48 protein-coding genes, 1 tRNA gene and 1 pseudogene (1 of these 50 only partly in view) are annotated in these 56,361 nt (G+C 69.5%); 24 read left to right on the forward strand and 26 right to left on the reverse strand.

From position 1 onward, the window contains the following. Positions 1 to 55: 55 nt before the first annotated feature. From P2PM1_RS18175 to P2PM1_RS18190, 4 genes are all read left to right on the forward strand, one after another. On the forward strand, positions 56 to 1,471 hold the full coding sequence (locus P2PM1_RS18175; RefSeq protein WP_186400005.1) for an RsmB/NOP family class I SAM-dependent RNA methyltransferase: 1,416 nt from the start codon (positions 56 to 58) through the stop codon (positions 1,469 to 1,471). Between the two features lie 174 nt (positions 1,472 to 1,645). Continuing rightward, the gene (locus P2PM1_RS18180; protein WP_208985324.1) at positions 1,646 to 3,385 is read left to right on the forward strand and encodes a heparinase II/III family protein; all 1,740 of its coding nucleotides are present in this window, start codon (positions 1,646 to 1,648) and stop codon (positions 3,383 to 3,385) included. Between the two features lie 293 nt (positions 3,386 to 3,678). After that, complete coding sequence (gene purH, locus P2PM1_RS18185; RefSeq protein ID WP_186400007.1) at positions 3,679 to 5,295, forward strand: bifunctional phosphoribosylaminoimidazolecarboxamide formyltransferase/IMP cyclohydrolase; 1,617 nt, start codon at positions 3,679 to 3,681, stop codon at positions 5,293 to 5,295. Positions 5,296 to 5,447: 152 nt separating this feature from the next. Next, the gene (locus tag P2PM1_RS18190) at positions 5,448 to 5,864 is read left to right on the forward strand and encodes a YkvA family protein (protein ID WP_186400008.1); all 417 of its coding nucleotides are present in this window, start codon (positions 5,448 to 5,450) and stop codon (positions 5,862 to 5,864) included. On the opposite strand, the gene P2PM1_RS18195 is transcribed toward P2PM1_RS18190, so the two are convergent. From P2PM1_RS18195 to P2PM1_RS18205, 3 genes are all read right to left on the reverse strand, one after another. Continuing rightward, positions 5,865 to 6,527 (reverse strand): DNA-3-methyladenine glycosylase, encoded by a 663-nt coding sequence (locus P2PM1_RS18195; protein WP_186400009.1) that lies wholly within the window; start codon positions 6,525 to 6,527, stop codon positions 5,865 to 5,867. A gap of 28 nt (positions 6,528 to 6,555) precedes the next feature. Next, positions 6,556 to 7,386 (reverse strand): MipA/OmpV family protein, encoded by an 831-nt coding sequence (locus tag P2PM1_RS18200; RefSeq protein WP_186397628.1) that lies wholly within the window; start codon positions 7,384 to 7,386, stop codon positions 6,556 to 6,558. A 146-nt stretch (positions 7,387 to 7,532) separates the two neighbouring features. Continuing rightward, complete coding sequence (locus tag P2PM1_RS18205) at positions 7,533 to 8,771, reverse strand: urate hydroxylase PuuD (RefSeq protein ID WP_186400080.1); 1,239 nt, start codon at positions 8,769 to 8,771, stop codon at positions 7,533 to 7,535. Between the two features lie 205 nt (positions 8,772 to 8,976). Between P2PM1_RS18205 and P2PM1_RS18210 the strand changes: the two genes are divergently transcribed. The 3 genes and pseudogenes from P2PM1_RS18210 (at position 8,977) to alc (ending at position 11,963) form a co-directional block, all read left to right on the forward strand. Beyond that, the gene (locus P2PM1_RS18210) at positions 8,977 to 9,897 is read left to right on the forward strand and encodes a LysR family transcriptional regulator (protein WP_186400010.1); all 921 of its coding nucleotides are present in this window, start codon (positions 8,977 to 8,979) and stop codon (positions 9,895 to 9,897) included. 413 nt (positions 9,898 to 10,310) lie between these two features. Beyond that, positions 10,311 to 10,853: pseudogene (gene uraD, locus P2PM1_RS18215) on the forward strand (2-oxo-4-hydroxy-4-carboxy-5-ureidoimidazoline decarboxylase); the annotation flags it as partial. Between the two features lie 96 nt (positions 10,854 to 10,949). After that, the gene (alc, locus tag P2PM1_RS18220) at positions 10,950 to 11,963 is read left to right on the forward strand and encodes an allantoicase (RefSeq protein WP_186400012.1); all 1,014 of its coding nucleotides are present in this window, start codon (positions 10,950 to 10,952) and stop codon (positions 11,961 to 11,963) included. A gap of 713 nt (positions 11,964 to 12,676) precedes the next feature. Here the strand turns inward: alc and asnB are convergent. The 3 genes from asnB to P2PM1_RS18235 form a co-directional block, all read right to left on the reverse strand. Then, the gene (gene asnB / locus P2PM1_RS18225) at positions 12,677 to 14,632 is read right to left on the reverse strand and encodes an asparagine synthase (glutamine-hydrolyzing) (RefSeq protein ID WP_186400013.1); all 1,956 of its coding nucleotides are present in this window, start codon (positions 14,630 to 14,632) and stop codon (positions 12,677 to 12,679) included. Positions 14,633 to 14,720: 88 nt separating this feature from the next. Beyond that, positions 14,721 to 15,491, reverse strand: coding sequence for a glutamine amidotransferase (locus P2PM1_RS18230; protein WP_186400014.1), 771 nt, complete (start codon positions 15,489 to 15,491; stop codon positions 14,721 to 14,723). Positions 15,492 to 15,539: 48 nt separating this feature from the next. Next, complete coding sequence (locus tag P2PM1_RS18235) at positions 15,540 to 16,028, reverse strand: TerB family tellurite resistance protein (RefSeq protein ID WP_186400015.1); 489 nt, start codon at positions 16,026 to 16,028, stop codon at positions 15,540 to 15,542. 180 nt (positions 16,029 to 16,208) lie between these two features. Here P2PM1_RS18235 and P2PM1_RS18240 point away from each other — a divergent pair, with 180 nt between their 5' ends. Further along, entirely contained in the window at positions 16,209 to 19,214 is a 3,006-nt protein-coding gene (locus tag P2PM1_RS18240) for an AsmA family protein (RefSeq protein ID WP_186400016.1), read from the forward strand. Between the two features lie 39 nt (positions 19,215 to 19,253). Here the strand turns inward: P2PM1_RS18240 and P2PM1_RS18245 are convergent, their stop codons facing one another. After that, positions 19,254 to 20,939: a CYTH and CHAD domain-containing protein gene (locus P2PM1_RS18245; RefSeq protein ID WP_186400017.1), complete on the reverse strand. Its 1,686-nt coding sequence runs from the start codon at positions 20,937 to 20,939 to the stop codon at positions 19,254 to 19,256. A 196-nt stretch (positions 20,940 to 21,135) separates the two neighbouring features. Between P2PM1_RS18245 and P2PM1_RS18250 the strand changes: the two genes are divergently transcribed. Next, a complete protein-coding gene (locus P2PM1_RS18250) occupies positions 21,136 to 21,732 on the forward strand; it encodes a hypothetical protein (RefSeq protein ID WP_186400018.1) in 597 nt (198 codons plus the stop codon). Positions 21,733 to 21,823: 91 nt separating this feature from the next. After that, positions 21,824 to 22,879, forward strand: a complete 1,056-nt coding sequence (locus tag P2PM1_RS18255) for a cytochrome-c peroxidase (protein ID WP_186397306.1) — start codon at positions 21,824 to 21,826, stop codon at positions 22,877 to 22,879. Positions 22,880 to 22,979: 100 nt separating this feature from the next. Here P2PM1_RS18255 and P2PM1_RS18260 read toward each other — a convergent pair whose 3' ends face one another. Next, on the reverse strand, positions 22,980 to 23,711 hold the full coding sequence (locus tag P2PM1_RS18260; protein ID WP_186400019.1) for a class II aldolase/adducin family protein: 732 nt from the start codon (positions 23,709 to 23,711) through the stop codon (positions 22,980 to 22,982). A 110-nt stretch (positions 23,712 to 23,821) separates the two neighbouring features. Next, positions 23,822 to 23,908 (reverse strand) — tRNA-Leu (locus P2PM1_RS18265). 137 nt (positions 23,909 to 24,045) lie between these two features. On the opposite strand from P2PM1_RS18265, the gene P2PM1_RS18270 reads away from it, so the two are divergent. Genes P2PM1_RS18270 through P2PM1_RS18285 form a run of 4 tightly spaced genes read left to right on the forward strand, consistent with a single transcriptional unit; the run spans position 24,046 to position 25,912 of the window. Then, positions 24,046 to 24,624: a YqaA family protein gene (locus P2PM1_RS18270; RefSeq protein WP_186385938.1), complete on the forward strand. Its 579-nt coding sequence runs from the start codon at positions 24,046 to 24,048 to the stop codon at positions 24,622 to 24,624. A 16-nt stretch (positions 24,625 to 24,640) separates the two neighbouring features. Then, the gene (locus tag P2PM1_RS18275) at positions 24,641 to 25,168 is read left to right on the forward strand and encodes a disulfide bond formation protein B (RefSeq protein WP_186400020.1); all 528 of its coding nucleotides are present in this window, start codon (positions 24,641 to 24,643) and stop codon (positions 25,166 to 25,168) included. Further along, positions 25,165 to 25,425, forward strand: coding sequence for a hypothetical protein (locus P2PM1_RS18280; RefSeq protein ID WP_186385936.1), 261 nt, complete (start codon positions 25,165 to 25,167; stop codon positions 25,423 to 25,425). Before P2PM1_RS18275 ends, P2PM1_RS18280 begins: the two co-directional genes overlap by 4 nt. 46 nt (positions 25,426 to 25,471) lie before the next feature. Beyond that, complete coding sequence (locus P2PM1_RS18285) at positions 25,472 to 25,912, forward strand: metallopeptidase family protein (RefSeq protein ID WP_186397301.1); 441 nt, start codon at positions 25,472 to 25,474, stop codon at positions 25,910 to 25,912. 37 nt (positions 25,913 to 25,949) lie between these two features. Here P2PM1_RS18285 and P2PM1_RS18290 read toward each other — a convergent pair whose 3' ends face one another. Both P2PM1_RS18290 and P2PM1_RS18295 read right to left on the reverse strand, forming a co-directional pair. Then, positions 25,950 to 27,134, reverse strand: coding sequence for an NAD(P)/FAD-dependent oxidoreductase (locus P2PM1_RS18290; protein WP_186400021.1), 1,185 nt, complete (start codon positions 27,132 to 27,134; stop codon positions 25,950 to 25,952). A gap of 251 nt (positions 27,135 to 27,385) precedes the next feature. Further along, a complete protein-coding gene (locus P2PM1_RS18295) occupies positions 27,386 to 29,374 on the reverse strand; it encodes a methyl-accepting chemotaxis protein (RefSeq protein WP_186400022.1) in 1,989 nt (662 codons plus the stop codon). A 195-nt stretch (positions 29,375 to 29,569) separates the two neighbouring features. Between P2PM1_RS18295 and P2PM1_RS18300 the strand changes: the two genes are divergently transcribed. After that, positions 29,570 to 30,463 (forward strand): DMT family transporter, encoded by an 894-nt coding sequence (locus P2PM1_RS18300; protein ID WP_208985325.1) that lies wholly within the window; start codon positions 29,570 to 29,572, stop codon positions 30,461 to 30,463. A 15-nt stretch (positions 30,464 to 30,478) separates the two neighbouring features. Here P2PM1_RS18300 and P2PM1_RS18305 read toward each other — a convergent pair whose 3' ends face one another. Next, positions 30,479 to 31,336 (reverse strand): YihY/virulence factor BrkB family protein, encoded by an 858-nt coding sequence (locus tag P2PM1_RS18305; protein WP_186397298.1) that lies wholly within the window; start codon positions 31,334 to 31,336, stop codon positions 30,479 to 30,481. Positions 31,337 to 31,549: 213 nt separating this feature from the next. On the opposite strand from P2PM1_RS18305, the gene P2PM1_RS18310 reads away from it, so the two are divergent. Beyond that, positions 31,550 to 33,238 carry an acyl-CoA dehydrogenase family protein gene (locus P2PM1_RS18310; protein WP_186400023.1) on the forward strand — a complete coding sequence of 563 codons (1,689 nt, stop codon included), beginning with the start codon at positions 31,550 to 31,552 and terminating at the stop codon, positions 33,236 to 33,238. Between the two features lie 6 nt (positions 33,239 to 33,244). Here the strand turns inward: P2PM1_RS18310 and P2PM1_RS18315 are convergent, their stop codons facing one another. From P2PM1_RS18315 to P2PM1_RS18340, 6 genes are all read right to left on the reverse strand, one after another. Next, positions 33,245 to 33,676 carry a type II toxin-antitoxin system MqsA family antitoxin gene (locus P2PM1_RS18315; RefSeq protein ID WP_186400024.1) on the reverse strand — a complete coding sequence of 144 codons (432 nt, stop codon included), beginning with the start codon at positions 33,674 to 33,676 and terminating at the stop codon, positions 33,245 to 33,247. 1 nt (position 33,677) lies between these two features. After that, on the reverse strand, positions 33,678 to 33,998 hold the full coding sequence (locus tag P2PM1_RS18320; RefSeq protein ID WP_244301553.1) for a type II toxin-antitoxin system MqsR family toxin: 321 nt from the start codon (positions 33,996 to 33,998) through the stop codon (positions 33,678 to 33,680). Positions 33,999 to 34,139: 141 nt separating this feature from the next. Then, complete coding sequence (locus P2PM1_RS18325; protein WP_186400025.1) at positions 34,140 to 35,459, reverse strand: TRAP transporter large permease; 1,320 nt, start codon at positions 35,457 to 35,459, stop codon at positions 34,140 to 34,142. Then, the gene (locus P2PM1_RS18330; protein WP_186400026.1) at positions 35,456 to 35,974 is read right to left on the reverse strand and encodes a TRAP transporter small permease; all 519 of its coding nucleotides are present in this window, start codon (positions 35,972 to 35,974) and stop codon (positions 35,456 to 35,458) included. Before P2PM1_RS18330 ends, P2PM1_RS18325 begins: the two co-directional genes overlap by 4 nt. A gap of 20 nt (positions 35,975 to 35,994) precedes the next feature. Further along, complete coding sequence (locus P2PM1_RS18335; protein ID WP_186397293.1) at positions 35,995 to 37,029, reverse strand: TRAP transporter substrate-binding protein; 1,035 nt, start codon at positions 37,027 to 37,029, stop codon at positions 35,995 to 35,997. A gap of 118 nt (positions 37,030 to 37,147) precedes the next feature. Continuing rightward, positions 37,148 to 37,768: a TetR/AcrR family transcriptional regulator gene (locus P2PM1_RS18340; protein ID WP_186400027.1), complete on the reverse strand. Its 621-nt coding sequence runs from the start codon at positions 37,766 to 37,768 to the stop codon at positions 37,148 to 37,150. A gap of 156 nt (positions 37,769 to 37,924) precedes the next feature. Between P2PM1_RS18340 and P2PM1_RS18345 the strand changes: the two genes are divergently transcribed. After that, positions 37,925 to 38,503, forward strand: coding sequence for an NAD(P)H-dependent oxidoreductase (locus tag P2PM1_RS18345; RefSeq protein ID WP_186400028.1), 579 nt, complete (start codon positions 37,925 to 37,927; stop codon positions 38,501 to 38,503). Positions 38,504 to 38,542: 39 nt separating this feature from the next. Here the strand turns inward: P2PM1_RS18345 and P2PM1_RS18350 are convergent, their stop codons facing one another. Further along, positions 38,543 to 39,064 (reverse strand): GNAT family N-acetyltransferase, encoded by a 522-nt coding sequence (locus P2PM1_RS18350; protein ID WP_186400029.1) that lies wholly within the window; start codon positions 39,062 to 39,064, stop codon positions 38,543 to 38,545. A 511-nt stretch (positions 39,065 to 39,575) separates the two neighbouring features. Between P2PM1_RS18350 and P2PM1_RS18355 the strand changes: the two genes are divergently transcribed. Then, a complete protein-coding gene (locus P2PM1_RS18355) occupies positions 39,576 to 39,968 on the forward strand; it encodes a DUF2794 domain-containing protein (RefSeq protein WP_186385925.1) in 393 nt (130 codons plus the stop codon). Between the two features lie 197 nt (positions 39,969 to 40,165). Here P2PM1_RS18355 and P2PM1_RS18360 read toward each other — a convergent pair whose 3' ends face one another. The 4 genes from P2PM1_RS18360 to P2PM1_RS18375 form a co-directional block, all read right to left on the reverse strand. Then, complete coding sequence (locus P2PM1_RS18360; protein WP_186400030.1) at positions 40,166 to 42,229, reverse strand: S8 family serine peptidase; 2,064 nt, start codon at positions 42,227 to 42,229, stop codon at positions 40,166 to 40,168. A gap of 328 nt (positions 42,230 to 42,557) precedes the next feature. After that, positions 42,558 to 43,319: a Bax inhibitor-1/YccA family protein gene (locus P2PM1_RS18365; RefSeq protein WP_186385923.1), complete on the reverse strand. Its 762-nt coding sequence runs from the start codon at positions 43,317 to 43,319 to the stop codon at positions 42,558 to 42,560. A 255-nt stretch (positions 43,320 to 43,574) separates the two neighbouring features. Further along, positions 43,575 to 46,157: an ABC transporter permease gene (locus tag P2PM1_RS18370; protein ID WP_186400031.1), complete on the reverse strand. Its 2,583-nt coding sequence runs from the start codon at positions 46,155 to 46,157 to the stop codon at positions 43,575 to 43,577. Positions 46,158 to 46,159: 2 nt separating this feature from the next. Beyond that, positions 46,160 to 46,876, reverse strand: a complete 717-nt coding sequence (locus tag P2PM1_RS18375; RefSeq protein ID WP_186385921.1) for an ABC transporter ATP-binding protein — start codon at positions 46,874 to 46,876, stop codon at positions 46,160 to 46,162. 115 nt (positions 46,877 to 46,991) lie between these two features. Between P2PM1_RS18375 and P2PM1_RS18380 the strand changes: the two genes are divergently transcribed. The 4 genes from P2PM1_RS18380 (at position 46,992) to ppa (ending at position 50,282) form a co-directional block, all read left to right on the forward strand. After that, complete coding sequence (locus tag P2PM1_RS18380; RefSeq protein WP_186400032.1) at positions 46,992 to 47,627, forward strand: arylesterase; 636 nt, start codon at positions 46,992 to 46,994, stop codon at positions 47,625 to 47,627. Between the two features lie 131 nt (positions 47,628 to 47,758). Further along, positions 47,759 to 48,811: an aldo/keto reductase gene (locus tag P2PM1_RS18385; protein ID WP_186400033.1), complete on the forward strand. Its 1,053-nt coding sequence runs from the start codon at positions 47,759 to 47,761 to the stop codon at positions 48,809 to 48,811. 189 nt (positions 48,812 to 49,000) lie between these two features. After that, a complete protein-coding gene (gene thpR, locus P2PM1_RS18390; protein ID WP_186400034.1) occupies positions 49,001 to 49,594 on the forward strand; it encodes an RNA 2',3'-cyclic phosphodiesterase in 594 nt (197 codons plus the stop codon). A gap of 151 nt (positions 49,595 to 49,745) precedes the next feature. Then, a complete protein-coding gene (gene ppa / locus P2PM1_RS18395; protein ID WP_186385917.1) occupies positions 49,746 to 50,282 on the forward strand; it encodes an inorganic diphosphatase in 537 nt (178 codons plus the stop codon). A gap of 100 nt (positions 50,283 to 50,382) precedes the next feature. Here ppa and P2PM1_RS18400 read toward each other — a convergent pair whose 3' ends face one another. Beyond that, positions 50,383 to 51,165: an alpha/beta fold hydrolase gene (locus tag P2PM1_RS18400; RefSeq protein ID WP_186400035.1), complete on the reverse strand. Its 783-nt coding sequence runs from the start codon at positions 51,163 to 51,165 to the stop codon at positions 50,383 to 50,385. Between the two features lie 226 nt (positions 51,166 to 51,391). Here P2PM1_RS18400 and P2PM1_RS18405 point away from each other — a divergent pair, with 226 nt between their 5' ends. After that, positions 51,392 to 52,321: a sugar kinase gene (locus tag P2PM1_RS18405; protein WP_186400036.1), complete on the forward strand. Its 930-nt coding sequence runs from the start codon at positions 51,392 to 51,394 to the stop codon at positions 52,319 to 52,321. A 76-nt stretch (positions 52,322 to 52,397) separates the two neighbouring features. Further along, positions 52,398 to 53,027 carry a L,D-transpeptidase gene (locus P2PM1_RS18410; protein WP_186400037.1) on the forward strand — a complete coding sequence of 210 codons (630 nt, stop codon included), beginning with the start codon at positions 52,398 to 52,400 and terminating at the stop codon, positions 53,025 to 53,027. 83 nt (positions 53,028 to 53,110) lie between these two features. Here the strand turns inward: P2PM1_RS18410 and P2PM1_RS18415 are convergent, their stop codons facing one another. After that, on the reverse strand, positions 53,111 to 54,295 hold the full coding sequence (locus P2PM1_RS18415; protein ID WP_208985326.1) for an adenylate/guanylate cyclase domain-containing protein: 1,185 nt from the start codon (positions 54,293 to 54,295) through the stop codon (positions 53,111 to 53,113). Between the two features lie 96 nt (positions 54,296 to 54,391). After that, positions 54,392 to 56,361 carry the 3' portion of a preprotein translocase subunit SecA gene (gene secA, locus P2PM1_RS18420; protein WP_186400038.1) on the reverse strand. The gene runs 808 nt beyond the window's last position, so the window shows 1,970 of its 2,778 coding nt (coding positions 809-2,778); its start codon lies beyond the right edge, outside the window — the gene reads right to left on this strand; its stop codon occupies positions 54,392 to 54,394.

Raw genomic sequence — 56,361 nt, forward strand, 5'->3', positions numbered from 1 at the left:
TGCGGCGGGTCCCTGCGCGCCAAGCGCAAGCCGCCCCTTGAGACGATCCGATCCCGTGAGCGACGACAGCAACGACCGCCCCGCCCGCGCCCGCTCCGCCCGTGCCCGTAAGGGGCCTGGGGGAAAGGGCGCGCGCCCGCGCCGGGAGCCCGACCCGTCGACGGTGGGGCTGGCGGCGCGCCGGGCCGCGGTGGAGATCCTCGGCCGGGTCGTGACCGGACGCCGGCCGCTCGACGACGAGTTGCGGGAGACCGGCGGCCATTCCGGCTTCGCCGCGCTGGCCGCCCGCGACCGGGCCCTGGTGCGGGCGATGCTCGGCACGGCGCTGCGCCGGCGCGGCCAGATCGCCGCGATCCTCGGCCGGCTGCTGGAGCGGCCGGTGCCGGAAAAGACCGGTATCGTTCTGGACATCCTGCATGTCGCGGCCGCGCAAGTGCTGTTCATGGAGGTGCCGGACCGGGCGGCGGTCGCCATCGCCGTGGCGCTGGCCGATGCGGACGACCGGGCGCGCCGCTACAAGGGTCTGGTCAACGCCGTGCTGCGGCGGCTGGTGGCCGAGCGCGACGACCTGCTCGCCGCGACCGCCCAGCCCTGGCGCAACGCGCCGGTCTGGCTGTTCGCCGGCTGGCAGAAGGCCTATGGCGAGGAAGCGGCGCTGGCCATCGCCGAAATGCATCTGCTGGAGCCCAATCTCGACCTGACCGTCAAGGCCGACCCGCAGGGGTGGGCGGAGCGGCTCGGCGGCACGGCGATCGGCGGCAACACGGTGCGGCTTGCCCGGCCCGGCGGGCGAATCGAAGCGCTGGAGGGCTATGACGCCGGGGCCTGGTGGGTGCAGGACGCGGCCGCGGCGATCCCGGCGCGGCTGCTCGGCGATGTCGCGGGCTTGCGCGTTGCCGACCTGTGCGCGGCGCCCGGCGGCAAGACCGCGCAACTGGCGGCGGCCGGCGGCCGCGTCACCGCCATCGACATTTCCGCCCGCCGCCTGGAGCGGCTGTCGCAGAACCTTTCCCGGCTCGGCCTGAGCGCCGAGGTGGTCGCGGCCGACCTTGCCGACTACGAACCGGCCGCCCCGTTCGACGCCATCCTGCTGGACGCGCCCTGTTCGGCGACCGGCACGATCCGCCGTCATCCGGAAGTCGCCTGGAACCGACGGGCGGAGGATGTGGCGAGCCTTGCCGCTGCCCAGGCGCTGCTGCTGGAGCGGGCAGGCGGCTGGCTGAAGCCGGGCGGGCGCCTCGTCTATTGCACCTGCTCGCTGGAGCCGGCGGAAGGAGAACTCGTCGTCGCCCGCTTTCTCGCCGCCAATCCGAATTTCGCGCGCCTGCCGGTCGAAGAGGCGGAGACCGGTTTCTCGGGTCTGGTTACGGCGGAGGGCGACCTGCGGACCCTGCCGGTGTCGCTGCCGCGCGAGCCGCGCCAGGACGGCGGGCTCGACGGGTTCTTCGCCGCGCGCCTCGTGCGTCGCTGATCCCGGCCGGACGCCTGTTGCATGCGCCGCGAATCCCTCGAATCGTGCTGAAATGGGTAACGGATCGCTAACCCTGTTGCCGGAAACTGCAATTTGCAGGCGAAGTGGATTCGCGAAAGGGATCGGCACGACGACGACGGCGGCGCTGGAGGGAGTGTGGCACAGGTGACGCTAATGTCGGTGACCGAACGGGCACGGGTGTGGCGTCTCCTCGCGCAGGCCGCCTGGCAGTCCCTGCTCAGATGGGTGCATGGCGGACCGATGTTCCGCTGGCGGCTGTTTTCCGCCACGCCCGCCCGGCTGATCATCGCCCCGCAGGATCTGCGCACTGCCGACGGCACCAACGCCGCCGACATCTATGCCGGGCGCTTCCTGTTCGCCGGTCAACTGGTCGAGACCTCCGGCCAGTCCCCTTTCGAGGTCGAGCCGCCCTCCGCCGACTGGGCCCGCGCCCTGCACGGGTTCGGCTGGCTGCGTCATCTCAAGGCGGCGGAGACCGTGGTCGCGCGGCAGAACGCGCGGGCGCTGGTCGACGACTGGATAAGAAGCTGCGGCTACTGGCAGCACACGGCCTGGGAGCAGCAGGTGGTGGCGCGCCGGGTGCTGGCCTGGCTGTCGCAGTCGCCGCTGATCCTGGAGGGTTGCGACCGCGAATTCTACCGCCGCTTCCTGCGCTCGCTCGCCCGCCAGGTCCGCTACCTGCGCCGCACCATGAACGAGACGCCGGACGGGGTGCCGCGGCTGCAGGCGGCGATCGCCGTTGCCGCGGCCACCGTCTCGATGTCGGGGCAGGGGCGGTTCGTGCGCCAGAGCCTGCGCCGGCTCGACCAGGAGCTCGCCCGCCAGATCCTCGCCGACGGTGGTCACGTCTCGCGCAATCCGGCGGCGCTGCTGGATATTCTCGTCGACCTGCTGCCGGTGCGCCAGGCGTTGATGGTGCAGGGCATGCCGGCCTCGGCGACGGTGATGCAGGCGATCGACCGGATGATGCCGATGATCCGCTTCTTCCGCCATGGCGACGGCACCTTCGCGCATTTCAACGGCATGGGCGCGACGCCGGCGGACCTCGTCGCGACGATCCTGGCCTATGACGACGCGCGCGGCGGCCCGCCGGGCAACGCACCGCATTCGGGCTACCAGCGCGTTGCCTGCGGTGACACCCTACTGCTGATGGACACCGGCGTGCCGCCGGAGCCGGCGCTGAGCCTGACCGCCCATGCCGGGTGCCTGTCCTTCGAGATGTCGTCGCGGCGCACCCGCATCATCGTCAATTGCGGCGTGTCGAACAGCGAGCGCGGCGCCTGGCGCGCGGTTTCGCGGGCAACGGCCGCCCATTCCACCGCCACCCTCGACGACACCTCCTCGGCCCGCTTCCTGCCGGAGAGCCGCTTCGGCGGCTGGCTCGGCGCGCCGATCCTCACCGGGCCGACCAGCGTGCCGGTGGAGCGCGAGGAGGGGCCGGCCGGCGTGCGCATCGTCGCCAGCCACAACGGCTACCAGGACAGCATGCGCATCGTCCACGAGCGCGACATCACCCTGTCGCAGGACGGCAGCGTGCTGGACGGCATCGACCGCTTCCTGCCCACCGGGCGGATCGGCCGCGACCACGAGTTCGCCATCCGTTTCCACCTGCACCCCTCGATCAAGGCCAGCTCGATCCGCTCGGGTACCGGCATCCTGCTGGTGGCGCCGGATGGCGAGGCGTGGGAGTTCGCCGCGCCGGGCTGTGAGATGGCCATCGAGGAATCCATCTATCTCTCCGACAGTTCCGGCCATCGGCGCTGCGAGCAGATCGTGCTCTACGGCCGGCTTGCCCATCGCCGGGAGGCGGCCTGGCAGTTCTGCCGCACCGCGTCCGGGCGGGCGATGCGGCGGCGGGTCAGCGACACGGCCAGCGGCGAGTTGGACCTGTAGCCAGAGCGGCCTTCTGCCGCGCCTTGCGCATTTTTTACCCAATCCCCCTTCGTCGGCTTCCGGTTTTCCGCGCTTCGTGCTAGTCACCCGAATCTGAAGTTCGTCGCATTTGGCGGCATGCTCTCAACGAACTTCAGATTCAAAAGGGTGACTAGCAAGCTTATGTTTTTAGTGTGGTTTTCGAATTTGAAATACGCTCTGACGGGCGCTGCAAAAGCGACGCGTATTTCAAATTCACCACACTAGGCGCACGCAGATCACTGTCCCGCCGAAAACCCGAAGGACCCTCCGCAATGGCCGTGGTGTCGAAACGCATCCCCGTTCCCGATCTCGTTCGCGTCAGGCGCGCGCTGCTCTCCGTCTCGGACAAGACGGGCCTTGTCGAGTTCGCGACCGCCCTGGCCGGCCTCGGCGTCGAACTGGTCTCCACCGGCGGCACGCGCAAGACGCTGTCCGATGCCGGACTGACGGTGCTCGACATTTCGGAAGTCACCGGCTTTCCCGAGATCATGGACGGGCGCGTCAAGACGCTGCATCCGGCGGTGCATGGCGGGCTGCTCGCCATTCGCGACGATGCCGAGCATGCCGCGGCGATGAAAGAGCATGGGATCACCGGCATCGATCTCGTCTGCGTCAATCTCTATCCCTTCGAGGAGACGGTCGCCTCCGGCGCCGATTTCGCGCTCGCCATCGAGAACATCGACATCGGCGGTCCGGCGATGACCCGCGCCGCGGCCAAGAACCACGCCTATGTGACGATGGTCAGCGATCCGGCCGACTATGCCGAGGTGATCGAGGCGCTCGGCGAGAACGAGGGCAAGGTGCCGCTGGCGCTGCGCAAGCGGCTGGCGCAGAAGGCCTTCGCCCGCACGGCGGCCTATGACGCGGCGGTTTCCAACTGGTTCGCCGCCGCCATCGGCGAGGACGCGCCGGCCCATGTCGCCTTTGGCGGACGTCTCGCTTCCGTCATGCGCTATGGCGAGAACCCGCATCAGAAGGCGGCGTTCTACCTGACGCCGGAGCGGCGCTTCGGCGTCGCCACCGCCCGCCAGGTGCAGGGCAAGGAACTGTCCTACAACAACATCAACGACACGGATGCCGCCTTCGAACTGGTCAGCGAGTTCGATCCGGGCGTGTCGCCGGCGGTCGCCATCATCAAGCACGCCAACCCCTGCGGCGTCGCGATGGGCGCGAGCCTGAAGGAGGCCTATCTGAAGGCGCTGGCCTGCGATCCGGTCTCCGCCTTCGGCGGCATCGTCGCGCTCAACAGCAAGCTGGACGCGGCCGCGGCCGAGGAGATCGTCAAGATCTTCACCGAGGTGATCATCGCGCCGGAGGCCAGCGACGAGGCGCTCGCCATCGTCGCCACCAAGAAGAACCTGCGCCTTTTGATCACCGGCGGCCTCGCCGACCCGCGCGCCGGCGCCCGCATCGTCAAGTCGGTGGCCGGCGGTCTCCTGGTGCAGGATCGCGACACCGGTACGGTGGAGGATCTCGACCTCAAGGTGGTGACCAAGCGCGCGCCCAGCGAACAGGAGATGGCCGATCTCAAGTTCGCCTTCCGCGTCGCCAAGCACGTCAAGTCGAACGCCATCGTCTATGTGCGCGAGGGCGCGACCGCCGGCATCGGCGCCGGCCAGATGAGCCGCATCGACAGCGCCCGCATCGCCGCGCGCAAGGCCGAGGACGCCGCGGAGGCGGCCGGTGCCGACCGGCCGAACACGATCGGCTCGGTGGTGGCCTCCGATGCCTTCTTCCCCTTCGCCGATGGTCTGCTGGCAGCGGCAGCCGCCGGGGCGACAGCGGTGATCCAGCCGGGCGGTTCGATGCGCGATGCGGACGTGATCGCGGCGGCCGACGAGGCCGGGCTTGCCATGGTCTTCACCGGCATGCGCCACTTCCGCCACTGACGGCTCTCGTGGCGGCCGGCTCAGGCCTTTCTCGCCCGGATCTTTGAAAATGCACCGCGCCCGCCCCACATAAGGGGCGGGCGCGGGCCGTTACGGCTCGTGATGGGGCTGTCCGCAGGACCTTGATGAGGTCCGGCAAGGAGACGGCAGGCATGGCGGCACGCTACGACGATCTCGGCATCAATCCCGAATTCCTCGGCCCCGAAGAGGGCCGCGAGGAGCGGGTCGGCGCACGCCTGTTCAAGGTGGCGCGCAAGGCGGCGCGGCAGATCCCGTTCATGGAGGATGTCATTGCCGCCTATTACTGCGCCATCGACCCGGCGACGCCGGTGCGCGTGCGCGGCACGATCTTCGCCGGCCTTGCCTATTTCGTCATGCCCTTCGACCTGATCCCCGATGCGATCCTCGGCATCGGCTTCACCGATGATGCCAGCGTGCTGCTCGGCGTGCTGGCGCTGATCGGCAGCCATATGCGGGAGGAGCACCGGGAGGCGGCGCGTGTCGCGCTCGGCAAGGACGAGAACAAGAACAACAGCAACAGCAACAGCAACAAAAACGGTCGGACCTGATCACACCGGCAGGCCGGTGCCGCGGCCGGTGAGGCGGCGGTAATGCGCCCAAAGCAGCCGCGCGGCGACGCCGCGCCAGGGCGACCAGCGCCGGGCGAGCCGCTCCGCCTCGCGCGCTCCCGGCCGGGCCTCCAATGCCAGCGCGTCGCGCAGCGCTTCCTGCAGGGCGACGTCGCCGGCGGGAAAGACATCCGGGTGCCCGGCGCAGAACAGCAGGAAGACATCCGCCGTCCACGGCCCGATGCCGCGCAAGGAGACGAGGCGTCCGCGGGCCTCCTCCGCCGGCAGGTTGACGAGACCGGCGAGGTCGAGGCCGCCGGCGACGGCCTCGGCAATGGTGCGAAAGCTGGCGATCTTGGCCCGCGACAGGCCGGCCTGACCGAGGTCGTCGTCACCAAGGCGCAAGACGGTTTCGGCTTCGAACGGGACGATCAGGGTTTCCAGCCGGCCGTAGATGGCGGCGGCGCTGGCCAGCGAGACCTGCTGCGCGGTGACGATGCGGGCAAGCTCGGCGAAGGTCGGCGGGTGGCGGCGCAGCGGCAGCGGGTCGCCGGCGGCGGCGAGGCGGCCGAGATCCGGCGCGAGGACAAGCAGCGCGGCAAGACCGGCGGCGAGGTCCTGCTCGTCGTCGATGCGCGGAGGAAGGCGGCCGTGATCCGGCATCGGAATGCCGCCGGTCCCGGTCGTTTCGTCAGTCGAACAGGTCGAAGGCGAAGCGATAGGTGACGCCGACGCCGACGGAGAACTGGTTCTCGTGGCCGCGGCGGACGATCGGGCTCTTGCGGGCATCGCCGATATAGCGGTCCCAGCCGGCCTGCAGATGCAGCGCGGTGGTGTCGGTGACCGCATAGCTGGCGCGGCCGGACAGGCCGACGGACTTGAAGCCGCCGCCGATCGTGTAGGGCGTCAGGTTGCCGAGCGAGGCGGCCGCCTCGGCGGCGGTGACACCGAGATAGGTGCTCATGTATTTGCCGCTGGCGAAGTCGGCGCGCGGGCCGAAGGCAAGTTCCAGCCGCTCCATCGGATTGAGGATGATGTCCGCGCCGACCTGACCGACCTGGCCGGTATGGCCGTTCATGCCCTGGCGAAGCTCGACGAAGGCGCTGAACCAGTCGTAGCGGAAGCCGGCGCCAAGGCCCAGTTCCAGCGCCCAGTCGATCTTCTTGGTGCCGGTCAGCTTGACGCTGTCGGAGGCCTTGCGCTCGCCCAGGAAGTTGATCGAGGGGAAGACGAAGAAGCCGCGGGTGGTCTTCTCGCCGTCCGAGACCTGGCCGAGGCCCGGCAGATAGAAGCGGCCGAAGGAGATGATCGGCAGCGGCGAGACCATCATCTTGTCCGCGCCTTCGTATTTCGGCGAGACTAGGGCGCCGACGCCGACGTCGATCACATATTGCTTCGACGGCAGCGGCATGTCCTGCGGCGCCGCCATGCCGTCCTGGGCAAGGGCGGAGGGAGCGGCAAGGCTCGCACCGGCCAGGAAAGCGGCGGCGGTGAGGGCGGAAACGAGGGAGGTCTTGCGCATGGCGGTCGGGCCTGCTCCGGCTGTCGGCGTCTGAGAAGACTTGTTTAATCCGGTTTAGCTGACCGAACCCTTACCAAGAAGCGATTTCGCGGCATTGTGACCGGCTTGCGTCGCCCTGTTGCAGGCTTGCATCGCCTCACACGATGTCAGCGGGACGTGGCGCTGCGATACCAGGCCGCGAGGATGGCGCGCTCGTCCGGCTCGATCGAGGTGATGTTGGCCGGCGGCATCGCATGGGTGATGCCGGCCTGCAGGTAGATCTCGCGGGCATGGGCGGCGATTTCCTCGTCGCTTTCCAGCCGCACGCCCTTGGGCGCTGCCGCCATTTCCTCCCACAAGGGCTCGGCCGCATGGCACATGGAGCAGCGCGTCAGCACCGTGTCGCGGGCCGCCTCGAAATGCCCGTCATCGACGAAGCGGGCGATCTGCGGCGGCAGCCGGCGATAGGTCTGTGCCGTGTCGCCCGCCTCTTCGTCCGGGCGCAGGGTCGACAGCCAGACGACGGCGAGGAAGAGCGCGGCGGTGACGAACCAGGTCCACCACGGTGCTTCCTTGCGGGCGTGGGTGGTGTTGAAGAAGTGCCGTATCGTGACGCCCATCAGAAAAACCAGCGAGGCGATCGCCCAATTGTACTGCGTCGCGAAGGCCAGGGGATAATGATTGGACAGCATCAAAAAGACGACGGGGAGAGTGAGGTAATTGTTGTGCAGCGAGCGCTGCTTGGCCTGGGCGCCAAGCGAAGGGTCCGGCGTCTTGCCGGCCAGCAGCGCGGCGACCACCTTCTTCTGGTTGGGGATGATCAGCAGGAAGACGTTGGCCGACATGATGGTGGCGGTGAAGGCGCCGAGATGCAGGAAGGCGGCGCGCCCCGTGAAGACCTGGGTGTAGCCCCAGGCCATGGCGACCAGCACGACGTAGAGCAGCAGCATCAACCCGGTGGTGCTGCGCCCGAGCGGCGAGCGGCAGAGCAGGTCGTAGGCGATCCAGCCGAAGGCGATCGAGGCGATGGAGAGCGCGATGGCGCCCGGCCGCGACAGCTCCATCACGGAGGGGTCGATCATGTAGAGATCGGCGCCGGCATAGTAGACGACGCACATCAGCGCGAAGCCCGAAAGCCAGGTGGCGTAGCTCTCCCACTTGAACCAGGTCAGGTGCTCGGGAAGGGTGGCGGGCGCCACCAGATACTTGCGGATGTGGTAGAAGCCGCCGCCATGCACCTGCCATTCCTCGCCATGGGCGCCAGGGGGAAGGTCGGGCGCCTTGCGCAAGCCGAGATCGAGGGCGATGAAATAGAAGGACGAGCCGATCCAGGCGATCGCCGTCACCACATGCAGCCAGCGCAAGGCGAAGGACAGCCAGTCCCAGGCAATCGCCACTTCCATGATTCTCTCCCTCCCTGGGGCGCCCGAGCCGCACCGCGCGCCGGCTGCGCGTCAATTCCAATCACGAAACGTGCCAGCCGTCCGCCCGTCGTCCTCAGGCCGCACGCTGCCGGATGTCGCGCGAGAGTGGCAGATCCGCGATTTGCAAAAAAGTCGCGATATGCTTCGATCACTATCAAGAATTTCTTGAAAGCGATACGAGCCGCCCATGTCCTATGTGAACACTCTCCGGGTTTTCGTGCGGGCTGTCGATCTCGGCTCGATGTCGGCGGCGGCGCGCGACCAGCGGGTCTCGCCGGCGGTGGTGTCGAGCCGCATCGGCGAGCTGGAAAAGCATCTCGGCGTGCGCCTGTTCAACCGCACCACGCGCAAGCTGACGCCGACCGAGCACGGGGCGATCTTCTACAAGGGCGCGGTGAAGATCCTCGACGCCATCGAGGAGGCGGAGGCGGCGGTGGCCGATGTCGCCCGCCATCCGCGCGGCTCGATCTTCGTCGCCGCCCCGCTCGGTCTCGGTCGGCGGCTGGTGGCGCCGTTGATCCCGGCCTTCAAGGCGGAATATCCGGATATCGACGTGCGGCTGCGGCTCTCCGACCGCAAGGTCGATGTGCTGGGCGAGGGGCTGGATATCGCCTTCGTGCTGGGCCAGCCGGCCGATTCGGCCCTGAAGATGCGCCCCGTCGTCGACTGCGCGCGGGTGCTGTGCGCCGCGCCCGACTATCTGGCCGCCCATGGCACGCCGGAGAGCGGCGCGGAACTGGTGCGCGGCCGCCATTCCTGCCTGCTGCTGCGCTTTCCCGGCACCAGCGAATTCAACTGGACGCTCCAGGGTCCGGACGGGCCGGAGCGCCATGAAGTGTCGGGGCCGTTCGAATCCGACGACGGCGACGTGCTCACCGATTGGGCACTTGCCGGCTGCGGCATCGTCAACAAGCCGCTGTTCGAGGTGGCGCATCACCTGCGCGCCGGGCGGCTGGTCGAGGTCTGCCGCACGACGCCGCCGCTGCCGGTGCAACTCGCCTGCCTCTATCCGCACAAGCGCTACCAGGACCCGAAGATCCGCCTGTTCATCGACTTCGTGACGGCGGGCTGCAAGGCGGCGGTCGATGCCGCCCTTGCCGGAGACTGAGGAGGGGACTGAGCGGGGATCGGCTGCATGCCGGACCCGGGGGGGCGTGGGCACAAATCGGCGCCACGGGGCGTTTTCCTGCCGGTGAGGGGGCAAAAGCGGGCCGAATCTATCCCCGTCTGCCCCGAAAAGAACCGGAATCCGGTTGAAAGTCGTGCAGAGATCGGCGGAATTTGCGCGAATTTGACGCGGATTTTGCGAGATTTCGAGAAAGCTGCGCAAAATCCGTCGCAAACTCGCATCACTCTCGCGCAAACGGGGACAAGTGCGGGTCGCTCTTGGGGGCATTCCGCGCAGCTCCGCAAGCCGCGGCGCGGCGGACATGTCTTTCAAGAAAATTTTGAAAGAGAAGGTCATTGTTTTGCATTACCAATAGACCAACCCATCCGGAGAACCCATCCGTGACCGTCAGCGAGCATCCCGATCCGTCTTCCGCGACGCGTCCCTCAAGCTTGGACCGCGCCGCCTTTCTCGCCCGGTTCGGCGGGGTCTTCGAGCACTCGCCGTGGATCGCCGAGCGGGCCCTGGCGAAGGGGCTGGCCAAGGGGGCGGAACCGGACGCCGACACGGCGGAGGGTCTGCATGCCCGGCTGGTCGCGGAGTTCCGCGCGGCGAGCGAGGACGAGCGGCTCGGTGTGCTGCGGGCGCATCCCGATCTTGCCGGCAAGCTGGCGGCGGCCAAGCGCCTGACGGCGGAGTCCGCCGGCGAGCAGGCCTCCGCCGGGCTCGACGCGCTGACCGATGCGGAGCGCGCCCGCTTCACCGCCCTCAACGAGGCTTACACCTCCCGCTTCGGCTTTCCCTTCATCCTGGCGGTGAAGGGCCGCAGCAAGGCGGAGATCCTGGAAAATTTCGAGGCGCGCGTCGGCAACGACCGGGCTGCCGAGTTTGCGACCGCCTGTGCCCAGGTGGAGCGGATCGCGCTGCTGCGGCTCAAGGATCTCGTTCCCGGCTGAGCCGGGTTTTCGGTTCGCCCTTTCGGCGCGCGGCCCGCGCGCCCGTGTCTGCGTTTCAGCGCGCCGCCCGCGCGCCTTAACCTGAAGGACCCTGTCATGACGTCTCCTCAGCCGGACAGCCGTCCGGACTTCGCCCGCAAGGACATCAACCTCGCCTCCGCCGGCCTTGGGGCCGCGGCGGTGTCGGTCACCGACGACTTCTTCGCCGAGGTCTCGCGGATGCTCGCGGACGATGCGGCGGTGTTCTATCCGGATCGCTACGACGACAACGGCAAGTGGATGGACGGCTGGGAATCGCGCCGCCGCCGGGGGGCGGGCCACGATATCGCGGTGGTGCGCCTCGCCGTGCGCGGCCGGATCACCGGCTTCGATGTCGACACTTCGCATTTCACCGGCAACTACCCGCCGGCCTGCCGCATCGAGGCAGCCGCTTGCGCCGGCGAGCCGGACGCAGGGACCCGGTGGACCGAACTGCTGCCGATGTCGCCGCTCGGACCGAGCGCCCATCACTATTTCACTTGTCTCGACGCCGGCGTGTGGACCCATGTGCGGCTGCACATCCATCCCGATGGCGGCGTCGCGCGGCTGCGCGTCTATGGCCGGCCGGAGCTCGACCGGCAGGCGGCGGGCGCCGCGGAACTGGACCTTGCCTCGGCGCTGAACGGGGCGCGGATCGTCGCGTTTTCCGATGCGCATTACGGCGCCTATCACCGCATGCTGGCGCCGGGGCGCGGGCTCAACATGGGCGACGGCTGGGAGACCCGCCGGCGCCGCGAGCCGGGGCACGACTGGATCATCGTCGAGCTCGGCGCGCGCGGCATCATCGGGCGGGCCAGCGTCGACACGGCCTTCTACAAGGGCAATTTCCCGGAAAGCTGCTCGATGCAGGCGGCCGATCTTGCCGGCATGACCGGCGATCTCGACCGGGCCATCGTCACGTCGTCGATGTTCTGGGAGGAACTGGTCGGGCGCACGAAACTCTCCGCCGACGCAATCCACGAGATCGGCGCGGAGGCGGTGCGACCGCTCGGCCCGGTCACCCATGTGCGCCTCAACATCCATCCCGACGGCGGCATCAGCCGGCTGCGGCTGTTCGGCCGCCTCGCCTGAGGGGGTTTTTCCGCTGAGGCTTGTACGCGAATGCCTCTCCTCGCGTCTTCCCGGACGAGGCCGAAGGCCGAAGATCCGGGACCGGGGAGGCACGGCGGTCGGGGTGCGCTCCGTCGCAGGTGCTGCTCACCCCCCTCTGTCGGCTGCGCCGACATCTCCCCCTCAAGGGGGGAGAAGGGCGCGCGTGACCGTTGCTGCAGTCTCCGTCATTCCGGACGGGCCTGCGGCGCAGCCGCATGGCCGGATCCGGAATCCAGCGGATCAGTCGCGCCGCAGGCGCGTATCCCTATATCCTTCGACGCAGTGGAGACGCGGGCTGGCGCCCGCGACTGACATCTGGATGCCGGATCACGCGATGGCGCTGTCGCGCCCTGCGGTCCGGCATGACGGGAGCGGGTGTCTGTCGCTCCACCCTCTCCTCGCGTCTTCCCGGACGAGGCCGAAGGCCGAAGATCCGGGACCGGGGAGGCACGGCGGTCGTGGTGCCTTTCGGGAGTGCCTTCGTCAGGCCCCCGGCTCGCCGGTCCCGGGTCGCGCTTCGCTTGCCCGGGATGACGAACCGCGAGGGCGGTGCGAGGGCGGGCGAGGGCACTCGCGGCAGCGCCTCGGCTTGAACCGAACCGTTCGGGGTTACTGGTTCCCGGTCTCCGGCTGCGCCGGAACCGGGACGACAGCGGAGTGTGGGGTTTCCTGGCGGCGTGTTTTCGCGCCCTTTAGCGCGTGTGGCGCGAGAGGGTGAGCTGCACCACGAACATCGCCCAGACCATGTTGGCGCGGCGGCGGTCGCCGGCGAGGAAATCCTCCCAGAACAGGCGCACCAGCTCCTCGTCCAGCAGGCCGAGGCGGGCGATCTGCGCGGATGAGAACATGTCCTCGGCGAGCGGGCGCAGCGGGCCCTTGAGCCAGTCGGCGCTCGGGATGCCGAAGCCGCGCTTCGGCCGGTCCCACAGGGCGGCGGGAACATAGCGGCCGAGCACCTGCCTGACCACGCCCTTGCGCTGGCCGCCCATCAGCCGCACCCGGTCGGGCAGCGACAGGGCGAAGCGCACGACGGCCGGATCGAGGAAGGGGACGCGGGTTTCCAGCGCATGGGCCATCGCCGCGCGGTCGACCTTCACCAGGATGTCGTCGGGCAGGTAGTGGACGAGGTCGAGCAGGCTTGCCTGTTCCAGCACGCTCCAGCCGGTTTCCTGCGCCACCGTGTCGGCGAGCGGATGGGTCTCGCGCGCGCTGCCCGGCACCAGTCGGTGGGCGGTGTCCATCAGCGTGAACTTGCGCTCATAGGCGGCGACCGCCGAGCGGGCGGTGAGGCCGGCGAGCTTTTCCTCCAGCCGCAGGCGCAGGCCGGCCGGGCTCTTGCGCCCGATCCGCGACAGGCCGAGCCGCTCGGCCGGGGCGACGATGCCGGCAAGCTGGGCCGAGACATAGGCGCGGCGGGCGGCGCGGCCGATGCGGGCCGAAAGCGTGCCCTGCCACTGCCGGTCGATGGAATGGTAACGTCCATAGCCGGCAAATAACTCGTCGGCAGCATCGCCCGACAGGCTGACGGTGACCCGGGTGCGGGCGAAGCGGGCGACCATGTAGGTCGGCAGTTGCGACTGGTCGGTGAAGGGCTCGTCATAGACGTCCGGCATCTCGTCGACGAGGTCGCGCGCCTCCTCGCCGGTGAGATAGATCTCGTTGTGGCGGGTGCCGAGGTGGTTTGCCACGGCGCGGGCGAACTCCGCCTCGTTGGTGGCCTTGTCGTGGAAGCCGAGGGAGAAGGTCTCGACCGGCACGGCGCTCAGCGACTGCATCATCGCCGCGATGGTGGAGGAATCGATGCCGCCCGACAGGAAGGCGCCGAGCGGCACGTCGGAAATCATCTGCCGGGCGACGGAGGCGCGCAGCAGTTCGTCGAGCTGGTCGACGGCTTCCTGGTCGCTCCCCGAAAAGCGGTTGCGGCGGGCGATGCGCGCCTCTTCCAGCGTGTCCCACCAGGGGGTGACGCGCCAGCGCTCGGGGGCGAGCGCGCCGGCGTCGATCTCGACGATGGTACCGGGCGCGATCTTCACCGCCTGGGTGAAGGCGGTGCGCGGGGCGGGAATGTAGCCGTGGCGCAGGCACAGGGCGATGGCCTGGCGGTCGATCTCGCCGGTCCAGGCGGGATGGGTGCGCAGCGCCTTGATCTCCGAGGCGAAGGCGATCTCGCCGCCGAACAGGCCGACATGCAGCGGCTTCTCGCCGAAGCGGTCGCGGGAAAGCGACAGCACCCGGCGCTCGCGGTCCCACAGGGCGATGGCGAACATGCCGGCGGTGCGCTTCAGGGTCTCGGCAAGGCCCCATGCGCGGATGCCGGCGAGCAGCACCTCGGTGTCGGAATGGCCGCGCCAGTCGGGCGCAAGGCCGGCCTCCTCCAATTCGCGGCGCAGATCGAGGTAATTGTAGATCTCGCCATTGTAGGAGATGACGTAGCGGCCGCAGGGCGAATGCATCGGCTGGGCGCCGGCCGGGCTGAGGTCGAGGATCGACAGGCGGCGATGGACGAGGCCGATGCCGGCCTCCATGTCGCGCCAGATGTCGCCGGCGTCTGGGCCGCGATGGCGGATCGCCTCGCCCATGGCGGCAAGCGCGGCGGGCTCGAGGGCGGGCGAGCCGAGAGGGGCATAGATGCCGGCAATTCCGCACATCGAAAGGCGCTCCAGCGAGACAGCGATAAAGGCGAGACAGTGACGAGACGGGGCGAAGACAGCAACGAGCGAGCGGCGGCCGGCCGCCCTACTCGGCCGCCTGGGTCATCTGGGGGGCACTCTGGGCGGACGTGCAGGTGTCGGCGCGGCCGATCCAGCGGTCGAGGAAGGCGTCGAGCCAGGCCTTCACCGCCGGATCGAAGGCGAAGCGGCCGGCGAAATGGTCGCGCCGGTTGCGGGCGCCGGGCAGGGCCATGCGCGGGGCGCCGCGCGTCGTCCAGCGCACCATCATCTGATAGGTCAGCTCGGGATGGAACTGGATGCCATAGGCGCAGGGGCCGACGCGGATCGCCTGGTTGGGATAGGTGTCGCCGGTGGCGAGCAGTTCGGCGCCGGCGGGCAGGTCGAAGCCCTCGCGGTGCCACTGATAGACCTTGCCCGGCCATTTCGGCAGCAACTGCCTGCCGGCCTCGGTCGCTTCCAGGTCGTAATAGCCGATCTCGACGAGCCCGTCGTCATGGCCGTAGACGCGGGCGCCGAGATTGCGCGCCAGCATCTGGGCGCCGAGGCAGATGCCGAGGAACGGCTTTTCCTCGCGCAGCGGCACGTCGAGCCAGTCGGTCTCGCGGGCGATGAAGGCGTCGGTGTCGTTGGCGCTCATCGGCCCGCCGAAGACGACGACGCCGGCATGGCCGGCGAGGGTCTCCGGCAGGAGGTCGCCGAAGCGCGGCCGGCGGATGTCGAGGGCAAAGCCCCGGCGCAGCAACTCCTGCCCGACACGGCCGGGCGTCGACGTCTCCTGATGCAGGACGACGAGCACCTTCGGTCGTTCGGCCGGCTCTTTGGGATCGGGGATCATGTCGCCAGTTTATATCGCAATGCGGCAGGGCGTCGAGAGGGCAGCCGGTCAGGCATCGTCGGCCCCCTCGACGGAGCCGGTGGGGGCATCGCCGGCGACCTTGCGGCGCAGGGCCAGCCGGTCGCGCGAGGAAATGCCGAGCAGTTCGGCGACGCGCCAGATCGTGTTGTCCTCGAATTCGTGGACGACGCCGTCGGCATAGACCAGCTCCCACATCATCTCGATGATCTTCAGCCGCCCCTCCAGGTCGAGGCTGCGCTTGAGCACCGAGGTGAAGCCGTAGAGGTCGACCGCCTCGTTGTCGCGCCGGGTCGCGGCCTTGATCAGGTCGCCGGTCATCTCGGGGGTCAACTGGTAATTGGCGCGCAGCACCTCGGTCAGCGCCGTCCGCTCCGCGTCGTCGACGACGCCGTCGACGGAAATCACATGCACGAGCAAGGCCGCCGCCGCAAGGCGATGGTCGTCCTCGGCGAAGACGAGCTCGCCGCTTTCGCCCGTCACCGCGCCGCGCAGAAACCGCTTCAAAGCCGAAAACATATCCCCTCCGGTGCCGTCCGCAACCGGGCCAGCATCGGCAATCCGGCGGAAAATGTCCATGCCGCACTGGTCCCGACCCGCAGCCGCCGCGGCGAACCCTTTGCCGCGCGGGCGATCGCGCCATTCTGTCGACACGCTTTGGCGTAGACTGGCGCTGATTCGTCCATCGGGAGACCTGGTTTGAAACGCGCGCTCGCGGGCCTTGGCAGCCTGCTCTTCCTCCTGCTGGCCACCGCCTTCGTGGTGCCGCTGCTCCTGCCCAAGGATGCGATCCGCGACGAACTGGTGAGCCAGATCGAGGAGCGGACCGGCTGGCGGCTGCGCCTCGACGGGCCGGTCGGCCTGTCCTTGCTGCCCGGCTTCCGGATGAGCGCGGAGAATGTCGGCATCGCCGCCGGCGGGGCGGGGGAGATCCTGCGCGCCGGCACGGTGGATTTCGGCCTCGCCTGGCAGGGCCTGTTCGGCGGCGACATCCGCCTGACCCATGTGCGGCTCGACGCGCCGGTGGTCAGCATCGAGATCGACGAGGCGGGGCGGCCGAACTGGGCTGCCGAGATGCCGGCACGGGCGGCGGCGGTGGCAACGAACGATACCGGCGCCAGCACGTCGGGCAGCCGTTCGGGCGGCAATTCGGGCGGCTTCCCGGCCGACCGCTGGAGCGCGGCGACGCAGGCGATCGCCGACAGCAATGGCGAGACGGCGCCGCAGACGCGGGCGGCAACGGTGGCGGCGGCGGGCAGCGAAGCGCGGGTGCCGGCGGAGGGCGCGGCGCCGGCCATCGGCGACATCGCCCGCGACGGCATGGCGCTGGCGCGCATCGGCGTCGACCGGCTGGAAATCGCCGGCGGCCGGCTGATCTATTCCGACCGCCGCGACGGCACCCGCCACGAGGCGGACAATCTCAACCTGGTGCTGAGCCTGCCCTCGCTCTCCGACGCGCTGACGCTGGAGGGCGGGCTCGGGTTTCGCGGCGTGGCGATGCAGCTTGCCGGAACGGTGGCGGCGCCGATGCGGCTCGCCAATGGCGGCGCCTCGGCGGTCGACCTGACGCTGAGTGCGGCGGGCGCGCAGACCCGTGTCGTCGGCGAGGTGGCGCCGCAGGACCGCAGCCGCCTGCGGATCACCGCCGAGGGCAAGGAACTGGGCGCGACGCTGGCCGCCTTCGGCACCAGCCTGCCGCGCGAGCCGGGCGCCTATCGGCTGAGCGCGGACGTCGCGGCAAGCCCGGAGACCATCGAGATCAGCGCGCTGGAGGCGCAACTGGCCGGCGCGAGCCTGCGCTCGACGGCGACCGTCGCGCTGGCCGGCGAGCCGGAGGTGAGCGGCCGGCTGGAGATCGCCGAGGCGCGGCTGGAGACGCTGCTGGCGCTGGCCGGACGCGGCGAGGAGGCGCGCGGCACGCTGGGCGGATCGCTGCGCTTTGCCGCGCGCGGCGCGGACACCGCGGCGCTGCTCGGATCGCTCGACGCCTCGGGCCGGCTGTCGCTGGCCGGCGGCGGCATTTCCGGCCTGTCGCTGCCCTCGCCGATCGGCGACGATGCGGCGGCGCGGCGGATCGAGGACCTGGCGGTCGCCATCGACTTCGCCGGCCTCGACGCGCCGGTGTCGGTGAGCGGCGGGCTGACCTGGCGGGGCGATGCCTTCCGCATCGAGGGATCGGCGACGCCGGCGCTGGCGATGGCCGGCATGCCGACGCCGCTGACGCTGCGGCTCGCCGGATCGCAGGTGGCGATCGGCTATGAGGGCAGCGTCGCGCCGTCCGGCTCGGTCGACGGCAATGTGGTGCTGGAAACGCGGGACTTGCGCGCGCTGGCCGCATGGCTCGGCACGCCGCTGGCGCCGGGCGGCGGGCTCGGCCCGTTCTCCTTCTCCGGCCGGCTGGCGGCGGGCGAGCAGGGGCTGCGCTTCACCGGCGCGCAGATCCGGCTCGACGACACGACCGGGCGCGGCGAGGGCGAGTTGCGCCTCGGCGCAAGGCCGAAGCTGACGGCGCGGCTCGAGCTCGACCGGCTGGGGCTCGATCCCTATCGGGCCGCCACCGACCATGCCGGGAGCGGGCGCAGCGAGGCGCGGGTGCCGGGGGCGGAAGGAAGCTCGTGGAGCCGGGTGCCGATCGACCTGTCGGGGCTGAAGGCGCTGGATGCGGAGCTGTCGCTGTCGGCCAGGCAGATCGTGCGCGACACGCTGGAGATCGGGCCGAGCCGGCTGGACCTCAAGCTGGCGGACGGACGGCTGTCGGCGGAGCTTGCCGAGATGGCGCTCTATGGCGGCCAGGGCAGCGGCGTGCTGGTGATCGACGGCTCGCAGCAGGTGCCGGAACTGGCGGCACGCTTCACCTTGAGCGATCTCAGCGCGCGCCCGTTCCTGACCGCGATCGCCGGGTTCGGCTGGATCGAGGGCCGGGTGACGAGTGCGCTCGATGTGCGCACGCGCGGGATCAGCCAGTACGAACTGGTCTCCGGCCTCGACGGCACCGCCCGTTTCGACTTCGCCGACGGAGCGATCCGCGGCATCAACATTCCCCGCATGGTGCGCGGCCTGACGGTGGACACGCTGCTCGGCTGGGCCTCGAACGAGACGCAGAAGACGGATTTCTCGGCGCTGGGCGCCAGTTTCGCGATCACCCGGGGCATCGCCGCGACCGAGGACCTGGCGCTGATCGGCCCCCTGGTGCGGATGAGCGGCACGGGCCGGGTCGACATGCCCGAGCGGATGCTGGACTGGCGGCTGGAGCCGCGCGTGGTGCCGAGCCTGGAGGGCGGGGCGCCGGTGCCGCTGGCCAAGGGCGAGGCGCGCGAGCTGGAAGGGCTCGGCGTGCCGGTGATCGTGCGCGGATCCTGGGACCGGCCGCAGATCTATCCCGACATCAAGGGCATCCTGGAAAACCCGCAGGCGGCGCTGAAGCAGCTCGAAAGCCTGGGCGGCGGGCTGTTCAAGTCGGTGCAGCAGGCGCGCTCGCCGCGCGAGGCGCTGACCGGCGCCGCCAACGAGGCGATCAGCCGGGCGACCGGCGGCAACACCACTATCGACGTGCAGAAGGTGCTCGACGGCAAGGTCGACGACCAGGAGGTGCTGGAGGCGGTGGAACAGGGCTTCGGCCTGCCGTCCGGCTTTCTCGGCTCGTTCGGCATCGGCCGGCGGCAGCGCCAGGAAGAGGCGCCGCAGCAGGGCGCGCCGATCGAGTAACCGAGATCGAACACCCGGCAGCCGGCGCGTGTCGGCGGGTCAGCCGCGCCAGAAGCGGCGGGCGCGGCGGGTCTCGTCCCACAGGGCGCGGGCATTGTCGAAGGCATGGGCGGCGCGCGCCTCGTGCCAGCCGAGCACGAAGCCGGCGGCCAGCGCCGTCTCCGCCGGCGGCTTGCGGTCGCCGGCGGCGATCAGCCCGGCGAGCTTGCCGGCCATCACCACGTCGTTGAGATAGCCGAAGACATCCTGCAGGGTCTTGAGGCGGGCGAGGAACGGCTTGACCTTGCGCGCCGGGAAGGCGGAACGGAAGAACTCCACCGCATAGCGCAGCTTCTTCAGCTCCTTGCGCAGGTCGTGACGCTCCTCCAGGCTCAGCTCGTCGATGCGCGCGGCGAGGCGGGCGGCGGCTTTCCAGCGCTTCTCCAGCGCCTCGGCGGCGAAGGGGCCGACGGTTGCCTCCGCTTTCGCCTCCGCCTTCGTGTCTGCCTTCGTGTCTGGCGTCATGTCTGTTTTCATGTCTGTTCTCGGGGCCTCGTCCCCGCCCTGGCGCCAGCCGGCGCCATTCTTGTCTTTGCGCCAGCCGGCGTCCTGCTCTTCCTGGCGCCATCCGGCGCCATGGGCCAGCGCACCGAGGCGGAACAGCAGCGCGTTGACGGCGGGGCCGGCGAGCTGCTCGCGCAATGCCTTGCGCACCGCGCGGCGCTCCGCCTCGATCCGGCGGGCGAGGCCGGCATCGTCCAGAAGCGCGGTGTCGGGGCCGAGACGGGCGACGGCCATGGCCGGCTCGACGATCTCCTCCACCAGCACGTCGAGGTCGCGCAATTCGCCGACGCTGAGCGCGAGATCGCGGGCGGCGGCATCGAGCGCCCGCCGCTCGTCGGCATCGATCAGCGGCTGATGCACCTTCAGCGCGCTGCGCAAGCGGCGCAGGCCGACGCGCAACTGGTGCGGCCCTTCCGGGTCGTCGCGCTCGAGCACCGCGTCGCGGTTGCCGGCGATCTGGTCCATGCAGGACAGGAGAATGGCGCGGAAGGCCGGGGCGAGCCCGGTCCAGGGGGTCAGCTCGGCCTCGCAGGCGGTGACGGGCACGGTCCCGGTCTCGTCGCCGGCGGCCAGTGCATAGCCGCGGCCGGCCTTGCTGAGCCGCGAGAAACGGGCGCCGGCAAGGGCGGGAAGGCTGCCGGCGAGGGCGAACAGGGCGGCGGGATCGCCGGATTTCAACTCCAGCTCGGCCTCGAACAGCGGCTGGACCGCCTCGCCGGCGCGGATCTCGCCGGCATCGAGCGCCATTTCGATGCAGGTCTCGTCGCCCTCGCGGCGGAAGACGCGGGTGGTGCGCCGCATGACCGTCTCGAAGGCGGGGGCGAGCGGTTCGCCGTCGATCACCTGCCACAGGCCCTCGCGCATCGCCGGCTCGCGGATCAGGGTGAGGTCGGGGGCGGGGCCGGCGACCTCCGCCTCGGCCTCGCGCGGGCGCGACAGGCCGCCGGTGACGCCGGTGCCGGCCTTGACCGTCTGCACCCATTTGCGCCCGACCCGGCGCACCCTGAGCGACCATTTCGCCCGGCGCAGGGCATGGCCGGGCGTGTCGAAATAGATCGAGCGCAGGGCGCGGGTCGTCGCTGGCTCGGCGGTGAAGCCGGGCGGGGCCGGCGCGGCCCTCAGCTTGCGCAGATCCGCCTTGGCCAGCTCCAGCTTCAGTTCGACTTCCCGCTGCGCGTCCATTGCCTCGCCCGTGGTTTTGTTCTTGCGGCCCGCCAGTCTGCGGCATCCTTCACGATGGCTGTAGCCGGTTTCGAAAAGCCTGTCCAGAAAGGCGCGCTGAGTGCGCCTTAATTTGCCGGCTTACCCGCCGCCCGCTTGAGCCGGACCGGTTTTTGGTGTCTGCTGCCGCGGCTGGAAACGCCGGGAGGAGGCGGTGATGGCGATACGCGAATTCGAGACGACGCGGGGCTTCCGCATCGGGGCAGCGGCGGTGGTGCTGGTGCTGGCGGTGATCGCGGTGGTGCTGGTGGTCGACAACCAGCGGCGGCAGGCGGAACTGACCCATGTGCGGATCGCCGGCGGCGGCTTCCTGTTCTACTACCGGCTCGGCGAGATCCGCGCCGGGATCACCGTGGTGGTGCAGAAGCCGACGCCGTCGCAATCGCGGCTGCTGGCGCGGTTCGAGGACCCGGCCGGCGGCGCGCCGATCGAGGTGGAGACGCGGCTGCGCCACGGCGAGCAGCGCTACGGGCTGGAAACGCCGCCGCTCACCGGCGTCGTCAAGGGCAAGCCCTATCAGGTGGAGCTGCTGCTCTACGCCTATGGCGGGCGCGAGCCGATGGAGGTGCAGCACACCACGCTGGTCAGCGAGCTGGACGCGGACGCCTCGCCCGACGGGCCGTTGACGGTGGGGCCGGGCTACCACCGGCCGCCAAAACCGGAAACAGAACCGGAAACGGGGCCGGAAGCGGGGCCGGAAACGGTTCCGGGCGGGGCTACTTTAGAAAAGTCACAAAAAGCGGAGCCGTATTGATCTGCGTCAAGGGCGCCGGCGCGCGGCCGCCTAAACTCGCGGTGACACAGGACGGGTGTCGAGAGCTAACCGATCACGAGAGAGGCCAGCTATGCCCCGTTATATCACCGCCCTGTTGGCATGTTCCACGGCCCTTGCCGTCCTGAACGGGCCGGCCGTGGCGAACGAGTTGCGCGATGCCGCGCTCGAAGTGTTCAAGCCCCTGCCTTCGACGGTTCCGGCCGTCCGCGACAATCCGATCACGCCGGAGAAGATCTTCCTCGGCAAGGCGCTGTTCTTCGACCCGCGCCTGTCGGCCTCGGGCGTGTTTTCCTGCAATTCCTGCCACAACCTGGCGACCGGCGGCGACGACAACCTGGAGACGTCGATCGGCCATGGCTGGCAGAAGGGTCCGCGCAACGCGCCGACCGTGCTGAACTCGGTGTTCAACGAGGCCCAGTTCTGGGATGGCCGCGCCGAGGACCTGAAGGAACAGGCCAAGGGACCGGTGCAGGCCGGCGTCGAGATGGCCAACACGCCGGAGCAGGTGGTGGCGACGCTGGTGTCGATGCCCGACTACGTGACGTGGTTCGAGACCGCCTTCCCCGGCGAAGCTGAGCCGGTGACCTTCGACAACATGGCCAAGGCGATCGAGGCCTTCGAGGCGACATTGATCACCCCGGCGCCGTTCGACGCCTTCCTCAACGGCGACGACGCCGCCCTGAGCGATGTGCAGAAGGCCGGGCTGGAGCTGTTCATGGACAAGGGCTGCGCCGCCTGCCACAACGGCATCAATGTCGGCGGCACCGGCTACTATCCCTTCGGCGTGGTGCAGAAGCCGGGCGCCGAGGTGCTGCCCGAGGGCGACAAGGGCCGCTTCGAGGTGACCAAGACGGCGGACGATTCCTATGTCTTCCGCGCCAGCCCGCTGCGCAACATCGCGGTGACCGCGCCGTATTTCCACTCCGGCAAGGTGTGGGACCTCAAGGAGGCGGTGGCGATCATGGGCTCCTCGCAGCTCGGCGAGGAACTGAACGACGAGGAAGCGGTGGCGATCACCGCCTTCCTGCACTCGCTGACCGGCAAGATGCCGGAAATCACCTATCCGGTGCTGCCGCCGGAGACCGCCACGACGCCGCGCCCCTCGGGCGAGGTGATCACCAAGTAGCGGCTCGGGCCTTAGGATAGATGCGGCGTGACCTGGCGGGCGGGAACGGTGACGTTTCCGCCCGCTTCACTGGCGCCCGCTGCACTGTTGCTGGCTGCGCCTAGGAGGCCGGCCGGTGCCGCGGCGCCTCCACCGCCGGCACCGCGCCGGCGGCGACTTCGCCCGGCTGGCGGCCATAGCTGCCGAAGCGGGCGATCACCTCGTCCATCTGCGTGTCGGTGAGGATCGCCGGCTCGCCGGCCGTCAGGGCGATGACATATTGCCGGCACAGGGTCTCGATCTCGCCGGCCAGCCACAGCGCCTTGTCGAGGGTCGGGCCGAAGCAGATCATCCCGTGATTGGCGAGCAGGCAGGCGCTGCGCCCCTCCAGCGCCGCCAGCATCGCCCGCGACAGCTCGCGCGTGCCGAAAGTGGCGTAGTCGGCGGTGCGCAGGGTGCGCCCGCCGGCGACCGCGATCATGTAGTGGAACGGCGGGATCTCGCGGCGCAGGCAGGACAGCGCCGTCGCATGGACCGAATGGGTGTGGACGACGGCGCCGGCCTCGGGGCGGGTGGCGTAGATGTCGAAATGCATCCGCCACTCGGAGGAGGGCAGCCAGTCGCCCGAATAGCTCTCGTCGAAATGCACCGGCACCACCTGCTCGGGCCGCATCGCCTCGTAAGGGATGCCCGAGGGCGTCACCAGGAAGCCCTCGCCATGGCGCAGGCTGATATTGCCGGCGGTGCCCTGGTTGAGGCCGGTGGCGTTCATCTTCAGGCAGGCGTCGATGATGGCGCGGCGGGCGGCAAGGTCGTCGGCTGGACCGTCGGCAAGGTCTTTGGGGGAAAGCATGGCGTCCTCCTGTGTTTCCGGCGAGGGCGATGCGGCAGAGCGGCGCGGGGGAAAACGGCTGCGCGAAAAACGGCTGCGCGAAAAACGGTGGCGCGAGAAACAAAGGCCGATGGTGCCCCCGGTCCGACTCGAACGGACACTCCGGTTAGGGAAACGGATTTTGAGTCCGTCGCGTCTACCAATTCCGCCACGGGGGCCCGCGGGAAACGGCGCGATCATAGCCGGCGCGCCTGCCCCGTCAATTGAAACATGACGCTTGTCCCGTGCCGGATCGCGGTTGCGGCCGCTGCGGAAGTCGGATGACAAGTCGCCCGCTTCCGGTTAATGAGGCGGCATGTTGCGCCGCCTCTACGACTGGACCATGTCGCTCGCCTCGGGCCGCCACGCACCGGCGGCGCTCGGGGCCGTGTCCTTTGCCGAAAGCTCGTTCTTCCCGATCCCGCCGGACATCCTGCTGATCCCGATGGTGATCGCGCAGCGCGCCCGCGCCTTCGCCTATGCGACACTGTGCACCGTGACCTCGGTGCTGGGCGGGGCGGCGGGATACGCCATCGGCGCCTTCCTGTTCGTGCAGATGGCCGAGCCGATCCTGACCTTCTACGGCTATATGGACAAGTTCGAGACCTTCCGCGGCAATTTCAACGAATACGGCGCCTGGATCGTCTTCATCGCCGGGGTCACCCCGTTCCCCTACAAGGTGATCACCATCGCCAGCGGCGCGACGGGGCTGAGCCTGCCGGTGTTCATGCTGGCGAGCGTGCTGGCGCGGGGCCTGCGCTTCTTTGCGGTGGCCGGCCTGCTCTACCTGTTCGGGCCGCCGATCCGCCATTTCATCGAGCAGCGGCTCGGCCTCGTCTTCACGGTCTTCGTGGTCGGCCTTGTCGGCGGCTTCGCGCTGATCCGCTACCTGTGAGCCGGAGGGCCTGACGATGAGCGATCCCGCAACCACCGCCCGGCACCTGGTGCTGCTGCTGCTCGCCGGCGGCCTCGCCTCGATCCTGACGGCCTGGGGCTTCCAGACGATCGGCGGCTATGTGCCCTGCAAGCTGTGCCTGGAACAGCGCATCCCCTATTATGTCGGCCTGCCGCTGGCGCTGCTGGCGCTGGTGCTGATGCTGCGCCCGCTGCCGGCGGCGGCGCGGCGCCTTGCGGTGACCGGGCTGCTCGTCGCCGTGGCGGCGATCTTCGCCTGGGGCGCCGGCCTTGGCGCCTATCAGGCCGGTGCCGAATGGGGCTTCTGGACCGGGCCGATGGACTGCGGCGGCGGCGGCGGCATGACCGATTCGGCCGCCAACATGCTGAACGCCCTGCGCTCCACCCGGGTGGTGAGCTGCACCGAGGCGAGCTGGCGGATGCTTGGCCTGTCCTTCGCCGGCTGGAACGCGGTGATCTCGGCCGGCATCGCCGTGCTGGCGCTCGCGGCCGCCTGGGCATGGCGGCGGGGGAGAACGGCATGAAGTCCGGCGACAGGAAGTCCGGCGAAGATCCGCGCGAGGCGGCGCGGCGGCGCGAGGCGCGGTCGGTGCTGGACCGGGCCGAGCGCGAGAGCGAGACCGTGCTGCGCAGCACCTTCGAGGGCGCGCATAGAAGCAAGGCGGGCGGCGGGGGCGAGGAGGACGACGCCATCGAGCGGCTCGGCCGGAAGATCGGCCGCGGCGCCGGGGCCGTCTTCGCGCTCGGCCTCGTCGCCTATCTGGTGTGGACCTATCTGTGACCGCTTTGGCGTCGCGATAGGCCGGCACCGCAACAGGGAGCACGCCGTGGGATCACGTTTCGCAGGAGCGGGGGGCGAGGCACGGGCCTGGGCCGGCGCGGTGGCGCCGGATCTCGCCGAATTCGAGCGGCTGGCGGCGCTGGCCTTCGCCGAACTGCCGCAGGAGATCCTCGACTTGTGCGGCGACATCGAGATCCGGGTGGCGGACTTCGCCGACGACGACGCGCTGGACGCGGTCGGCGTCGAGGATGCGTTCGAGCTGATGGGCCTGTTCGAGGGCATCGGCCTGGCGCAGGGCGGGGCGGAGGCCTTCAGCGGCCGCATGCCGAACCGGGTCTGGCTCTATCGCCGCGCCATCCTCGACTACTGGTGCGCCTATGAGGAGCCGCTCGGCGCCATCATCAGCCATGTGCTGATCCACGAGATCGGCCACCATTTCGGCCTGTCCGACGACGACATGGACGCGATCGAGGCGGCGGCCGACTGAGCCGCGCGCCCGCCATCGTTTCGCACACGCATCCGGCTCAGGCCGCCGGCAGCAGCCCCTCCTCGAAGGTCTTGCCGATCGCCCGGCGCGCCATCATGTGCGAGCGCGGGTGGTTGATGCTGTCGACGGCGAGCAGCTTGCCCGCGCCGAGATAGGCGACATAGAAGGTGCCGGAGGTCGGGTCGCCGACGGTGCGGGCCTCGTCATGGTCCTGCGACAGGCCGGCGATCTGCAGCTTGACGGCGTATTGGTCGGACCAGAACCACGGCACCGGATCGTAATGCACCTCCTGGCCGAGGATCGCGGCGGCGACCGCCTTGGCCTGGTCGATGGCGTTCTGCACGCTTTCGAGGCGAATCGAACGGCCATAGAGGGCGGAGTGGAAGCGGGTGCAGTCGCCGGCCGCATGGATCAGCGGATCGGAGGTGGCGCCGCTGTCGTCGACCAGGATGCCGTCGCCGGTGGCAAGGCCGCAGGCGGCCGCCAGCTCGTCATTGGGCAGCGCGCCGACGGCGACCAGAACGATGTCGCAGGGCACCTCGCCGCCGCCGGCAAGCTGCACGCCCGTGACGCGCCCGCTCCCGGAAAAGCCGGTGATGCCGGTGCCGAGCATCAGCCGCACGCCCCTGTCCGCATGGAGCTGCTGGAACCAGGCGGAGACGGCGGGCGAGACCACCCGCTTCATCACCCGGTCCTGCGCCTCGATCACCGTGACCTCGTGGCCCATGGCGCGGGCGACGGCGGCGACCTCCAGCCCGATATAGCCGCCGCCGATAATGGCGACGCGGCCGGGTTCGCGCAGCAGCGGGCGCATCGCCTCGACATCGGAAATCTTGCGCAGGGTGACGACGCCGGGCAGCTCAGTGCCGGGGAGAGGCAGGGCGCGCGGCCGGGTGCCGGTGGCGAGGATCAGCCGGTCATAGGGCAGCCGCTCGCCGCCGGCGAGCAGGACGGTGCGGGCCTGCCGGTCGATCGCCTCGACCACTTTGCCGAAATGGCAGTCGATGGCGTTCTGCTCGTAGAAGCTGGCCGGGCGCAGGTGCAGCGCCGCGTCGTCGATCTCGCCGGCCAGATGTTTCTTCGACAGGGGCGGGCGCTGGTAGGGCGGATGCGGCTCCTCGCCGACCAGCGCGATGCGCCCGCCGAAACCGCCGGCACGGAGCGACTGGACGGCCTGGGCCGCGGCCTGGCCGGCGCCGACGATGACGATACTGTCCTGCATGGGGCTGTCCTGAATGGGGCTGTCCGGCATGGGAATTCCTTCGGCAAGCTGGCGAGGGCGGGCAGGGGAGGCCAGGGGGCGCCTGCCGCCCGCCCGGCATGGCGCCCGCACGCCATATGTGACCAGAAACCGGCCGCAGGCAATGGCGGGGCGCGGGCAACGCGCCGGGAGCTGTGGGGCGAAGAGGACGATGAGGAGGAGAAGGGGGCAATGAGGGGGGCGCTCGGCCCCCCGAGGCGTGCCGCGCGCGATCAGGCGGCGCGCACGCCCTCCAGGAAGGAGGCGATCTCCTTGCGCAGCACCCGGGCCTGCTGGCCGAGCGTGCCGGACAGGTCGCCGACCATCTCGCCGGTGCCGCGGGCATGATCGGTGGCGCCGGTGACCCGTCCCATCGCCTCGGCGCCGGAGCCGGAGCGCTCCGAGGCGCGGGCGACATTCTCGGTGATCTCGCGCAGGGCGATGCTCTGCTGGCCGACGGCGGCGGCGACCGAGCCGGCGATGTCGTTCATCTGGACGATGATCTGCTCGACGTCGCCGATCGCCATCACCGCATTGGCCGAGGCCTGCTGGATCGCCTCGACCTGCTTGGCGATGTCCTGGGTGGCCTGGGCGGTCTGGCTGGCGAGGTCCTTGACCTCGGCGGCGACGACCGCGAAGCCCCGGCCATGCTCGCCGGCGCGGGCGGCCTCGATGGTGGCGTTGAGGGCCAGCAGGTTGGTCTGGTTGGCGATCTCGCGGATCAGCCCCATGACCTCGCCGATCCGGTCGGCGGTGCGCGACAGCTCGCTCATGCTCGATCCGGTGTCGCGGGCGCTGGCCACGGCCTTTTCCGCCACCTGGGTGGAGCGGTTGGCCTGGTCGGCGATCTCGGCGATGGAGACGTTGAGCTCTTCCGAGGCCGAGGCGGCGGAGGTGACGGCGTCGGCGGCGACCCGCACCGCGTCGCCGGCAATGGTCGCTTCCTCGGCGGCGCGGTTCGCCGCCTCGTCGAGCGTGCCGGAGGCGCCGGCGAGTTCCTCGGAGGCTTGGTCGAGGCGGGCGAGGGCCTCGCCGACGGTCGCCTCGAAACCGGCGATCAACTGGTCGAGATGGCGCATGCGGCGGTCGCGGGCGGCATTGTCCGCCTCCTGCGAGGCGGCGAGCCGGGCGCGCTCCAGCGCATTGTCGCGGAACACGGCGACGCTGGCGGCCATGGCGTCGAGCTCGGTGCGGCCGCGCGCGTCCGGCAGGTCGATGTCGGTTTCGCCGGCGGCCAGCCGGTCCATCGCCTGCCGCAGCGCGGCGAGCGGACCGGAAATCGAGGCGCCGATGACGATGCTGGCGACGAGCAGCACGGCGACGGTGAGGCCCATGATCACCAGCATGGTCAGGGAGGCGATGTCGCGGCCCCTGTCGAGGGCGCTCGCCGCCTCCGCCTGGCCGGCATCGGCCGCCGCCTTGAGCTGGGTGAGATAGGGGGGCAGCACGTCGAAGAAGGCCTCGAGTTTTTCCACGAGCGCCGTGTGCTCGCCGCCGGCGCCGGTGAAGCTGTCGAAGGCCTCGCGATAGGCGGCAAGGATGCCGGTCAGCTCGGCGGCGACCGCCTCGTCGAGGCCGGCGCGGGAGAGCGCGCGCTCGACGCGGGCGGCGGCGACCTCGAAATTGCCGAGATTGATGTCGCTGCGGTCGAGCAGATAGGCCTTCTCGCTGCGCTGCAGGTCGACACCGGCAAAGGCGAGGCGCTCGGTCTCGGGGCCGCGCTTGAAGCGGGCCTGCTGCTGGACGCCGGAGACGAGGGCATCGCCGTTCTGGGTCAGCGCCTTGCCGGAGCCGCCCTCGCTGTCGGTCAGGCCGAGGCGCTGCTGGATCGCATGCAGGTCGCGGAAGGTGGTCTCGATCTCGCCGAGAACGCCGGAAACCTGGGCGATCTGCGCGCCATAGGGCGCAGCGACGGCGAGGCCGCGGATCCGGTCGAGCTGCTCGCGGGCGGTGGCGACCTGGCCGGTGAAGCCGCGGTAGAGGGCGGCGGAGGGTTCGGCGAGATAGGTCTTCTCGGTGATCCGCATGGCATTGGCGGTGGTCGACAGGTCGGCGACCGTGCCGGCGAGGTCGGAAAAGCCCTCGGCCGTCTCGAAGGCGGTCTCGACGCTGGCCTGGCTCCACCAGAACACGCCGCCGATGGCGGCAAGGCCGGTCATGGTGACGGCGATGAGACCAAAAATCCTGATGCGGACCGATAGTCGCCCGATTAAGGTCGACATCGACGCGATACCCCGGAAGCGCGACACTGGATTACCTCGACTTGTCAACTCCTGCCCGGAGCAAAGGTCGGCGAGGAAAGTTAACATTCACTCACCATGTAGCGGCCGTGCTGCACCATTTCCCGTTGCAACCGGGTGCAAGGGAGGTCGGCGGCCCGGCCACACCCCCGCAACAGCCTGAACTGGATCGATTTCTTGCACTCGCTCCTGCATATGGTCGCACCCGGCATCTTCGTGCTGCTGTGGTCGACCGGCTTCATCGGCTCCAAGCTGGGTGCGCCCTATATCGAGCCCTTCGTCTTCCTGACGATCCGCTTCGCGCTGGTGCTGCCGGTGCTGCTGGCGCTCGCCCTGGTGCTGCGCGCCGACTGGCCGCGCAAAGGGGCCGAGTGGGCGCATTGCTTCTTCGCCGGGGCGCTGATCCACGGCGTCTATCTCGGCGGCATCTTCTATGCCATCGACAACGGCATGCCGGCGGGCATCGCGGCGCTGGTGCTGGGTCTGCAGCCGCTGCTCACCGCGCTGCTGGCCGGGCCGATCCTCGGCGAGAGCGTGGCGCCGCGCCACTGGCTGGGGCTGGCGGTCGGCGCGCTCGGCCTGCTGCTGGTGGTCGGCCCGCGCATCGGCGTCGACGCCTCGGGGCTGACGGTGGAAAACGCGCTGGTCTGTCTGGTGGCGGTGGCCGGCATCGCCTTCGGCACGGTCTATCAGAAGCGCTTCGCCGGCGGCGTCGACCTGATGCCCGGCACCTTGGTGCAGTATTTCGGCGCGCTCGCCGTGGTGATGCCGCTGTCGATGCTGGAAAGCTGGGAGATCACCTGGTCGGGCGAGCTGATCATCGCCATGGCCTGGCTGGTGCTGGTGCTGTCGATCGGCGCGATCCTGCTCCTGATGGTGCTGATCAAGGGCGGCAGCGCGGCGCGGGTGGCGAGCCTGTTCTACCTGGTGCCGGTGGCCACCGCCGTGGAGAGCTACCTGCTGTTCGGCGAGACGCTGTCGCTGCTGCAGGTGGCGGGCGCGGCGCTGGTGGTGGGGGCGCTCCTGATCATCCGCGAGCGGCGGATCGGCACCCGGCGCACGCCGGCGTGAGGCCGGTTGTTGCCGTCACGCGCCGGCGAGCTTGCGGGCGCGGCGGCGCAGGATCGCGGCGTTGAGCTCGCCGCCGAAGACGAAGCACAGCGACATCAGGTAGAGGAAGATCAGCGCGGTCATCGCGCCGGCAAGGCCGGCATAGGTCGAGACATAATTGGCGAAGCCGGCGAGCCAGGCGCCGAAGGCCATGCCCGAGGCGAGCCACAGGAGCAGCGTGGCGGCGACGCCGGGCAGCAGGTCGAGCAACCGGCGGCGGCCGGCCGGCAGCACCGCATGGGCGAAGAACAGCCCGCTCAGCGTCAGCACCGTGGCGATGAGATAGCGCGACAGGTTGAGCCGGGCGGTGAAGGGCTCGAGCAGCGGCGCCTGGGCCAGCACGGCGCGCCAGACCAGCGGCGCGAAGACGATCAGCAGGGCGAAGCTGATCAGCACGAAGGTGCCGAACAGCACCAGGAGCAGCGACTGGGCGCGCAGATAGAGGAAATTGCGGGTCTCGCCGACGCCATAGGCGCGGTTCAGCGCGACGCGCAGGGCCTCGACGCCGTTGGAGGCGAACCACAGGGCGGCAATGATGCCGAAGGTGAGGATGTCGCCGCGCGGCTGGGTCAGCACCACATGGATCTCGCGGGCGATCGGCCGGGCGACCTGCTCCGGCCAGGCGTCGAACAGCAGGGTGGCGATGCGGTCGGCCATGTCCGACATGCCGAGGAAGCCGGTGAGCGCGGCGACGAAGATCAGGAACGGGAACAGCGCCAGCAGTGACGACAGGGCGACATGGCTCGCCAGCGCGAAGCCGTCGTCGCTCGTCATGTGCATGACGGCGTCGTAGATCGTCGCGACGGTGGCGCGGATGGCCTGCAGCACGCTCATTCCTCGCTTTTGGGCGAGGCGGCGCCCAGGGTCAAGCCATGGCCGGGCAGTTCATGCCGCAGCGCGAAATCCATGAAATAAAATTGCTTTTCCCCTCCTTCAAAAGAAGCATTGCTTCGCGGGTTCGCCGCGATATTGTTTGCGCTGCAGCATCGGCCGCCGGGAGGGCGGGAGGCGGCGAGAAGCGAATATATCGACAATGGAGAGGAATGAATGTCCCTGGCGAGCGAATTCGGTCACGAGGCACGGGAAACGCGGCTTGCGGCGCTGACGGGCGCGGCGGTGGAGACGCTGGGCCGCCTGCTCGATGCGGCGGCGGCAAGCGTGCGCGCCCGCGTGGTCTCGGCCGAGGGGCGGCTGTCGGCGGAAAAGCTCGAGGCCGAGCAGCGCGCCACCCACGGGCTCGCCTGGCTCGCGACCTATGTGGAGGCGCTGCGCCAGCTCGCCGCCTATGCCGGGCGGCTGGAGGAGGCGGGCAGCTTCGGCGAGACCGAGGAGCTGCTGGTGCGTCTCGCCTTCGCCGAATATCTGGCGCAGGTCTTCGGCGGCATTCCGATGAACCAGGGCGAGATGGTGCGGCTCGCCGATCTCGGGCTCGGGGCGGAGGCGGCCGCCTCCTTCCGCACCGCAGCGGTGGAGGAGCTGATCGCCAGCGGCAACACGCCGGCGCTGCGGGCGCGGCTCGCCGAGCTGATCCGCCAGCAGGAGGGCAACTCGATCTTCGGCGCCTCCGGGCTCGAGGACACCTACGAGCAGGTGCGCGAGGAAATGCGCCGCTTCGCCGCCGACAAGGTGGTGCCGCATGCGCATGAGTGGCACCTGAAGAACGCCTATATCCCGCTGGAGGTGATCGAGGAGATGGCCGGGCTCGGCGTCTTCGGCCTGACGATCCCGGAAGAGTTCGGCGGGCTGGGGCTCGGCAAGGAGAGCATGTGCGTCGTCTCGGAAGAGCTGAGCCGGGCCTATATCGGCGTCGGCTCGCTCGGCACCCGCTCGGAGATCGCCGCCGAGCTGATCCTGTGCGGCGGCACCGAGTTGCAGAAGCAGACATGGCTGCCGCAGATCGCCTCCGGCGAGGTGCTGCCGACGGCCGTCTTCACCGAGCCGAACACCGGCTCGGACCTTGCCTCGCTGAAGACCCGCGCGGTGCGCGAGGGCGAGGTGTGGAAGATCTACGGCAACAAGACCTGGATCACCCATCCGGTGCGCGCCGACGTCATGACGCTGCTCGCCCGCACCGATCCGTCGGAGCCGGGCTACAAGGGCCTGTCGATGTTCCTGGCGCAAAAGCCGCGCGGCACCGATGCCGATCCGTTCCCGGCGCCGGGCATGTCGGGCGGCGAGATCGAGGTGCTCGGCTATCGCGGCATGAAGGAATACGAGATCGCCTTTGACGGGTTCGAGGTGGCGCAGGAGAACCTGTTAGGGGGCGTGCCGGGCCAGGGCTTCAAGCAGTTGATGCAGACTTTCGAGGGCGCGCGCATCCAGACGGCGGCGCGGGCGCTCGGCGTGGCGCAGGCGGCGCTCGACCTGGGGCTGCGCTACGCGCAGGAGCGGGTGCAGTTCGGCAAGCCGCTGATCGCCTTCCCGCGCGTGTCCGACAAGCTGGCGATGATGGCGGCCGAGCTGATGGCGGCGCGCCAGCTCACCTATTTTTCGGCCTTCGAGAAGGATTCGGGCCGGCGCTGCGACCTGGAGGCGGGGATGGCGAAGCTGCTCGGCGCGCGCGTTGCCTGGGCGGCGGCGGACAATGCGCTGCAGATCCACGGCGGCAACGGCTTCGCGCTGGAATATGCGATCAGCCGGGTGCTGTGCGACGCCCGCATTCTCAACATCTTCGAGGGCGCGGCGGAAATCCAGGCGCAGGTGATCGCCCGCAGAGTGCTGGAGGAGCGCGGCTGAGGGGGCTCAGGCGGAGCTGTCGGCGGCGGCATCGGGGGCGAGCGAGCGCAGGGTGGCGATCTCCTCCGGATGCCGCTCGAGCAGCCGCAGGGCCGAGGCGATGCCGCGGCTGACGAGAATCTCGCCGGATTCGTATTTCTGGAAGGCCCTCGGCCCGCCGCCGATGACGAGGCCGGCATCGCGCTGGGACAGGCGCAGCTTGCGGCGGATCGCGCGGACCTCATCCGGCGTCAGCAGGTGGTCGGCCTCCGCCTTCAGGCGGTTCAACTCGCGATCGGACACCTTCATGTCCTCGCCGGAATGGATGCCGTCCTCCACCCCGTCCGCGTACCAGCCCGGCATGTCGAAGCTGCGCGAGAGCCCCTTGTAGGAAATCGTCACCTGGCGCAGGCCGCGCACCATCGGCTTTCCGGTTTCCGGGCAGGTGAGGGTTTCCATCTCACTTCTCCTTGAACGACAGCAACAGGAACTGGGTGACGATCCCGGCCGTGACCTTCACATAGACGAGACCGGCCGGACTGCGGCCGTGATAGACGTCCTGCCAGACGGTGTGGTCGTGGTGGGACGTCATGGACTTGTAGAAATCGCCCGGCCGAAGCCCCTGGATCACGTCGACGATGTCCTGACGGCCCAAGCCCAGAGTCGCGGCGCCCCTCAAGGCTGTTGTCGTTGCCACCAGCCGGTCGGGCCGGTCGAAGGCGCCCTGAATGGCAGAGAGATCGTAGGCGGGTCTCCGCTTCTCCATTAGAGATGACACCATAATGGTGTTTTTTCAAGGTGCATGATGGTCTCCCCCGGCTCTCTGCAGCCGGAGGGTACCGTCATGACTGCGGCGATACAATCAAAGGGTGTGCCTGGTTGTGGATGCGTCTCGCGTGGCGCGAGCCTCACCCTTCACACCTCATCCCATGGCGACGACCAGCCAGAGCGAGATCCACGGCACGCCGACGAGCAGGGCGAGGCGGAAGATGTCGGCGATCCAGAACGGCGTGACACCCCGGAAGATCGTGGTCAGGCTGACGTCTTCCAGCACGCTGCGCAGCACGAAGACATTGAGCCCGACAGGCGGGGTGATCAGGCTGATCTCGGTCACCACGACGACGACGATGGCGAACCAGATCAGCACCAGCTCGGGATCGGCGAGCAGGCCCGAGCCGAAGTCCAGCCCCGTCACCAGCGGATAGAAGACCGGCACGGTGATGAGGATCATCGACAGGCTTTCCAGCACGCAGCCGAGCAGGATGTAGATCGCGACGATCGCCAGGATCACCAGCCAGGGGCTGACCTCGAGATCCGACACGAAATCGGACAGGGCGTCGGGAAGGCCGGCGAAATTCACGAAATTGGTGAAGATGTCGGCGCCGATGATCAGGGCGAAGATCATCGCGGTGGCGCGGGTGCTCTCGCCGATCGCCTGGCCGAGGGCGCGCCAGCCGAGCCGGCCGAACAGGGCCGAGAGCGGCAGGGCGGCGCCGGCGCCGATGCCGGCGGCCTCGGTCGGGGTGAAGAAGCCGCCATAGATGCCGACCATGATGATGGCGAACAGCACGACGAGGGCGAGGACGCCGAGCGCGTCGCGCCGGGTCAGCGGCTCGGCCGCGGTCGCCGGCGGGGCAAGGCCGGGATTGCGCCACACGGCAAGCTGCACGGCGGCAAGATAGAACAGCAGGCCGATGATGCCCGGGACCACGCCGGCGATGAACAGCTTGCCGATGTCGGACTCGGTCAGCAGCCCGTAGATGATCAGGATCACCGAGGGCGGAATGAGGATGCCGAGCGTGCCGCCGGCGGCGATGGAGCCGGCGGCGAGGCTGTCGGCATAGCCGAAGCGGCGCATGGAGGGCATGGCGACCCGCGACATGGTGGCGGCGGTGGCGAGCGAGGAGCCGCAGACGGCGGAAAAGCCGCCGCAGGCGATGACCGAGGCCATGGCGAGGCCGCCGCGCATATGCGCGGTCGCATGGTTGGCGACCGCATAGAGGCCGTGCGCGACGCCGGAGCGGGCCAGCACATTGCCCATGAAGATGAACAGCGGCACCACGGAGAGCGAATAGGCAAGGCCGGCGTCGAAGACCAGCGTGCCGGTCATGGCAAGGCTGGCGTCGAGACCGCGCATTGAGGCAAAGCCGGCGATGCCGACCAGCGCCATGGCGAAGGCCACCGGCATCTTCAGGAAGATGAGGACAAGCAGGACGGCGAAGCCGAGAAGCGATTCCGTCATGTCGGATCCCGTCGGGAGACGAGCGGGCGAAGCGCCCGCAAGACGGCGGCAAGGCAGGCAAGCCCGCAGGCCGCGGCAGCAAGGAAGGCGACCGGCGCCAGCGGCAGGGACAGCGAATCGCTGACCGCGCCATCCTGGGCGAGCCGCTGTCCGTGCAGGACCAGCCGCCAGGAGAAGACGGCAAGGACCAGGGCCACCAGCAGGCCGGCGACCGGCTGGACGGCGCGGGTGATGCGCCCGCCCGCGACCATGTCCATGAGGTCGACCTCGACATGTTCGCCGCGGCTCGTCGTCACCGGCAGCGCCAGGAAGACGAGCGAGGCGAGAAAGATCTCGGTCAGCTCGTAGGCACCGGCGAGAGGCGCGTTGAACCAGTAGCGGGCGACCACGTCGATGCAGGTGACGAGGGTGAGGGCGAGAAGCAGCGCGCCGGAGGCCGCGGAGAGCAGCAGCTCCAGGGCATGAGCGAAGGGCCGGCGCGGCGGCCGGCCCTCCTTGTCCGCTGTCGGCGTCATAACCCTTGCGTCCTGCCGGCTCAGAAGGAGACGCCGGTCTCGGCGCGCAGCTCGGCCAGAGCGGCGGCGCCGTCAAAGCCCTGCGCCTTGACCGCCTCGGCCCAGGCGGCCTCGTGCTTCGCCGCTTTCTCGCGAATGGCGGCGACGACCGCTGCGTTCGCCTCGTGCACCTCGATCTTGGTCTGCGCGACCAGTTCCGCGCCGCCGGCATCGGCCGCATCCCACACCGCGCCGGCCTTTTCGGCGAAGGCGGCGCCGGAGAGCTGCTCGATCGCGGCCTTGTCGGCGTCGGAGATCCCGTCCCACTTGGCCTGGTTCATGACCAGGAACCAGGAGGTGTTGTAGATGCCGCCGGGAACCGTCAGCGTGTGCGAGAGGTGATCGGCGAGGCGGAAGGCCTTCAGCGCCTCCATCGGGAAGGTGACGCCGTCGATGACGCCGCGCGACAGCTTCTCGTAGACCTCGCCCGGGCCCATGAACTGGGTGACGACGCCGAGATCCCGCATCAGGTCGGCGATGTAGCCGCCCGGCGTGCGCAGCTTGAGGCCGGCGAAGTCCTCCGGCTTTTCGATCTTGCGCTGGTTGTTGTGGACCATGCCGGGGCCGTGGGCGAAGACGGAGAGCAGCTTGACGCCCTCGTGCTCTCCGGCCGCATCCAGCGTGCCGGCATAGACCTTCCAATAGGCCCTGGAGACGGTGACCGCGTCGTTGCCGAGGAAGGAGAACTGGCCGATGCGCGAGCGCAGGAACCGGTCGTCCTGGGTGAAGGAATGCAGGCCGTAGGTGATGTCGGCGACGCCGTCGCGGGCCATGTCGTAATGGGCCGGCGGGGCGCCGAGGGGCTTCGCCAGCACGCGCACCTTGACCCGGCCCTCCGTCGCCTTCTCGACCTCCTCGGCCCAGGGCTTCATGGCGTTCTCGACCAGCGGGTGCTTGGGCGGCAGCCAGGACGACATGACCAGAGTGGTGTCGGCGCGGGCACCGGCAAGGCCGGCAAGGAGCCCGCAGGCGAGCGCGGCAAGGCCGAACCCGGCGGATTTCACCGTGAAGCGCATTGTTTCCTCCCGTTTCCCGGCCGGGGGAACGTCGCCGCGGCCGGTTATTAGTTTCGTTTGCAACTTTTCAGGAAAGGCCGGGCGCGTCAAGAGGGCGCAGGTGCTCGCCTGGCGGCGCCTAAGCCTGCGGCGGCGGCAGTGCGGTGGACACCCAGCGGGAGACGAGCCGGTCGAAAAGGGCGGCCTGCTCCTCGGCCTGCGGAATGGCGCCGATGCTGAAGCCGACGATCATGTGGTAGAAAAAGGCCAGAACCCCCTGGGCCAGAAGCACGGGCTCGGCACCGGTGGCAAGGCGGCCGGAGGCCTGGAGTAAGGCAACCGCCTCGACGACGGCCTCCTCCAGCCGGTAGCAGACGTCGAGAAACTGGCGGGTCCAGGGAGCGTCCTTGAGCGTCGACTGGACGAGATAGAGCCGGGCGAATTCCGGGTCGGCGCGATAGAGCGCCAGCCAGGGATGCAGGAGGCCGGCAAGGAAGGCGGCCGGATCGCCGGACGGTCCCCGGTCGATCTGCGCCCGCATCGCCTCGGCGAGCGCGTCGAGGCTGCCGATCCGCACCGCGATCAGCAGGTTGGCCTTGTCGTTGAAATGCGCGAAGACGGTCGCCTTGGCGACGCCGGCGCGCTCGGCCACCGCATCGACGCTGGTCTCCTCGTAGCCTTGCGCATCGAAGAGATCGCGCGCCGCGACAAGGATCTTGTCGCGGGTCTCGCGGGTGCGCTTCTGCGGGCGTCCGACCATTCCAGTTCTTCTCTCTCGATGGGGCTCTCTTGCGAGGCAGGTTGGGGCGGCGCGCGAGTCGCGTGAATTTATTTATTGACCACGGTCAAAAAATGCGGCATCAAAAAATGATCACGGTCAATTATGCATGGATACACGCGAAACCGGAGAGAGACAATGCCGAAACGCATTCTGGTTCTGGATGGACATCCCGGCCCCGACAGCCTGTGCGGGGCGCTGGCCGCCGCCTATGCGGAAGGCGCCATCCGCGCCGGGCACGACGTGGCGCTGCTGCGCCTGTCCGACATGACGTTCGATCCCGACATGGGGGCGGGCTTTGACGCCGACAAGCCGCTGGAGCCGTGCCTGGCCGAGGTGCAGGACAAGATCGCCTGGTGCGAGCACCTGGTCATCGTCCATCCGATGTGGTGGGGCTTGATGCCGGCCAAGCTCAAGGGGCTGCTCGACCGGGTGCTGCTGCCGGGCTTCGCCTTCCGCTACACGTCCGGCAAGATGCTGCCGGACAAGCTGTTGCAGGGACGGACGGCGGAGGTGCTGGTGACCGCGGACTCGCCCCGCTGGTATCTCTATCTGGTCGAGCGGGTGCCGGGATACCGGGCGATGAAATCGCAGATCCTCGGGCTTTGCGGCTTCAAGGGCATCCGCTTCCGCACTTTCGCGCCGGTGCAGGGGTCGAACGAGGCCAAGCGAAAGGGATGGATCGAGAGGGCGGGGCACTACGGCGCCGCTGCCTGAACGATAGGGCGGGGAGCGCTCCGCCGGGAGCCGGATGCCTCAGAACCGGTCTTCGGCGAACCAGCCGAAGACCGTCAGGTCGAGCGTCGTCTGGGCGATGCGCTCGCGATTGGTCATCAGGATCTGGCCGCCCCGGCGCTGGTAGAAGCGCACCGCCTCCTCGTTGTCCTTGAGCACGCGGATGGCGAGGCCATCGAGGCGGGCGCGGGTCAGCGCGGCGCGGGTGGCGGTGAACAACTCGCTGCCGAAGCCGAGGCCCTGGTGGTCCGGGCGGATATAGAGTTCGTAGATCTCGCCCTCGAAGGGCAGTTCGCGCATCCGGCTGCGGCCCCAGGTGGCATAGCCGGCCGGCACGCCGGCGACCTGGAGAATCTGGATCTGGACGCCGCGCGACAGGGCGGTGCGCCACCATTTCGGTCCGCGCCGGGAAATCATCCGCTCCAGTTCGAGCCCGTCGATGATGCCGCGATAGGTCGCCCGCCAGGCATCCTCGTGGATGATGGCGAGCGCTTCGGCATCGTCGTGGCGCGCTGGGCGCAGGGCTGTCAGACCGATACTCATGACACCATGATAGCGCCCTTCGCCGACGGACAAAAGCCGTTGCGCGCAGCGCCGCGCCCGGCGGGGCGGGAGAGCTGGAAAATGCGGAAGAGCCGTGGGGAGAAACGGAAAAGGGCCGGCGCTGAGCCGGCCCTTCCGGTTGCAGTTCGGCCCTTGCGGGCCGGGGAACGCCTGAGACAAAACCCCGGGGGGCTGGGGGGCTGTTGCGTACCGAAGCCTTGTCGTCAGTCCCTCATGCAACGATGCCAATTTCGCCGGCCAAGATGGCGCCGTATGGGCTGCAATGGGGCGAAACTATGAAATCGACAGGGGGGTAAAAACTCCTGGGGCCGCGCCGGAGCCGCCTGAAATAGTGATTTTTTCCAAGGGTTTGCCGGAAGAGTGGTCTGGCCGGGGCGCCGGCGGGCGGAGCGCGGCGCCCGGCCCTCGCTGCCCGGGACTTGCCAAAGGCGGAAGCAGGGGCTCATCATGACGGATCGATGACGGGACCCCGAGCCAGGCGGGAGGCGCGATGAGCGAGTTCGAAGAAGAGGCATCCCGGTTCGGGGCGGACCTGGAGGCAATCTCCGGCTTCGCCCCTGCGCAAGGGACGGCCAGCCCCCCGGCGCTGGTCACCTTTCACCGCCGGGAACTCGACCTGATCCTGCGGGTCTATGGCCACCGGGTGGCCTCCGGCGAGTGGCGCGACTATGCCATCGACCATCTGAAGGACCGGGCGGTGTTTTCCGTGTTCCGCCGCAGCTCCGAAATGCCGCTGTTCCGCATCGAGAAAGTGCCGCGCAACGCCCGGCGCCAGGGCGCCTATGCGGTGGTCGGCACCGGCGGAGTGATCCTCAAACGCGGCGGCGATCTCGCCCAGGTGCTCAAGGTCTTCGAGAAGAAGCGTCACCTCAGCCTGGTGTGAGGCCGCAAGGCAGGGGCTGCTCGCCGCCCGGCGCAAAAGCGGAGGCCGGGCGAGCCGACCCCTATCGATCAGGAAAAAGCGGAGGTCGGGCAGGCCGACCTCCCCTATGATTTAAAAAGCGGAGGTCGGGCAGGCCGACCTCCGCAAGGCAGTGCCGCGGGAATGCAGGCACGGAACCGGGAGCCCCGCAGGGCTCGTCAGAACTTGTAGCCCATGCGCGCGGCCAAAGCGTGCGAGCGGGCGCGGGCCCGGTACTCGCCCGAGTAGGTGAGGGCGCCGGACAGGCGGCCCTCCATCGCGTCGACCTGCAGGCCGGCCGACAGGCGGGCGATGTCGCGGCCGACACGGGTGCCGGTGGCGGTGACCGGCGCGCCGAGCATGGTGGCGGTGCGGCTGTCGCCGAGCGAGCCGAGGGCGCGGGCATAGGCGACATCGACCACCGGCGTCAGCGTCGCCGCCGCACCGAGCGGCAGGGCGGGCGCGGCAACGCGCACACCGGCGCCGGCATCGAACTGGCTGCGGTTCGCCGACGGTGCCGAGAGGGCGAAGACGCCGGCCCCGGTCTCGTTCGACGCGCCCAGCCACTGATGCACGAGGCGGGTCTGCAGGTAGGGCTGGATGGTGGTGCCGACGGTCGCGAAGGTCATGCCGATGCGGGCATTCGACCAGGCGCCGATATCGACCGACTTGCTGGAGCCGGTGAAGGGCACGGCACCGCCGGCGCCGGCGATCGAGTTGCGGGTGCGGCGCGAGTCGAAGCGGCTGAGGCCGCCGGCCGCGTCGGCGAAGAAGCCGCCGGCCGAATAGCTGCCATAGGCGACCGCATGCAGCGCATTGGCGCGGGCGGTGTTGCCGCCGCCCTGGCTGTTGCCGGAGGTGAAGCCGACACCGAAACCGCCGCCGATGCCATTGCCGAGGGTGACGTCGATACCGGAGAGCATGCCGCCGGTGCGGCTGATGCTGCCGGGGGTGGCGCCGTGGGAGGAGATGCTGGAGTAGCTGCCGAGCATGGAGCCCCACAGCCGGTAGCCGGCATCGGCCGTCGGCGCGCCGCCATGGGTGGAGACGCTGACCGTGCCCGGGGTCGCCTTGCCGGAGCCATGCGCGGCGGCAAGGTCGGCGATGGTGCCGGCGATCTGCGACATGGTCGCGGCCTGCGCCATCTGCGACTGGGTGAAGACCGAGGCGGTGGCGCCGTTGCGGGTCGAGGTCAGGTTGTCAAGGTCGAGCAGGCCCCAGCCATATTCGGCATCGATGCCGGCTTCGCCGACGTCGCGGGCGGTCGCCAGCACCAGTTGCGCCAGGTCGGAGGCGGAGGCGTTGGGGAACATCTCGCGGGCGATGGCAAGCGCGCCGGTGACATGGGGCGCGGCCATCGAGGTGCCGGACATGCGGACATAGCCGCCGGTGTTGGAGGTCGAGTAGATGCCGTCGGCATCTTCGTCGTCGCCGCCGCCGGGCGCGGACAGGCACCAGGCCATGGCGACGCCGCAGCGGTTGGAGTAGTCGGCGAGAGTGCCGTCGCGGCCGACGGCGGCGACCGCCAGCCAGTTCGCCCGCAGCTCGGGGAAGAGGTGGGGCAGGGCCGCCTCATAGGAGGCGCCGGGCAGGCCGTCATTGCCGTTGGCGAAAACCATCACCGCGCCTTCGGCGGCGGCGCGGCGGAAGGCGGCGAGCATCAGCGGATTGTCGTTCTCGAAATGCGACCGTACGCCCTCGAGGGCGGGTCCGTCGGCCGGCATCATCCCGTCGCTGCCCCACGAGTTGTTGAAGAACTCGATGCCGTTGTCGAGGCCGTAGCCGATGACGGCGGCGACGGCGCTGTCGAGCAGCGCGGCGTCGATGCTGCCGTCGTCCCTGGCGATCTGCAGCGAGGTGACCCGGGCGCCCGGCGCGACGCCCATCATGCCCTCGCCATTGGCGAGCGCGGCGATGGTGCCGGCGACATGGGTGCCATGGCCGTGGCCGTCCGTGGTCGTCGGCGCCAGGGTGTAGCCGTTGATCGACAGGCCGCTGAGATTGCCTTCGAGATCCGGATGGCCGGAGATGATGCCGGAATCGACCACGCCGACATTGACGCCGCGGCCGATATAGCCGCGCTCATGGGCGATGCGCGCGCCGGTCATGATCAGGCCCCACTGGGCGTCGTATTCGTCGGCCTGCGCGGCCGGGACGGCGAGGCACAGGGCAAGGGAGAACAGCGGCAGGCGGGAGATGGCGGCCCGGCGGGCGCCGGCAAGTCTTCTGGTAACGCTCGACATTGGATCCGTTCGACCTGAACTGGGGGGAAGATGAATGACCGCAGATAACCCCGCCGCGCCGCGCCGCGTCAATCCGGTTCGGCGCGAAAAGGCGAAGGATTCCGAGAGGAAGCCGAAGAAATGGACGCAGTGGCGGCGGCGGCGGACGCTCTGCAAACCGCCACCGGCTTTCGCCCGCTCCCTGTCCGCTCCCCGCCCGGCACCCGTCCGGCACCCGCCCGGCACTCGCTCGGCACTGGGCAAACGACGTTGCCGACGCCCTCGCAAACGAAACGGGCGCGGCTTTCGCCGCGCCCGTCGATGTCCGCTTGTGCCTGAGGATGCGCGATTATTCGCGGTTGCCGAACAGTTGCAGCAGCATCAGGAACAGGTTGATGAAGTCCAGATACAGGCGCAGGGCACCCATGATCGACTTCTTCTTGGCAACCTCGGAGCCGTCGCCCGCGTAGTACATTTCCTTGATCTGCTGGGTGTCGTAGGCGGTGAGACCCGCGAAGACCAGCACGCCGATCACCGACACGGCGAACTGCAGCGCCGAGGAGGCCAGGAAGATGTTGACCAGCGAGGCGATGATGATGCCGATCAGGCCCATGAACAGGAACGAGCCCCAGCCGGACAGGTCCTTCTTCGTGGTGTAGCCGTAAAGGCTCAGCGCGCCGAAGGAGGCGGCGGTGATGAAGAACACCCGCGCGATCGAGCCGCCCGTGTAGACGAGGAAGATCGTCGACAGCGACAGACCCATCGCCGCCGCGTAGATCCAGAAGGTCGTCTGAGCGGTGGAGGCGCTCATCGACTGGATGCGGAAGCTGAGGAAGAACACCATGGCCAGCGGCGCGAGCATCACCACCCACTTCAGCGGGCTGAGATAGATCGCCTGGCCGAACGGGGTCAGCGCCATGCCGCCGGCGGTCTGGTCGATGGCGAAATACACGGTCGCCAGCGCGGCAAGGCCGGTGATGGCGAGGCCGAGGGCCATGTAGTTGTAGACGCCCAGCATGTAGGCGCGCAGGCCCTCATCATAGACGCCGGCCTGTGCGTGTGCGCCGGCCGCAGCGTACCTCGTGTTGGAATTGCGGTCGAAGGTCGACATCGAAATCCTCTCTATCCGTTGAAACGGTTGCCCTTTTTGAGGGCGGTCCCCCGGCCGCGCCGGACGCCTCGCGGCCCCTTTGCGCAACCTTTTGAAGTCATGCAAGCGCCGCTGTTCGCGCCGCTCGCACGCACGTCCCCCCGAATATGGGCACAAGCCGCCGTCCCCACAAGGCATAATCGGCCCGGCCGACATTACCGTTCTGTCATTTTCCGGCAGAGGGTTACCCGCCGCGCAGGCGCGGTCCGGCGCCGGCTAAAGGTTGCGCAGCACCGGCGCCGGCTTGCGCCCCAACACCTGCCAGGTGCCCATGAGGCCGAAGCCGACGGTGAGCACGAGGGCGGCAAGCGCGGCGCCGAAGGCGGTCACGGGCAGGAAGGCGAAGCCCGCATTCATGATCTCCACCAGCACGAAGGAGGCGGCGAGCGCCCCGGCGATCACCGCAAACACGGCGGTGACGAGGCCGAGAATGGCGTATTCCAGCGAGAAGCTGGCGATCAGCCGGCCGCGGGTCGCGCCCAGCGTCTTGAGGATCACCGCGTCGTAGACCCGGTGCCGGTGACCGGCGGCGAGCGCCCCGCCCAGCACCAGCACGGAGGCGATGAGGGTGATCGAGGCGGCGGCGCGGATCGCCACCGCGAGCTGTTCCACGAGGCTGTTGACCTGCTGGATGGCGTCCTTGACGCGCACGGCGGTGACGGTCGGGAACGCCTGCGACAGGGTCTTGAGCAGGGCCAGCTCGCGGGCCTCGCCGCCGCCGTCGGCATAGGCGAGGGTGCGCAGATGGGTGTGCGGCGCGCCGGCGAAGGTGTTGGGCGAGAACACCATGACGAAGTTGATGGCGAGCGATTCCCACTCGACCCTTCGGAAATTGGCGATCTCGGCGGTGATCTCGCGGCCGAGTACGTTGACGGTGATCGTGTCGCCGATCTTCAGGCCGAGCCCGGCGCCGGCGCCGGCCTCGAAGGAGACGAGCGGCGTGCCATCATGGTCGGGCGCCCACCAGGTGCCCTCCGTCAACTCCGCACTCGCCGGCCGCTCGCCGGCATAGGTGACGCCGCGATCGCCGTTGAGCACCCAGCGGCCGCCCTCGGGCACTGCGACCTCCTCGCTCGGCACGCCGTTGACCGCGGCGATGCGGCCGCGCAGCATCGGCGCGCCGTCGATGGTGGCGCCCGGCGCCTCGCGGGCGAGCAGGGCGTCGAAGGCCTCGCGCTCCGACTGCTGCACGTCGAGGAAGAAGAAGCTCGGGGCATTGGCGGTGACGGTGGTGCCGAGCTCGCGGCGCAGGTTGCCGTCGATCAAGGCCAGGGCGACCAGCAGCGACAGGCCGAGGCCGAGCGAGAGCACGACGGAGGGGGTCAGCGCGCCGGGCCGGTGGATGTTGGCAAGCGCCAGGCGCAATTCGGCGCCGCGCGGATGCGGCAGGCGGCGGGCGCCGGCCATGATGCCGCGGGCGATCAGCGTCAGCAGCACGAAGACCACCGCGGTGGCGCCGACATAGGTGAGCGAGATGCGCAGGTCGCCGGACAGGGCGACGGCAAGGCCGGCGAGCACCAGCACGGCGGCGGCGGTCGCCGCGAGGTAGCGCTTGCGCGGCCAGGCGCGGGTGGCGGAGGCATCGTCGCGGAACAGCAGGCTCGGCGGCACGTCATGGGCGCGGCCGAGCGGCCACAGCGCGAAGGCAAGCGCAGTGAGCCCGCCATAGAGCACGCCGAGGCCGAGCTCGGCCGGATAGACCGAGGCGATCGCCTTGATCGGCAGCACGGCGGCGATGAAGCCGGCGGCAACGAAGGGGATCAGCGCGCCGAGGACGAGGCCGGCGGCGATGCCGAGGCCGGCGAGGCAGAGGATCTGGATCAGATAGACGCGGAAGACGAAGTCGCCATCGGCGCCAAGGCAGCGGAAGGTGGCGATCACCGGCCGCTTGGCATCGAGATAGGAGCGCACCGCATTGGCGACGCCGACGCCGCCGACGACCAGCGCGGTGAGGCCGACAAGGGTGAGGAACTGGGCAAGGCGGGTGATGTTGCGCTGCAGGCCGGGGGCGGCCTCGGCGCGCGACTGCACCCGCCAGCCGGCGAGCGGGAAGCGCCGGTTGGCCTCCTCGGCCAGCGCCTCGACCGCCGCGGAGGAGGTGCCGGCGGGCAGGCGCACCCGGTAGAGCCAGCGCACCAGGCTGCCGGGCTGGACGAGGCCGGTCTCCTCCAGCGCAGCGTCCGAGGCGATCATCCGGGGGCCGAAATTGATGCCGTCGCTGAGCCGGTCGGGCTCGGCGGCGAGCGTGTCGGCGATGCGCAGGCTGGCGCGGCCGAGGGTGATCATGTCGCCCCGCTCGAGGCCGAGGCGGACCAGCAGTTCCGGCTCGACGACGATGCCATGGACGCCGTCGCGCGGCGCGAGCGCGCCGGCAAGATCGCCGCCGCCGGCAAGGCGCAGCTCGCCATAGAGCGGATAGGCGCCGTCGACGGCCTTGAGCTCGACCAGGGTCTGCTCGCCGCTGTCGGGCGCCCGCGCCATGCCGCGCAAGGTGGCGACGCGCGAGAGGTCGCCGAGGCTTTCCAGCCAGGCAAGCTCGTCCGGCTCGGCGGTGCGGTGGATCAGGCGGGCCGACAGGTCGCCGCCGAGGATCGAGGTGCCTTCGGCGGCAATGCCTTCCACCAGCGCGCGCGAGACCGAGGCAACGCCGGAGATGGCGGCGACGCCAAGCGCGATGCAGGCGATGAAGACATAAAAGCCCCGCAACCCGCCGCGCATCTCGCGAAGGGCGAAGCGGAAGGCGAGGCCGAGGGGCGGGCGGGCGCGGCGCTGCGACGGCGTGGGCAGGACACCGTGCATGCTCAGTCCTCCCCAGCGGCGGCGACGGGCTCGAGCGTCTCGATATGGCCGGAGCGGACGCGGATGGTCTCGTCGCAGCGACGGGCGAGCGCCGCATCATGGGTGACCATGACCAGCGTCATGCCGCGCTCGCGGGTGGCGGAGAACATCAGGTCGACGATCTGCGCGCCGGTGGTCTCGTCGAGATTGCCGGTCGGCTCGTCGGCCAGCAGCAGCGGCGGGCGGGTGACCAGGGCGCGGGCGATGGCGACGCGCTGCTGCTCGCCGCCGGACATCTGCGAGGGGTAATGGCCGGTGCGCTCGGCGAGGCCGACGGCGGCCAGCTCCTCGCGCGCAGCCTCGAAGGCGCGCGGCACGCCGGCAAGCTCCAGCGGCACGGCGACGTTTTCCAGCGCCGTCATGTTGGGAATGAGGTGGAAGGACTGGAAGACAATGCCGATGGAGCGGCCGCGGAAGCGGGCGAGCTGGTCCTCCGACAGGTCCGTCAGTTCGGAGCCGCCAACGACCACCGAGCCGGTGTCGGCCCGCTCCAGCCCGGCCATCACCATCAACAGGGTCGACTTGCCGGAGCCGGACGGGCCGATGATGCCGACCCTGCGGCCGGCGGCGATGTCGAGGTCGACGCCCTTGAGAATGTGCACCCGGGCGGCATCGCGGCCGAGGCTGAGATGAACGCCGGACAGGGAGACGATGGGGGGCGGGACTGTTCGGTCGGTCATGCTCTGCCTATATGGTTGGGCCATATGATCGGGTCGACGTTGCAACATGCCGCGCTGCACGCAACCTTTCGCGATATGGGAGGTTACGCGGGGAGCGTCCAGAGGATCAGCCGACATGATACGTTTCGTTACAGTTTTTCTCGCCATGGCCGGATTGCTGGCCGCGCAGCCGGCGCGGGCCGAGCCGCTGCGCATCCTCGCGCTGGGCGACAGCCTGACCGCCGGCTACCAGTTGCCGCCCGAGGCGGCGTTCCCGGCGCAACTGGAGGCGGCGCTGAAGGCGCGCGGGCACGATGTCGTCGTGGTCAATGCCGGGGTTTCCGGCGACACCACGGCGGGAGGGCTGTCGCGGCTCGACTGGTCGCTGGGCGAGGGGGCGGACGCGGTGATCGTCGAACTCGGCGCCAATGACGCGCTGCGCGGCCTGCCGGTGGCATCGGCGCGGGCGAATCTCGAGCGGATCGTCGCGACCCTTGCCGAGCGCGGGCTGCCGGTGCTGCTGGCCGGCATCGCCGCGCCCCGCAACATGGGCGAGGACTATGTCGCCGGCTTCGAGCGGATGTATGCGGAGATCGCGGCGGACCACGACGCGGTGCTCTATCCGAATTTCCTTGCAGGCATCCCGATCACGGCCGAGACGGTGCTGCCGGACGGCATCCATCCGACGCAGAAGGGCGTCGCGATCATCGTCGAGGGCATCCTGCCGAAGGTGGAAGAACTGATCTCGCGGGCCGGCGCGGCGCGGGGCTGAGCGGGCACCCGGCGCGCCGCATCGGGGCGTGCGGGGAGAGACCGGCAGACGGTTGACGAGGCGCGCTTGAGCGGTCAAGGTCCGGCCATCCTCCCGGTCTTCACAAGACACCGCAGCAGAAAGATCCCCCGATGCAAAAGCGCCGTCTCGGACGCACGGACATTCATGTCTCCAGCCTGTCGCTCGGCACGATGACCTTCGGCGAGCAGAACACCGAGGCCGAGGGCCATGCCCAGCTCGACCTCGCGCTCGACCGCGGCATCAACCTCTTTGATGCCGCTGAGCTCTATCCGATCCCGCCCAAGGCCGAGACCCAGGGGCGCACCGAGGAAATCATCGGCACCTGGCTGAAGGCGCGCGGCAACCGCGACAAGGTGGTGATCGCCACCAAGGTGGTCGGCCGCACCGAGAACACCTGGTTCCGCAAGGACGGCAGCGAGGGCCGGCTGACCCGCGCCCAGATCGAGGAAGCCGTCGACAAGAGCCTGACGCGGCTGCAGAGCGACTATATCGACCTCTACCAGATCCACTGGCCGGACCGGAACGTCTCCGGCTTCGGCTCCAACCCGACGATCTGGAAGGCGCCGGCGCCCTGCGACGACGAGACGCCGATCGAGGTGACGCTGGAGGCGATGGACCGGCTGGTGAAGGCCGGCAAGATCCGCCATCTCGGCCTCTCCAACGAGAGCCCCTGGGGCACGATGCGTTTCCTGGAACTGGCCGAGCGCAACGGCTGGCCGCGGGTGGTGTCGATCCAGAACGCCTATAACCTGGTCAACCGCACCTTCGAGGGAGGGCTTGCCGAAATCGCCCACCGGGAACAGGTCGGCCTGCTCGCCTATTCGGCGCTGGGCCAGGGCTATCTGACCGGCAAGTACCGCAACGGCGCGCTGCCGGCCGGGGCCCGCAAGACGCTGTTCGACCGGCTGCAGCGCTACGAGAAGCCGGGTGCGGACGTCGCGATCAACGCCTATCTCGACCTTGCCGACGAGCTCGGCCTGTCCTCCTCGCAACTGGCCATCGCCTTCGCGCTGTCGCGCGCCTTCACCACCTCGGTGATCCTCGGCGCGACCTCGCTGGGCCAGCTCGAGCACGATCTCGGCGCGCTGGACCTTGCAATCACCGAGGAGATCGAGGGCCGGATCAATACGCTCTACCAGCATCACGGCAGCCCCTGTCCGTAAGGCGGCGGAAAGACGCGGCGGGCCGGCCCGAATCACGGCCGATCCGCCGCGACGGAGGGGGCCTGCTGCCGGTCGCAAAGCCGGCCTGAGGCGGAATGCCCTTGCGGATCAGCGCCTTGCTTTTTTGCTTGCGGTGCAGCGAAAAACCCGTCCTGATGAGAGCATGCGGCGACAGCGGAGGGTTCGATCATGCCTCGACTGTTCACCGGGCTTGAGATTCCGGCCCAGACCGGCCTCATGCTCTCCCTGTTGCGCGGTGGCCTGCGCGGTGTGCGCTGGATCGACCCCGAAAACTATCACATCACCCTGCGCTTCATCGGCGACATCGACGACCGCATGGCCGACGAGGTGGCGGACGCGCTCGACCGCATCCGCCGCGATCCGGTGGAGATCCGGCTGACCGGGCTCGGCGCCTTCGCCAACGGCAAGCCGCATGCGGTCTTCGCAAGGGTCGAGCCGACGCCGGGGCTGATGGAGCTGCAGGGCGAGCAGGAGCGCATCCTGCAGCGGCTGCGGCTGCCGGCGGAGCGGCGCAAATACGTGCCGCATGTGACGCTGGCGCGCTGCCGCACCTGCAGCAACCAGGACGTGGCGCGCTGGCTCGCCGAGCATGGCGACTTCTACGCCCAGAGCTTCACCGCCGCGCGGTTCGTGCTGTTCTCCTCCCGCGCCAGTGTCGGCGGCGGCCCCTATCTGGTGGAGGAGGCCTATCCGCTCGACCGGCAGGGCGGCGGCCACGGCGTGCCCGAGGGGGCAGCGCAGTTCGCCGGCCAGCACCGCTGAGCGATATCGCCTGCCAGTATCGCTGGGAGACGCGGCAATGATAGCCGCCGCAGCCCGCCGTCGGCCTTAAGTTGCACCGCACAATTTCCGGCTTGCCTTTGGACACGGCGCTTGCGATACAGCCGCCAACAGCCAAAGAGGAGCCCCATCCATGCGTATTGACGCCGTTCCGATCGGAAAGAATCCGCCTGAGGACATCAATGTCATCATCGAGGTCTCGGTGGGCGGCGAGCCGATCAAGTACGAGATGGATAAGGAAGCCGGCGCCATGTATGTCGACCGCTTCCTCTACACGCCGATGCGCTACCCGGGCAATTACGGCTTCGTGCCGCACACCCTGTGCGGCGACGGCGACCCGGTCGACGTGATCGTCGCCAACCAGCGGCCGATCGTGCCGGGCGCGATCATGAACTGTCGCCCGATCGGCGTGCTGTTCATGGAGGACGAGGCGGGGCAGGACGAGAAGTTGATCGCGGTGCCCTCCAGCAAGCTGACGCGGCGCTACGAGAACATCGTCCATTACGAGGACCTGCCGGACATCACCATCCAGCAGATCAAGCACTTCTTCGAGCACTACAAGGACCTGGAGCCGGGCAAGTGGGTGAAGATCACCGGCTTCGGCGGCCCGGACGAGGCCAAGCGGATCATCGAGGAATCGATCGAGCGGGCCAAGGCCGCCAAGGCCTGAGCCGCCTGTCGCGCTGTTTCAGCCGACGACATTCGACATTCTAGGCCGCGTCCCACAAGGGCGCGGCCTTTTGCTTTTCCGGTTTCTTGGTCTCCGGGCGTCAGGCGCTGTCGCCGGTCTGGGCGCGGATGGCGCGGGCGACCTGCCGCGGGATCTCCAGATGCGGCATGTGGCCGACCCCGTCGAACACCTGCACGGCGATATCGCCGGGCAGGCCGCGGGCCTGGGAGACCGGCAGCACCCGGTCCTGGGCACCCCAGATCAGCCGCACCGGGGGGCCGAGCGCCGCGATCTCGGTGATCGGCAGGGTCTTCTGCACCTTGCCGTCGAGCAGGGCCTCGACGATCTCGGTCAAGGTCTCGCAGACGCCGGGACGGGCGCGGGTCTCCGCCGCCTGGCGCACGACGAGACGCGGCAGGTCGAAGCCGAGGCCGAAGAACTGCTCCAGCAGCGGTTCCAGTTCGCCCGCCTCGCGCGCCGCCGCATAGCGGCGCAGCAGGGCGGCGTTGATCTCGGGGCCGAAGCCGCCCGGACCGAGCAGGGTGAGGCTCGCCACCCGCTCGGGCGCCTTCAGCGCGACGAGCGCGGCGGCCGCCCCGCCCATCGAATGGCCGACGAGATGGACGCGGGCGAGGCCCATCGCCTCCAGCGAACCGAGCACGGCGCGGGCGGCGACGCCGGCGCCGCCGATCCTCGGCCAGCCGAGGGCGCGGCCGTGGCCGGGCAGGTCGAAGGCCAGCGTGCGCCGGCTCATTGACACTTCGTCCTGGAGGGTGGCAAAGCCACGCGCGTCGCCGCCGAAGCCGTGCAGCAGCACCACCGGTTCGGGACTGTCCGGGCCGCTGGCGGTGACGGGCAGGATCGAGGGCGGCAATTCGGACATGGGGCGTTGCTCCGCTGATGGGTCTTTTGCTCCTTGTCGCATGCAAGGCCTAAGGATGCGAGGGGGGGATGCGAGGGGGGGATGCGAGGGGGGGATGCGAGGAGGGATGCGAGGGGGCAGGCGCCCATGCCGGGGAGGCGGGTCCGCCTTGGCCTTGCGCGGACTTGACAGGCGGGGGGAGCGCATCGCATGGACTTAAATCGATTGAATTGACCGGAGTGGACCAGTGAGCGAGCTACTTTGCCTCGGCGAGCCGATGATCGAGTTCAACCAGACGGCGCCGGGCGGGCCTTACGTGCAAGGCTTCGGCGGCGACACCTCGAACGCGGCGATCGCGGCGGCGAGGCAGGGGGCGCGTGTCGGCTATGTCAGCGCGACGGGGCGCGACGTGTTCGGCGACCTGTTCGACGGGCTGTGGGCGGGCGAGGGCGTCGATACGGCCGGCGTGGCGCGGATGGAGCAGGCGCCGACCGGGATCTATTTCGTCACCCATGGGCCGTCGGGCCACATGTTTTCCTATCGCCGGAGCGGCTCGGCGGCGAGCCTGATGCGCCCCGGCGCCCTGCCGCTCGAACTGCTGAAGACGGCGAGGATCCTGCATGTCTCGGCGATCAGCCAGGCGATCTCGGCGAGCGCCTGCGACACGGTGTTCGCCGCCATCGAGGCCGTGAAGGCGGCCGGCGGGCTGATCTCCTACGACACCAACCTGCGGCTGGCGCTGTGGCCGCTGGCGCGGGCCCGCGCGGTGGTCGAGGCGACAGCGGCGATGGCCGACATCCTGCTGCCCGGCCTCGACGATGCCCGCCAGCTCACCGGGCTGGAGGCGCCGCAGGAGATCGCCGACCACTACCGGGCGAAGGGCGCCGCGCGGGTTGCGCTGACGCTCGGCGACAAGGGCGTGCTCTATGCCGGGCCGGAAGGGACGGAGATCATCGCTCCGCACACGGTCGAGGCGGTGGATGCGACGGGGGCGGGCGATGCCTTCGACGGGGCGTTTCTCGCCGAATTCCTGGCCACCGGCGACGGGCTGGCGGCGGCCCGTCACGCCAATGCGGCGGCGGCGCTCGCCGTGTGCGGCTTCGGTGCTGTTGCGCCGCTGCCACAACGGGCCGAAGTCCTTGCCTTGCTCGCCAAACAGGGCGCGCGCGGCGCCTGAGGGACGTGTAGATTTTCTGCCGATTGCGAATCAGTCGGAGGGGCGGGCGGCGCGGCCTCCGGGGCGTGGAGGCGACATGCGGATTTTTTCTGGGCGGATCTTTGCTGGACGGGTTTTTGCGGGACTGGTGCTGGCGCTCTCCCTGGCGGGCGGTGCGCCTGCCAAGGCGCAGACGGAGCAGTATTACGATCCGGTCAGCCGGAGCTGGCAGACCTACCGGATCACGCCGGAGGCGGCCGGCAAGATCGTCCGCGAGAAATACCGGCGCACCGAGGTGCGCTACCGCACCGACAAGGCGCCGGGCTCCGTCATCGTCGATACCCGCGACCGCTATCTCTATTACGTGCTGCCGGGCGGCAAGGCCGTGCGCTACGGCATCGGCGTCGGCCGCGAGGGCTTCTCCTGGTCGGGCACGGAGAAGGTGACGCGCAAGGCCAAGTGGCCGGGCTGGACGCCGCCGCCGGAAATGATCGTCCGCGAGCGCAAGAACGGCCGCAACCTGCCGAGCTTCATGCCTGGCGGGCCGAAGAACCCGATGGGCGCGCGGGCGCTCTATCTCGGGGCGACCGAATACCGCATCCACGGCACCAACGAAGACTGGTCGATCGGCCGGGCGGTGTCGTCGGGCTGCATCCGCATGCTCAACGAGGATGTCGAGGACCTCTACGAGCGGGTCTCGGTCGGGGCGCAGGTCACGGTGATGTAAGACGCCGGCCTGCCGGGCCGGTCTTTCGAGGGGCGCTGCGACCGCAAGGTCCGGCGCCCTATTCGCGTCCGGGGGCGCAGGCCTCACACGGGGGCGTGCAGCTCCACCTCCTCGCCGAAGCCGGCGAGCTGGAAGCGGCCGAGCGGGGTGAAGGCGTGCGGGGCGAAGGCGGCGATGTCGGCGGTGACGAGAAGCGGGCGGCCGAGCGTCTTGGTCATCGCCTCGATGCGGGCGGCGGCGTTGACCGTGCGGCCGATCACCGAGAAGGTCAGCCGCTCGGGAATGCCGATATTGCCGAACATCACGTCGCCGGAGGAGAGCGCGATGCCGCAGTGAAGCGGATGCTCGGTCGCCGCCTGCGCCCGTTCGATCTGCACCAGCACCGCGTCGGCGGCGCGCAGGGCGCGGCTGACGGCGGCATCGAAGCCGCCCGCCTCGATCGGAAACACCGCCAGCACCGCGTCGCCGATGAAGTCCAGCACCTCGCCGCCATGGGCCATCACCGTGCGGGCGGTGGCGTCGAAATAGGCGTTGAGATGGGCCATGTAGACGTCGGGGGCGAGACGGTCGGCCAGGGCGGTCGAGCCGCGCAGATCGGAATAGAAGATCACCGCGTCGAGCCGCTCGCCGTCGCCATGGCGGATCAGGCCGGAGAGCACCCGCGATCCGGCGCGCGCGCCGAGATAGGTCTCGGCGAGGGTATGGGCGATCCGCGACTGGATGGTGGCGCGGCAGGCCAGCGCCAGGCGGATCTGCAGATAGTCGAGCCCCTCGATGTCGTCGTCGGAAAAGCCGCCCTCGGCCCGTGTCGCCCAACTGACCAGCATGCCGGACGAGCCGAAATCCTTGGCCGTCGGCAGCTCGAACGGGGTCGACAGGACGAGATAGTCGGTGAAGCCCTCGGCCTTCAGTGTCGTCAGGATCGGGAAGTCGTCGGTGGCGGCGTTGGCGCCGGAAAGATGGCGGCGCAGGCGGGTCTCGCGCGCCTCCAGCACGGCGCGGATGGGGCTTTTCAGCCAGTCTTCGGTGTCTTCCTCGTCATGGCGGTACTGCGCGAGCTCGGCCTCCCGGCCTGAGTGCCACAGGACGGATTCCGCCTCGACCAGCGGATGCAGCGTCGCCCAGGAGAGCATGGCGCGCTCCACCGGCATGCCGGCGGCAACGAGACGCTCGCAGAAGCCGGCGAACATCTCGCCGATATCCGGCTGGCCGAGCGCCTCGCGGATCACCCAGTCCTCGATCGCCTCAAGCTTTGGATTGGTTTTCACGCTTCACCTCCAGGCCCGAGCCCCGCGCCACGAAAAACGGCGGGCTGGCCGCCCGCCGTTCCTGACTTCACACCCCGGCCCGTCGCGGAGATTTTCTCAAGCGAGGGCGCCGTGGCAATGCTTGTACTTCTTGCCCGAGCCGCAGGGGCAGGCCTCGTTGCGGCCGACCTTGCCCCAGGTCGAGGGGTTTTTCGGATCGCGCGCCGTGCCGGGGGCGACGGCCTGATAGGCTTCGTCGAACTCGTTCTCGCCGGTCAGCGGGTCGCGGTGCTCGGCATGCATCGGCGGCAGGTCGCCGTCGCCCGGCAGGCTCGGCGGCTGCTCCTGCACCAGTTCCACGCGCATGAGCTGGGCGGTGGTGGCCTGGCGCAGGTTGACCAGCATGCTCTCGAACAGGGTGAAGGCCTCGGTCTTGTATTCCTGCAGCGGATCGCGCTGGGCATAGCCGCGGAAGCCGATCACCGAACGCAGGTGGTCGAGATTGGCAAGATGCTCGCGCCACAGGTGGTCGAGCGTCTGCAGCAGCACCGCCTTCTCGACCTGGCGCATGATCTCCGGCGAATACTGGCCGACCTTGCGGGCCATGGCCTCGTCGGCGGCCTTCTTCAGCCGCTCGGTCACCTCTTCCTCGGCGATGCCCTCTTCTTTGGCCCAGTCGACGACCGGCAGGTCGAGATTGAGCAGGCGGCGCACCTCGGTCTGCAGGCCCTCGGTGTCCCACTGCTCGGCATAGGCCTTTTCGGGAATATGCTTGGCGACGAGATCCTCGATCACGTCGTGGCGCATGTCGGTGACCGTCTCGGCCACCGTCTGGCCGTCCATCAGCTCGATGCGCTGGTCGAACACGACCTTGCGCTGGTCGTTCATGACGTCGTCGAACTTCAAGAGGTTCTTGCGGATGTCGAAGTTGCGCGCCTCGACCTTCTGCTGCGCCTTGGCCAGCGCCCGGTTGATCCAGGGATGGACGATCGCCTCGCCTTCCTTGAGACCGAGCTTCTGCATCATCCCGTCCATCCGGTCGGAACCGAAGATGCGCATCAGGTCATCCTGCAGCGACAGGAAGAACTTGGAATGGCCGGGGTCGCCCTGGCGGCCGGAACGACCGCGCAACTGGTTGTCGATGCGCCGGCTCTCGTGGCGCTCGGTGCCGATCACATAGAGGCCGCCGGCGGCGAGCGACTGCTGCTTGCGCTCCTCGACCTGGGCGCGGATCGCCGCTTCGCGGGCCTCCCGCTCCGGGCCGGCGGCCATGTCGGCGAGCTCGTGCTCGATGCGCATCTCGGCATTGCCGCCGAGCTGGATGTCGGTGCCGCGGCCGGCCATGTTGGTGGCGATGGTGACGGCGGCCGGCAGGCCGGCCTGGGAGATGATCGAGGCTTCCTGCTCGTGATAGCGGGCATTGAGGACGGTGAAGATCCGGTCCTTGTTGCCGTTGCCGGCGAACAGCGGCTCGAAGGCGGCCGGCGAGGAGACGTCGGCCTGCTTGTAGCCGGCGGCCTTGAGGCGGGCGGCGAGCAGTTCCGACTTCTCGATCGAGGTGGTGCCGACCAGCACCGGCTGGCCGCGCTTGCGGCAGTCCTCGATCAGCTCGATGATCGCGTTGTATTTCTCCTCGACGGTCCGGTAGACCTCGTCGTCGTCGTCGATGCGCTTGACCGCGACATTGGTCGGGATATCGACCACTTCGAGGCCGTAGATATTGGCGAATTCCTCGGCCTCGGTCTGGGCGGTGCCGGTCATGCCGGCAAGCTTGTTGTAGAGGCGGAAGTAATTCTGGAATGTGATGGAGGCCAGCGTCTGGTTCTCCGGCTGGATCTGCACCTTCTCCTTGGCCTCGAGCGCCTGGTGCAGGCCTTCCGAATAGCGGCGGCCCGGCATCATGCGGCCCGTGAACTCGTCGATGATGACGACCTCGCGGTTGCGCACGATATAGTCCTTGTCGCGCTGGAACAGCTTGTGCGCCTTCAGCGCCTGCTGCAGGTGGTGGACGATGGAGACGTTCTCCACGTCGTAGAGGCTGTCGCCCTTGAGCAGGCCGGCCTCGCGCAGCAGGCCTTCGAGCTTCT

Origin of the sequence: Stappia sp. P2PMeth1 (genome assembly GCF_900185735.1) — a bacterium.
In the GTDB taxonomy this organism is placed as follows: Bacteria; Pseudomonadota; Alphaproteobacteria; order Rhizobiales; family Stappiaceae; genus Stappia.

Coding starts and splice junctions, on each gene's coding strand:
- P2PM1_RS18180 (WP_208985324.1), top strand. CDS start 1,646: ATGTCGGTGACCGAACGGGCACGGGTGTGGCGTCTCCTCGCGCAGGCC.
- purH (WP_186400007.1), top strand. CDS start 3,679: ATGGCCGTGGTGTCGAAACGCATCCCCGTTCCCGATCTCGTTCGCGTC.
- P2PM1_RS18190 (WP_186400008.1), top strand. CDS start 5,448: ATGGCGGCACGCTACGACGATCTCGGCATCAATCCCGAATTCCTCGGC.
- P2PM1_RS18195 (WP_186400009.1), bottom strand. CDS start 6,527: ATGCCGGATCACGGCCGCCTTCCTCCGCGCATCGACGACGAGCAGGAC.
- P2PM1_RS18200 (WP_186397628.1), bottom strand. CDS start 7,386: ATGCGCAAGACCTCCCTCGTTTCCGCCCTCACCGCCGCCGCTTTCCTG.
- P2PM1_RS18210 (WP_186400010.1), top strand. CDS start 8,977: ATGTCCTATGTGAACACTCTCCGGGTTTTCGTGCGGGCTGTCGATCTC.
- alc (WP_186400012.1), top strand. CDS start 10,950: ATGACGTCTCCTCAGCCGGACAGCCGTCCGGACTTCGCCCGCAAGGAC.
- asnB (WP_186400013.1), bottom strand. CDS start 14,632: ATGTGCGGAATTGCCGGCATCTATGCCCCTCTCGGCTCGCCCGCCCTC.
- P2PM1_RS18230 (WP_186400014.1), bottom strand. CDS start 15,491: ATGATCCCCGATCCCAAAGAGCCGGCCGAACGACCGAAGGTGCTCGTC.
- P2PM1_RS18235 (WP_186400015.1), bottom strand. CDS start 16,028: ATGTTTTCGGCTTTGAAGCGGTTTCTGCGCGGCGCGGTGACGGGCGAA.
- P2PM1_RS18245 (WP_186400017.1), bottom strand. CDS start 20,939: ATGGACGCGCAGCGGGAAGTCGAACTGAAGCTGGAGCTGGCCAAGGCG.
- P2PM1_RS18250 (WP_186400018.1), top strand. CDS start 21,136: ATGGCGATACGCGAATTCGAGACGACGCGGGGCTTCCGCATCGGGGCA.
- P2PM1_RS18255 (WP_186397306.1), top strand. CDS start 21,824: ATGCCCCGTTATATCACCGCCCTGTTGGCATGTTCCACGGCCCTTGCC.
- P2PM1_RS18260 (WP_186400019.1), bottom strand. CDS start 23,711: ATGCTTTCCCCCAAAGACCTTGCCGACGGTCCAGCCGACGACCTTGCC.
- P2PM1_RS18270 (WP_186385938.1), top strand. CDS start 24,046: ATGTTGCGCCGCCTCTACGACTGGACCATGTCGCTCGCCTCGGGCCGC.
- P2PM1_RS18275 (WP_186400020.1), top strand. CDS start 24,641: ATGAGCGATCCCGCAACCACCGCCCGGCACCTGGTGCTGCTGCTGCTC.
- P2PM1_RS18280 (WP_186385936.1), top strand. CDS start 25,165: ATGAAGTCCGGCGACAGGAAGTCCGGCGAAGATCCGCGCGAGGCGGCG.
- P2PM1_RS18290 (WP_186400021.1), bottom strand. CDS start 27,134: ATGCAGGACAGTATCGTCATCGTCGGCGCCGGCCAGGCCGCGGCCCAG.
- P2PM1_RS18295 (WP_186400022.1), bottom strand. CDS start 29,374: ATGTCGACCTTAATCGGGCGACTATCGGTCCGCATCAGGATTTTTGGT.
- P2PM1_RS18305 (WP_186397298.1), bottom strand. CDS start 31,336: ATGAGCGTGCTGCAGGCCATCCGCGCCACCGTCGCGACGATCTACGAC.
- P2PM1_RS18310 (WP_186400023.1), top strand. CDS start 31,550: ATGTCCCTGGCGAGCGAATTCGGTCACGAGGCACGGGAAACGCGGCTT.
- P2PM1_RS18315 (WP_186400024.1), bottom strand. CDS start 33,676: ATGGAAACCCTCACCTGCCCGGAAACCGGAAAGCCGATGGTGCGCGGC.
- P2PM1_RS18320 (WP_244301553.1), bottom strand. CDS start 33,998: ATGGTGTCATCTCTAATGGAGAAGCGGAGACCCGCCTACGATCTCTCT.
- P2PM1_RS18325 (WP_186400025.1), bottom strand. CDS start 35,459: ATGACGGAATCGCTTCTCGGCTTCGCCGTCCTGCTTGTCCTCATCTTC.
- P2PM1_RS18330 (WP_186400026.1), bottom strand. CDS start 35,974: ATGACGCCGACAGCGGACAAGGAGGGCCGGCCGCCGCGCCGGCCCTTC.
- P2PM1_RS18335 (WP_186397293.1), bottom strand. CDS start 37,029: ATGCGCTTCACGGTGAAATCCGCCGGGTTCGGCCTTGCCGCGCTCGCC.
- P2PM1_RS18340 (WP_186400027.1), bottom strand. CDS start 37,768: ATGGTCGGACGCCCGCAGAAGCGCACCCGCGAGACCCGCGACAAGATC.
- P2PM1_RS18345 (WP_186400028.1), top strand. CDS start 37,925: ATGCCGAAACGCATTCTGGTTCTGGATGGACATCCCGGCCCCGACAGC.
- P2PM1_RS18350 (WP_186400029.1), bottom strand. CDS start 39,064: ATGAGTATCGGTCTGACAGCCCTGCGCCCAGCGCGCCACGACGATGCC.
- P2PM1_RS18355 (WP_186385925.1), top strand. CDS start 39,576: ATGAGCGAGTTCGAAGAAGAGGCATCCCGGTTCGGGGCGGACCTGGAG.
- P2PM1_RS18360 (WP_186400030.1), bottom strand. CDS start 42,229: ATGTCGAGCGTTACCAGAAGACTTGCCGGCGCCCGCCGGGCCGCCATC.
- P2PM1_RS18365 (WP_186385923.1), bottom strand. CDS start 43,319: ATGTCGACCTTCGACCGCAATTCCAACACGAGGTACGCTGCGGCCGGC.
- P2PM1_RS18370 (WP_186400031.1), bottom strand. CDS start 46,157: ATGCACGGTGTCCTGCCCACGCCGTCGCAGCGCCGCGCCCGCCCGCCC.
- P2PM1_RS18375 (WP_186385921.1), bottom strand. CDS start 46,876: ATGACCGACCGAACAGTCCCGCCCCCCATCGTCTCCCTGTCCGGCGTT.
- P2PM1_RS18380 (WP_186400032.1), top strand. CDS start 46,992: ATGATACGTTTCGTTACAGTTTTTCTCGCCATGGCCGGATTGCTGGCC.
- P2PM1_RS18385 (WP_186400033.1), top strand. CDS start 47,759: ATGCAAAAGCGCCGTCTCGGACGCACGGACATTCATGTCTCCAGCCTG.
- thpR (WP_186400034.1), top strand. CDS start 49,001: ATGCCTCGACTGTTCACCGGGCTTGAGATTCCGGCCCAGACCGGCCTC.
- ppa (WP_186385917.1), top strand. CDS start 49,746: ATGCGTATTGACGCCGTTCCGATCGGAAAGAATCCGCCTGAGGACATC.
- P2PM1_RS18400 (WP_186400035.1), bottom strand. CDS start 51,165: ATGTCCGAATTGCCGCCCTCGATCCTGCCCGTCACCGCCAGCGGCCCG.
- P2PM1_RS18410 (WP_186400037.1), top strand. CDS start 52,398: ATGCGGATTTTTTCTGGGCGGATCTTTGCTGGACGGGTTTTTGCGGGA.